Here is a 57,671-nt window from a genome sequence, read left to right as displayed (position 1 = left end):
AGCTTTTTGTAACTTCCGCCACCCATTTTTTCAATCTCTTCATTATGGATCCGCAAAATGAACCAGGCCGGCTCATCCGTCCCTTCTTTTTCCAGCATAATGATATTATTCTTCCGCTCTTCCCTGTAGGAAAGAGAAAGGAAATTCCGGATCCGCTTATCACACTCTGAAACGGTTGTTCCATCAAATCCCTGAAAATCCTTCCAGTAGGTGCTGATGTTCGCCGACAGTTTCTCGGAAAACTTCTCCCATCCATCTTTCTCACTTTCGGGATAGACAATCTGGCTCATATCTGCCAGAACGCTGCTGTACCCAAGCGCTGTCTCGATACTTTTTATCCGGAAATCTTCACTGTAGGTATGCGAAAAACCATCCGACACCACTCTCTGACCTGTTACATTTTCATTTTCATAATCCAAAAGATTGCTTTGATCATCCTGGGCTTTGATCACTGTACAGACATTTTGCAGCACCGGCTGCTCCAATGCCTTTGCAAGCTCCTTCTCACTTAACTTTCCCTGATAGAAGGATGCAAACTGAAACTCTGGCATCTCACTGCGGACAAACTTCTCGTCCTCTGCCAGCTTTTTCCGGATATCTATATCCGATACCATATCTGCTGAAAGTCCTGCCTCTGCTCTTGCTTCATTGATCTCCTTCAGATAATAGCGCAGGTCCTTTCCGACTGGCTCCTTTTTATCCGAATAATCCAACTGCGGAGACAGCATAAATGAAAGTCCCATATTATTTTTTTCATGGATTGCATTCACCGACGGCCAGATGATATCACGAAACACTCCTCTTACCGACTGACTGTACATTTTCTCCATAATCGCATCATTTTCCTCTGCAAATCCCGGATAATTGGCAATCACTAAATTCTGGGCATTGACAACCGGATAAATGGCATAGTCACTCATCTCACACAACATTCCCGTGAGAAGTCCAAGCCCGGTCGCATCCTCCATGTAATTTCCATTGACTGCAAATACAGATGCTTTTTCAAAACTGTTTCTCCAGATCACCACCGGATATGCTTCCTCTTTCAAAGTCTTATCTTTCGGGATCCCTTTCATGTATACCTTCGTTCCACTTTCAAGCTGGAACCACGGAAACGTCAGCTCCATATCCTGGTTCTTCTTCTCCTGCTTTGTTTCAGCCTGGTAGATCCTTTCTCCGCCGAGCAGAAATCCTTCATATAAGTGAAGTCCTTTCACCGTTGTGCGTTCTTTTTTGATTTTCCGGATACCAAGCAGATCACACAATTCCTTATTCTCCTTCAGGATCTTTACATCCGGAAGTTTCCCAAAGACCAGATTGATTCCTTCTTCTGCCAGATCCTGCAGCCGCCTGATCTCCTGGGTGTCTTTCCAGTTCACCGCATCCGGATCAATCACGACTATCTGTGGTTTGCCTTCCCCGTCATCTGGCAAAACCGCTTCCAACTCCGCAAGTGACACATAATATGCAAATCCTTTTTTCATATAATGAGCCCAGTCCGCTGCAACATTCCCAATCCGATCCTGCTGCTCTTTCCCGATATAAACAACCGATGTTCCTTCCACCTCATAGGCAGAATCTTTATCTGCAAGTGTATTCCGGTCTTCCGCATAACTGTTGGTCTCATAATCATTCCATCTGTCTTTCGCAATATTCACAAACTGAAACAGGAAGAAAGTGATCGCCATAATGATCGTAATTGCGAAAAAATTTCTCTTTGATACCATGCTTACTTCGCCTCCTGTTTTTCTTTTGCTGCGTTCCGATCTGTTGTTACTTTCGGATTATTATATCCATAATCAATCGCAAAATTGTACAGGCTGTTTCCATTCTGTTTTAATCGGTAACAGACAAAATCGTCTGATTCGTAATAAACTTCCATTTCATTTGGGTACAGCTCCATAAATTTCTGTCCCCAATAATACATATGCGACATTGTAACCCAGCGTTCCCGCCCCTCATATGCTTTGATTCCATTTTCTGCCGGAAGTGGTTCCCGGGCATATTTCTCAGATATGCCTCCGAGTTCCATCCCGTCTGCGGTCCTTGCATAATTCACCGGAATCTTCTCTATGAAAAAATAGACCGCATTCGTTGAAATCGTAAATGTTTTCGCTTTTTCACCCTTTTTGATATTTTTCAGGAAATCAAGGATTTCGTAATGATATCCGTCTTCCTCCACCATTCTGAGTTCATCATTTGCAGATACGATCGTCCATGTAAAATCCTGTTCCTCATTCATGATATTGGTCAGACAGGTAATTGCGCTATTTGTCTCAAGTGCTTTGACATAGACCGGTTCTTTCACAAGTCCCTTTTCTGCGATCCCACATCCGGCTGCCACAAGGATCAGAAGGGAAGAAAGATTCATCATCCACGTTCTTCTAAACCAGCCAAACAGCAGATACACAGCTGCATCTGCCGCCAACGCCCAGATGACCACGATCGTATATGCAAAAAAGATACTGTTTCTGGAAGCATCCATAAGTTTTGGAAATCCCAGTGCTCCTGCAGACTGCATGATACACATAATAAATGTATATACTGCCATCGCCAGCAGCATCGCTCCATAATCCACCCTGCGAAGTAAAAATGCAAAAAATCCGAACACAAGAAGAACTGCTCCTCCACCGAGTACACACCACGCGAAAAATGGATTTTCATTCGTGACATACGTCTGGATCTCAGAAAAAATGATCCGGAATTTCCCCTTCACTTTCTCTTTGGTCGTCAGCTTCATTACTTCTGATGTCTTAGATTTTTGCTGTACTCCTGACGCTTTCCCGGAATCTGATGAATCCTGCCCAGATGTACTATCCTGACTCGCTGCATCAGCCTGCTTCTCCACCTGCTTTTTAATCTCCTCGATTGTTTCTTCGTCCACATCTCCGACAATCGTGATTTTTTTCCCACTCTCGGTCGTGACCACTTTCTTGTCCACCTCAGCATTTGCTGATGAATCCGACGTACTCTTTCCTTTAATGACATTCAGTCCCCAGCCAAGCGAACCCTGCAACGGATTTCCCATTGCAACACCGATCCCCATCGGGATCACTGCCAGAAGAATACTGACGAATCCTGCCAGAATCACCTGCCTCAGATAACGCCATCTGAAAATCCGGAAAAAATAACCCGCTGCAATTCCAAGGCAGAGATACCCTGCTATCATCGTATCGTAAAAGTGAGTGGTCAGGCTTAAAGAAAAGCTGATCGCCAGACCTGCCAGATACCATCTGGATCTTCTTTTTTTCTTCTGCTTTTTCTCTTCATCTGTTTCTTTCAGATGCGCTGCATATTCATCCAAAAAGCGGACAGCAAAACATACCACCGGAAGTATAAAGAGCATTCCGTACTCCTGTGGAAGCGCAGATGCATATCTGCTGTAAGTATTTTTGCCAAATATGTTTGCCATCAGGTAAAGTCCGGCGGCGATATATGGTGTAAATCTTGCCTTACAGATCATCCGCAGGCATCCTACGATCGCCAGATGGATAAATAGCACCTGTACAAGCGAAAACAGCCGCAGCAGAACATAAGTCTTGATTCCAAATACTACATGCAGATAATAGATCATACAATGGAATCCATGCGGATATACACCCATTTTAAAAATCTGATTTTTATCCATCAGATTGATCCAGTAATTATGCACCGGCATATCCGATTCCTTATACCCATACTCCGTAAAATTGTTTAGTCCATAGACATACAGAATCCCGGCAACTACCGCCAGCCAGAGGATCAGCTCCGGAATATGTTTCCATATCTTTTTTATTTTTACTTCTGGAATTTTATCAGATATCCAGGCTGTAATATCTGCAAGCAGCGTTTTTACACCATAGGTTCCGCTAAGAAGTGCTTTAAATCCCAGAAGGAATTTTTGAAATCTTTCTCTTCCAAATGACACTTCGCTACACTTTTTATACCCCCGGATAAGAAATGGAAGGGCTGTTCCGAAGATCAGCGTCACACGACAGGAAATATGAAGAAACTCCAATAAAAATACCAGATTAATACAATAGAAATTACCGGCAAGGAAATATCCGGTAAGCCTCTCAGCAAAGGAAAGCTCTTTCAGCTTTTCTTTCAGCAAAAGACCGGGAATAAGCAATGTCACCACACTGTATGCAAAGAATATTTCCACAAACTGAGCCATGGAAAGCACCCTCATCGACATCACTTATCACCTCCTGCCTAACTGAATATTCTTATAAATTCTAATGTCTCGCTGTCAATTACAATCTCTGATTTTTTAATCTGGTCAAGCACTTCAAAGAATTGTTTCCGTTTTCCTTCTGTATAATATAACTTCATCCGGCACGAATATGCCGTCAGCTGATCCGGATATGCTTCTTCCAGACGCTGGCACCAAACTCCCGCCTGTTCAAAAAGCTTCAGCTCCAGACTTCTCAGTATGACTGCCTCATAATAAGCCGGTGTCATCTTTGCAGTGTTCTTTCGGTAAAGCTTCTGCGCTGCCTCATCCATCATTTCCACAAACCGGCTCTGTTCCACCCCGGTAAATACCTTCTGCTTCAGAACAGCATCCATATAACCGATCAGCATCTCTTCGCAGTCTGTCTCATCCTCTTCCTCATGCTGCATTTCAACGTACAACTTCTGCACATAAGTACGGAACTCATTCAGCTCATCTTGCAGAACCGATGCCGCATAATGAGAAGTCTCCGAATCTTCGCTGTCAAGTGCAAGGGTGATCGCCTCCAGTGATTTCTGGATATCACCACGCAGCACCTTCAGCATCAGTCCTCTCAGATACTTCTGATCGCTTACTGCAAGCGCTTCTTCCACCGGAACAATATCCCGTTCTCTTTCTTCATCTGCTTTCAGATGCTGGCGGATCCTTTCTTTACTGAAAACCACATCCTCCAGATCGACCTCTCTTCGGAAAAATAAAAGGAAAAGCAAGTGACTGCCCAGGAAAAACAGCGGACCTGTAACCGGACAGAGCAACATGACTATAAACCGGATCACATAAGCTCTCCGGTTATCGTGAAGCACCGGATTTTCTTCTCCCTGCGCTGCATTTTTCTCCGGAACAGCGACACAGATTCCCCAGACTAGATATAACACGGAAATCGCGGCATTTACCAAACATACAATCACAAAGAAACATTCTTTATCTGTCATCACGCCGTCACCTCCCTGGTCACAACATGGCTGTCAAATCCAATCTCACGGATACGCTTCACCACATAAACTGCATTTTTCTGATCCGTATTCGGAAGCAATACATACAGACTGTCTTCCATCGTTCCGATATAATCACTCTGCCGTAAAAGTACAGAAATCTTTTTTCCTTTTTTCTCCAGCTTCTTATCCGAATCAATTTTCACCAGCGTACATTCGGTAAGTCCATTTCGCTTGGCGTCCTCAAACGCATGGACAAGCTGGGTAAATGCCTTCGTATCCAGGATCTGGGTTCCTTCTACATAACGCTGCTCTTTCAGCGCATTCAGATACCGGTTCGCACGTACCACTGCGTTCTGGATCAGATAACCGACAACTGTCAGCCGGTTCACCTCCGCAAGATTCATTCTCTCCCACGGGATTCCCCAGATCATTAAGATGATCTGCATCTGATCTCCTTCGTAAATGGCACTTGCCATCATCGGATACCCTTCATGCAGTGTCCTGTTGACATACACACGGTGTTCCTTCAGCTCCTCATAGATTTCCGTAAGATTCTTATACTCGACAGAATTGCCAAGTTTTCCCGCTGCCTTCGATGTAGAAGAGAAAAGACGCGCATAATGCTTGTCCGCAATCGTATATACCGCCACATCCGCACTGTCCATCAGCTGCGACAGCGTCCTGGCTGCATAGAAAAGTACCTCCTCCGGTCCATACCGATCCAGAGCCGAGGTGATTTCATAAATCTTTCCGAGACTGTCCTTATGATTGACGATCTGTGACTCAAATATATGCTTCATCCGCACATTGCTGTCATTGATATCCGCCATATCATCTAACTGACCACTCAGATATCCGATCTCTTCTTCACCCTGATTCTTGACAAAACGGATCTGGTCTCGCATATATCCGACCACCATTCCCAGAATGAACAGCTGTGCCATCCAGACGTAGGTATTGTAGTTCAGAAGGACTTCAAATCCACTCTGGTCATACATCTGCCGGAAACAGTAGCCTGCCGTTGCAAGAAGGGAAGAAAAAATCGCCTGATGCTGCCCATATACGATTGCAAACAAAAGTACATAGAGCAGATAGAAATCCAACCTGTCAAAATACTGGCTTCCGACCGCACGGTTATTCAACATAAAAAAAGGAATAAAGCAGATCATATTTTCCACATAAGGAACCAGGAGCAGAATAATACTTTTGATCAGATGCCAGGTGCCGATGCCCTGATTCTTATGCTCCTCCGTTTTCAAGAATGTTTCCTCATGCCGCTTCATATACTGTGCGACCTTCTTTATCCCCATCTCATAACCGACAAATATTGTCTGCCCAAATTCTTCTTTGTAACGTCTGCCATCCAAAACCAGGCGGTGTCCTGTCCCGACTGTGTCATCGTGGATCTCGCACCCTTCACCCAGATTCTTTTTCACAAGCTCTGCAAGCTCTGTCTGCGTAATTCTGTTTCCCGATGAGATATGATAAATATCGTGTTCGAGATGCTCTGCTGTAACCAGCCTGGCAATAAATTCAACTGCATCACTCTGAAAAAGCATTGAAAATTCATTTCTGCTGTTCGCCGCAATTTTCTTCGTCTTAAACGCGGTCAAAATCATATCAAAACACGGATTATCCTCCATCTTCCCCTTTTTCGGTACTCCATACAGGTGATCCAGACGCAGTACAGCCGTTTCCATTCCTCTTGTATTTTCATAACTTTTGCAGATCGTCTCTCCCTGGGAGACTGCCATTGCTTTAAAACTTTTTGCAGATACCAGTTCTTCTTCTTTCACTTCCTCCGGATAAGATTTCCCAAAAACTTCCTGGGAAGATAAATAGACAAATCTTCCCTTTTTATTTCCACAAAATGCTGACAGGATATTCGTCAGCTCAGAAGTAAAACGGACAGACTCTTTCCTCGCCTGTGACCAGTCATAATTGGTATCATAAGCTCCCATATGAAGCACAACATCCGGTCTTGTACTCTCAAAAATCTCCTTGATCCCGTCACAGTCATACGGAAAATTATATTTTTCAAAAACCTTGTGATAGCCACGGGTTCTTTCCCGTTTGCCGGTAATCAGATACACTCTGTGTTTGTCTTTATGTAATTTGTCGATCAATGCATTCATCAGACTGCACTCTCCACCGATCAAAAGTATTACCATGTCATTGCCTCATTTTTTTCCAGAAAATCCAGCACTTCCTGTACATCCTCCAGCACCTCTTTGCTGCTGATATGATACTCCCGTCCCAAAAGCTCTGCCATCTCTTCTGAGGTTTTTACCGCCTCCAGATGTTCATAAATAAATGCCGCTGTCTCACTTAGCGTCATCGTTCCATTTATCCGCTCCGCTGCTTCTCCTCTTGGAACAAGTACAAATTCATCTATTACCTGACGCATTACATAATTCTGCGTTTTTTTCATTGTTCTATTCCCTCATCTGCCACTTACATCTGTTTTCTGACGACTCTGTATTCATCTCCAGATCTGTAGTAAGGGCACTGATAATGATGATCCGTCAAAAAGCGCATCATCTCATCCTCATCCAGGTCTCTGTCACACGTGTAACATTCATATTCATCGTCATAAATATAAAACGTACAGGTGTCACAGCAGCTTGCCATATTTGCCATAACCTGCCTCCTGTCAATTCTTTTCCGTTTTATTTTTTTCCTGTTCAAAAATCGGGATCAGCTGCAGCTCATCATTCTTCTTCCGGAATGCCTGCAAAGTCTCCCGCACGGTTGTATTTCTCAGCTTGTACGTATTGCGTACAAAACATACAAATGTAATCACCCACAAAATAGGCCACAAAAGCGGACATCTTCCAAGCTTTTTAAAACGTACCTTCATCTGCAGATGTCCTTCCCTAAAATAGGTTCCCAGATGAACCTTCTCATAAGTTCCGCTGCCAACCAGCGTCCGGCTGTCCCCCGAGCCTACATCTTTGTCAACAAGAATCTTTTCTATAAATTTTCTGCTTACTTCCTGATCTCCCCGGATACTGCCGTCAATCTCACAGCCAAGTCCCAGATACCTGTGACAGGATTCCATGATCGTTTCATAGAAATGCATCATATGAGATTTCCTGCACCAGACATGAAGCCGGTCAAAATCAATCTCATCACAGTGTGCCTCCACATAACAGATAAAATCACATAAAAGCCGGATCCCGAATCCACTGTAGAGATAGTGTTTCAGCATATGATGCAGCATATAAAATACATACTCGGTAGGCGGTAAGACCTGATATTCATACCCTTCGATCACCTGACACTCCCCGCGCAGATTCCCACTGGAAAATACTTCATTGATCACCTGGTTTGCCGGTTCATACTGATACATTCCCACCACGTGATAATGCAACTCCAGAAGATACGTCCTTCCCGTCTGTGCAAAAGTATAATGGTAAGTCAGATGATGATCACTGATCTCTTTTTCTTCCACAAACCCTTCTGCCACAAGCACTTCCTTCGCCCGCTCCAGTGCCTTTTCTTCATTGATATAAAGGTCCACATCTCCAAGCTTCCGGTATTCCGCCTCCGGGTAATAAGCTGCCAGACTGATCCCCTTGAGCAGATAACAGGAAATCCCGTTACGGTCCAGTAAAGATACGATCATCCTTGTAAAATGCTCGATCTGATAATAATTATAAAGCAGCATTTTCAGCTGCTTTTTCAAAACCATATTGCTTTCATGTGTGTCTGCTTTTAGATAAGGGGTAAATGCTGCCGCCGTAAAATGTTTCCCGGCATAGTGCTGCAGTTTCTCCCATTCCGCTTCCGGTATCTCCACTTTTTCTTCTGACCGGGTACAATAATTCCGGATCAGTTCAAGATATGTCTGATCAGAGCGTTCCATCTTAGTTCGTTCCTTTCTCTTTGCCTGTCCCCGGTTTCGCCCAGTTGACAATCAGGATTCCGATAGAAACCAGCACCAGTGCGATCAGGTCTTTCATTCCGAATACATTTCCCTCACGCAAAATGATTGCGGAAAGGATCACCCCAAATACCGGATTCGTAAATCCGAAGATCGATACCTTGGATACCGGATTGTATTTCAACAGGATTCCCCACAGTGTGTATGCAACTGCAGAAATCAGCGCCATATAGATCAGAAGAATCATTGCCGGCATACTTGCCGTATGGATTCTTCCACCCATCACGAATCCGATCAGGATCATCACGAGCCCGCCTGCAGTAAACTGATATCCGCTTAACATCACCGGATCAGATTTGGCTGAATACTTCTTGATCAGTACAGAAGATAATGCATAAGCGATCGCAGAGATAAAAATAAATCCATCTCCGGTCAGATTAAAGCTCATATCCACATTGCTTCCGCTCAGATTGATCAGAACCACCCCTGCAAATCCGACGATACATCCGAGCACTTTTTTCTGATCCAATTTCTCCTGATGAAAGATCAGGCTTGAAACAAGGATTGCAAGGAATACATTGGATGCCTCAACGATCGATCCTTTGACTCCGGTCGTATGTGCAAGTCCTACATAAAAGAAAAAATACTGGACCACCGTCTGTAAAAGACAGATTTTTCCGATTCTCGGAAGATCTCCCTTCCCCGCTTTCAGAAAACGTCCCTGCAGGATCGATCCAAACAAAATAACCATAATGCCTGCAATCGTAAAGCGGCACCCTGCAAACAGAATCTGCGTGGCGGTATCGGCTGAATCGATCTGAAACAGCCGGTAGCCAACCTTGATACAAGGAAAAGCACTTCCCCATAACGCACAGCAGACCATTGCAAGAAGACATACCACCCAGTTTTTCCTCATTGTAGTCTCTTTTAACTTTATCATCTCATTCTTTCCGTTTCTTACGCAAGCAGTTCATCTGCAAGTTCTTCCATTGCAGTTACATCTGCATCTTTCATCGTAGATTTGATCGTAACCGTCTTTTCGCAGAGAGTGATCTTCTTCATCTTTTCTACATAACCTTTCATCACACGTGCTGCTGTCGGAGCCCAGGAACCATTCTCGATAATTGCGATCTTACGGTTCTGGTAGTTCTTATTGGTCAGTTTGTTCAGGAAAGTCTCCATGCACGGGAACACACTTGCATCATAGGAAGCTGCTGCAAGAACCAGCTTGTCATAGCGGAATGCATCCTCGATTGCCTCTGCCATATCATCTCTGGAAAGGTCAGTGATCGCTACCTTCTTTGCACCTTTGGCTTCCAGGATCTCTTTCATCTTCTCTGCTGCCTTCTTGGTATTGCCATGGATCGATGCATAAGCAACCAGTACCCCGTCATCTTCCGGTTCATAGCTGCTCCATGTCATGTATTTTCCGATATAGTATCCCAGATTTTCTTTCAGGATCGGTCCATGAAGCGGGCAAATCGTCTGAATGTCCAGAGTCGCTGCTTTTTTCAGAAGCGCCTGTACCTGTGCACCGTATTTGCCTACGATATTGAAGTAGTATCTTCTTGCTTCACAAGTCCAGTCCTCATCTGCATCCAGCGCACCGAATTTACCAAATCCATCTGCTGAGAACAGAATCTTCTCAGACTTTTCGTATTCGACCATAACTTCCGGCCAGTGAACCATCGGAGCCATAAAGAACTGAAGGGTATGGCTTCCAAGGGAAAGTTCTTCACCTTCTTTTACCGCAACTGCACGGTCTGCCAGATCTGCGATTTCAAAGAACTGTGGAAGCATTGCAATAGCTTTTGCACTTGCCACGATCTTGGCTTCCGGATATTTGTCTGCAAATTCTTTGATGCTTCCGGCATGATCCGGTTCCAGATGAGATACAACCAGATAATCCGGTGTTCTTCCATCCAGCACCCTCTCCAGATTCTCTTTCCATTCGTCTGTCTTTCTCGTATCAATCGTATCCATAACTGCGATCTTCTCGTCCAGGATCACATAAGAGTTGTAGGATACTCCATTTGGAACGATGTACTGGCTCTCAAAGAGATCCAGATCCTTATCATCTGCTCCGATATATTTTACTGCATCTGAAATTACTATGTCTTTCATGTTAGTTCCTCCTTGTAATTGGTGATTGAAAAGATGTTGGGGGCAAAAGGTATTTTGACCCCTTTGATACCAAATTGCTACGTGCTTTGCACTCTCGCAATCCTCAAAAACATTCGTAATCCGCTCATTTTTCTTTGAAAAACGGCTACTTACTCATGTTTTTGGCAGGAAGTTCCTACAGAATTTCCTGTTAAATAAGAAAGCTGGAAATATTACATTCCAGCCCCCCTTAATTTCCACTCTTAATAATACTATGGAAATAACACACTTTCAATAAAAAAAGCGTTTAATTTTTTCATATCTGTTCTCATTTTTTACATTAACCGGCACACACCATCTGTTCCTGCTCGTAAATGTGAAACGGCGCATCAATCGGATTTTTCATATCCCAGAGATAATATCCACCCTCTTTATAATACACCGGAAGAGTCTCGCATCGTTTTACACTCCGGATCAGTTCCTGCACCGAACGGATCTCTCTTGGAAAATACGTTGCATAAAGTCCCAGCTTCTCCGGCACATGACAATCACTTGATCCAACTGTTGCAATTCCAAGCTCAGCCGCATATTCTGCCGCCTTTCGATTTGCCTCGTAAAGTGTGCTGCCGTTCAGCACTTCGATTCCATCAAGTCCCTTTACAATCTTCAGGTTCTCTTCCAGTCCCCTGTTATTATTGCGGAATGGATGGGCACTGAAACACATACCGCCTTGTGCCTGTACCAGATCTACAAACTCCTGTGCCGGGATTCTCTCTTTTGGATAATCCTCAATTCCAAATGCTACAATGTCTCCCTGCAGGGAATAAAATTCAATTCCGACAAAAATCGGAAATCCTGTTTTCTCCGAATACTCTGCCGCAAATTCCTTCAGTCCCATACTGTCATGATCCGTAATACAGATTCCATCAAGTCCTCTGCGCTTTGCGATCTCTACCATGTTCTCCAATCTTAAAAAGCTATCCCCCGAATAACGCATCTCATGCATATGCATATCAATTATCAACTGTTAATAACCTCCTGTTAAAATGCCTTTTCATTTCTCTTTTCTTCATTTTAACATGTTGTTTTACAAAAAAATAATTGATAATTTACATGCAGAAATTCAATTATAGAGTTTTCCGATAAACACTCTATTGCTCAAATATCTGCATAAGATGCGCACAAAGTCCGTCCCACGAAATCTGCTCCAGATGCTCCTTCTCCGGCTTTGATCCAGGATATTTTGCGATCCCTTCGATGGCTCCGGCAAGTTTCTTTTCAAATACCGGAAGTTCTTCTTCCACAGGTTCATCTTCATTCACTCTTTTTGGCGGCTCTACAAAAACCACACCATTATCCGGAAGATTCTGATCGATCCAATTCCTGATCCCCGGAAGATCTGTACAGATCACATAGGTACCACATGCCAGAGCCTCAATGATCACAAGCGGAAGACCTTCATAAAAAGATGGCAGTACAAACACATCACTCTGATTCATCTTCTTCGCCAACTCCTGCTGTGTGATCTTCCCGGCAAAGGCAACTGCAAACGGACACTTTTCGGCAAGCTCCCGGATTTCCTGATATTCGCCCTCATCTCCGGCACCTCCTGCCAGTTCCAGAGAAATAATAAGACCGGAATCCTTCAGATAATCCAACGAACGGATCAGACTTTTCACACCCTTTTTCTCTGAGATCTTTCCGGCAAAGATTAGTCTCAGCTCTTTTTCTTCTCCCTGTGAATCCCCCATCTCCTGCCGGAAAACATCACTGTTATAGCCGGTTCCGATCACCCGTACCTTCTCTCTGATATGTTCCCCGTAAATTCCGCAGATCATCTCTTTCTGCTCCTCATGCAATGCAAAAATCCCATCCAGCGCAGGAATTCTCTGTAAAATGTATTCCCGGTTCTGTTCTGTCTTGCGGATCTGCCGCAGGTCGGATCCATGGGATACTCCATATACCTTTTTATCAGGAAACAGCTCTCTTACAATCGCTGTAAGGAGATACAGATGGTGACACAGGATCACGTCCGGATCCAACTCCTCCACTGCTTTTTTCAGTACCTCGCCAAATGCGTTCCGGAACGTTTCCGTCATCTCCTCTGTCAGGTCTGAATACCTGGTACTCGGATACGGCATCTCGTCCGACATTCCCGTGATCGGATACGGTAACTGCTCCGATTCAAAATATACCGGATAAAAGCTTACCCCCTCCGGAAGACATACCTGATCAGCTTTTGTAACTCCCGCGATCACTGACTGTGTGATTCCCTTTTTTTTAAATCCTCTGACCAGTTCCGTCAGATAGATACCGCTTCCGGTACTGTCCGGCTTCTGGGCTGTGACACTTAATATTTTCATTCTTTCGTCCCTCTTACTTTGTTAAAATTTCCCTGTTACATGTATTTATTGCCGCAATGTAATCAATAAAAGCGGTACTCACCGTTTATCATTTATCCATGCTTTAATTATTCTCCAGTTTCTTTTTCACCTGTTTTTTTAGAAGTTCTTCCTTTCATTGGATGAAAATGTTCCGAAAGGAGAATGTTTATATGATGTAACTGTTCAGAGCCAACCTCCAAAATGCTACGCATTTCGTCGGTGTGGCGTATCCGCCAAATAAAATTTCAAAAACAGTCTTAAAAATGCAAGCATTTTACACCTGTTTTATGAAATTTTGCTTGGCTCTGAACAGTTACCATATGATTATATTAACATATAGTTGGAATCTGTAAAAGAGACGATCTCGATCCGGATATTTTCAACAGAGATATCTAAATACTGCTTCTTCTTTTCTTTTTCCGCTTTTTCCTTAAAATCCATAAAAAAAGCAAAAAAAGAAACCTTTTTGGTAAAGGTTCCTCTATTACTTCTATATATAACTGGTTTTGTTATGTTTAACTAAATGCGGATGACAGGACTTGAACCTGCACCTCGTAGAGACTAGATCCTAAGTCTAGCGCGTCTGCCAGTTCCGCCACATCCGCATTTTTTTAGTCCCACAGAAAACCATGGGACTAAATAAGTGAGCGTGCGGGGATTCGAACCCCGGACAACTTGATTAAAAGTCAAGTGCTCTACCACCTGAGCTACACGCCCATAACTGGGCCAGCTGGATTCGAACCAGCGAGTGCAGGAGTCAAAGTCCTGTGCCTTACCGCTTGGCGATGACCCATTATCTTTATGTCTTGACATAGAATGCGCCATGGCACATTCCCGCGCCTGCGACAATCGCTTTACTTACAGCATCCCGAATCTGCCAAAGCTCTCATATCCTGCCGGAGACTTTTATGATATCCATTCTTGCAATGTCTATCATAAAAAAAATGCGAGCATTTCTGCTTGCCATTTCTTTCAAATATTATAGATTAAAGGGTGGATACAGGGATTCGAACCCTGGGCCTCCAGAGCCACAATCTGGCGCGCTAACCAACTGCGCTATACCCACCATATAAACGTGCTTGGAGGGATTCGAACCCCCGACCCACGGCTTAGAAGGCCGTTGCTCTATCCAACTGAGCTACAAACACACAACACTGGATTCTCAGTGTAAGCGGGTGATGGGAATCGAACCCACGTATCCAGCTTGGAAGGCTGGTGTTCTACCATTGAACTACACCCGCAGATCACATCGGGGTGACAGGATTCGAACCTGCGACCTCCTGGTCCCAAACCAGGCGCTCTAGCCAAGCTGAGCCACACCCCGTTGTTTATCTGTTTGTCATCTCCGTGACGACAAAAGTTATTATATTACAAGATTTTCAAAAAGTCAACATGTTTTTTAAATTTTTTTAAAGAAATTTTTATTTTTCTTTTTCTTGTAAAAGACACGCATTTTTGCCCTTTTTTAGCAGAAATACGTGCCACCTACTCTAATCCAGATAATGAATCGTAAACTCCGTATTCCCGTCCCGATCCATCTCCATAATAATATAACTGCCTTTTCTGCCTTCCTGCCGTGGAAATGACAGACTGCCCGGATTCAGCACTGTAATATCACCAAACTTTTTCAGATACGGTCTGTGTGTGTGACCAAACATCACGATATCTGCATTTCTCGATCTTCCCTCATCCAGGATCCGCTCTACACCAAGAGACACCGAATACTGGTGTCCATGTGCCATAAATGCTTTTTTCTTGCCAAAATAAATCTCCATCTCCCGGAGATTGCGTGAGAAGAAATCATTATTCCCAGCCAGTATATACGCCGGACATCCGCAGAATGCCTCAATATAATCTTCTCCGCCCTCTGTATCCCCGAGATGCACCAGATAATCAATCTTTCCAGCTTCCATGATTGCCCGGTCAAATGCAGTATGTCTTCCATGTGTATCACTAATAATCAATACTCTCATAACTTTTTCTCCATGATCTGTCTCATCATCCGAAGCGCTTCTCCTCTGTGGCTGAGTTCATTCTTCTTTTCCGGTGCAAGCTCTGCCGAGGTACAACCGTATTCCGGCAGGAAAAAGATCGGATCGTAGCCAAATCCATTTGCTCCGGCGATTTCGTAACCAATACATCCTTCCATCGTTCCACGGACAACCTCTTTGTCCCCGTTCGGAAATACTGCTGCCACCGCACAGACAAACCTTGCTGTACGCTGCTTATCCGGTACGCCTTTCATTCTTGAGAGCAGGAGGCTGTTCTTGATATCATACGAAGTATCGGTTCCTGCATAGCGTGCAGAATAGATTCCCGGTTCTTTATTCAGATAATCGATTTCCAGTCCGGAATCATCTGCCAGCACAATCGCATCCATCGCCCTCACTTCCGGCAGCTCTGCGATCGCTGAGGCTTTGATCATCGCATTTTCCTCAAAGGACTTTCCATCCTCTACGATATCAATGTCAACCCCGGCTTCCTTCATAGAAAGGATCTCCATCCCCAGATCCTGCAAGATCTGACGGATCTCTATCATTTTATTCTTATTACCCGTTGCAAAAATAATTTTCATCTGTAAATTCTTCTTTCTCTTACTGTCTTGGTTCTCTTGGGCGTTTCGGTGGTTTCGGACCTAAGAACTGATAGAAATAGGTCTTCAGCATACCATTATATATCTTCCGGTTCTTATCTGCTTTTCTTCCGAAATAACGCTCTGCATCCTCGTAACTGGTGATCATATATGCAGACCAGCTGTCCAGCTTTTTAAAACTCTCACCGAATTCTCGGTATAACTGCGGCAGATCCTTTTTATCCTCCAGCCGCTCGCCATACGGCGGATTGGTAATGATAAAGCCATACTTCTTCGGGTGGCTTAAATCCTTTACCGCTCTTTCCTGAAAATGGATCAGATGGTCAACGCCTGCATCTTTGGCATTCTGTCTTGCTGCTTTTACTGCCTCCGGATTCAGGTCATATCCTTGAATATCAACCTGTATCTCCCGGTCGATCACATCATTTGCCTCATCCATCGTATCATACCATGCTTTTTTCGGGATCAGGTTCCCCCATTCTTCTGCTGTAAAGGAACGGTTCATACCCGGTGCAATATTGGCTGCCATCATAGCCGCTTCGATTGGAAATGTTCCACTTCCGCAGAAAGGGTCTACCAGGATCCGGTCCTTGTGCCACGGTGTCAGCATGATCAGTGCAGATGCCAGTGTCTCTGTGATCGGTGCCTTTACAGTCATCTGACGATAACCTCTCTTATGTAAAGATACACCGGAGGTATCAATCCCGATCGTCACGATATCTTTCATCAGAAATACACGGATCGGGTAAGCCGGTCCATCCTCCTGGAACCATTCTATCCCGTAGATCCGTCTCAGCCTTTCTACCATGGCTTTTTTCATGATCGACTGAATATCTGACGGGCTGAACAGCTTACTCTTTACAGATGCAGCCTTCGTCACCCAGAACTTTCCGTTCTTTGGAATATAATTCTCCCACGGAAGTACTCTTGTTTTCTCAAATAATTCATCAAACGTCTCTGCTTTAAACGAACCAACCTTAAGAAGGATTCTCTCTGCTGTCCGGAGGAACACGTTCGCATCACAAATCGCCTGTGCATCTCCCCAGAAGCATACTCTTCCGTCTTCTACTGTTGATATCTCATATCCCAAATCCAGCACTTCCCGCTTCAGAACAGCTTCCATTCCGAAATGGCAGGGTGCTATCAGCTCCATCTTTTCCATTCTTTTTCCTTTCTCTACTCTGCAATCTGTTATAAACTATATTACGTTTTTCGGTTGCCTTTTGTCAAGTAGTGCGCTTGTACCACAAATTTTTTTAAGGAACCAGATTGCTACACCAAAAATAGAAAAGCAGCGGAATCCAAACCGCTGCTTTTCCATTCTTAACTGCTTTGCACTTTTTAATACTTATCACTTTCGTTATGGCAGGACTTTGAGCTGTCATATGCATTACGGTCTGATTCATATGCATTCTTTGCATTCCGGTTAGTCGTATTTTTACCGGATGCATTTTTATTGCCTGAATTTTTATTTGACTGATTCTTGCCGGAAGCATTTTCAGCATACGCATTCTTATTGGATCCATATGAATTTTTGTTTGTACTGTTTTCTGAAGCATTATAATTTTTTGCCATTGATAATTCCTCCTGACATTTTTTTGTACAAACATAGTATCTATCCTTTTCGTATTTTTATACATTTTTATTTTTATCTTGATTTTTAAATCGGTTTATATTATACTTTGTCGTGTAGAGATTTATTTTCTACAACCCCTTATTAATTATTTATACTCCCCTCAAACGCTCGATAGCTCCCCTATCGAGCGTTTAACGTTATATAACAGGCAGATCCTTTTTAAGTACTTGAACCTGCCATATAGAACATATAATCAAAAAGCCGGAGGCATAAGCTTCTTTTCATTGCAGAAGAATCTTATACATCCGGCTTTTTTAATTACCATCGCCTTCTCAGCATTCTGACCAGCAGTATGATCACCAGAAGAGGAATCAGTACCGGTGCGATCAGGCTTACAATCCCACTTATCACCGCAAAGATCACAACGATCACAGCCACAACCACAAGAATCAGCAGAAGTTTCTTCCACCAACTGTCCAGGCTCCACACATGGATATTGCTACTTTCTTCTGTGCTGCTGTTGCCTCTGTAGGTCCTTCCATCCGAATCATAGATCACATCTTCTACACTTTCTTCTCTCTGCGCATCCACGATCGTCTTCGCAAGAATCCACGGATCTCCAAGTTCCGCCAGTACCTCACTCTCCGTTCTTCCTTTTCGGATCTCATCATCAATATACTGACCGTAGTAGTTCAGATTCTCCTGCAGCACCTGTGGTGTCACACCGGAAGAAAGTTCAATTCTCAGTTTTTCAAGGAACTCTGCTTTCGTCATCTTTCTTTCTCCTCTATTCTCATTATTTCATTGTTTATAATTATATTCTGATGATACCAGGGTCAAAAGGTCAGAAATCCAATGCAAACTTGCTTGCAAGAGGATTTTTGACCCCAACATCATTCTGATACAAAAATGTGCCTTGGTCCATTCCCGCGCCTGCGATCATTACCCGCAACATCTTCCCTGTATCACAGTGCACATCTCGCCGGAGGCTTTCTATATCCGGAAATAAATTTCCGGATATAGAAAAGAACCTCAGACTTAGAGTAGCATAATTTCTGCTTCTTTCCAAGTCTAAGGTCCTTAAATTTCTATAAGAATTTTATATGTATTTTCTAAACTTCAAATAAAAGATCTCCATAAGAAGGCATTGGCCATACTTCTTTATCCACGATCATTTCCAGTTCATCTACCGGTGTACGGAGGCCTTCCATAGCCGGAACCACGCTGAAGTGATAGAATTCAGACTGTACTTTTCCTTCTTCTTTTCCTGCTGCTTCTTCTGTGACTGCTTCCAGTTTCTTAAGGGCAGCCTTTGTTTCTGTCAGAAGTCCTGAGATGTCAGCAAGCATTTCAGCCTGCACAGATGCATCTGCTCCGGCTTCTTTTACTGCAAGAACCGTATCTGCAAGCTCTTTTGTATATTTTACAACTGCAGGAATGATCTGTTTTGCAGCAATATCGATCATGGCCTTTGCTTCGATATTGATTGCCTTTGCATAGTTCTCGTATTTGATCTCTGCACGGGATTCCAGCTCTGCCTTGGTAAATACACCAAATTTTCCGAACAGTTCTACCGCTTTGTCAGTTGTCAGTGCCGGGATTGCTTCTACCATGGACTTGATATTCGGAAGTCCTCTCTTTTCTGCTTCAGCTACCCATTCGTCAGAATATCCGTTGCCGTTGAAGATAATTCTCTGATGATCTGTCAGATATTCTTTGATCAGGCTGTGTACAGCTGTATCAAAATCATCTGCTTTTTCCAGGACATCGCATGCCTCTGCAAATGCCTCTGCTACGATTGTATTCAGTACTACGTTTGATCCTGCAATGGAATCGCGGGAACCTACCATACGGAATTCAAATTTATTTCCGGTAAATGCAAATGGTGAAGTTCGGTTTCTGTCGGTTGCATCCTTTGTAAGATCTGGAAGGGTTGTTACACCTGTTTGCAGCTTTCCACCATTCAGGCTGTGTGTTGCCTCACCTGTACTGAGAAGCTGTTCTACAACGTCCTGAAGCTGTTCTCCAAGGAAGATAGAGATGATTGCCGGCGGTGCTTCGTTTGCTCCAAGTCTGTGGTCATTTCCCGGATCGGCAGCCGATTCACGAAGCAGATCTGCGTGTACATCAACTGCTTTCAGGATACATGCCAGTACCAGAAGGAACTGTACATTTTCATGAGGTGTCTTTCCCGGATCCAGCATATTGATTCCGTCATCTGTTGTGATAGACCAGTTGTTATGCTTACCAGATCCGTTGACTCCTGCAAACGGTTTCTCGTGAAGCAGACATTTCAGTCCATGCTCGCATGCTACCTTTTTCAGTGTCTTCATGATGATCTGGTTGTGATCCACTGCAATATTGGCCTCTGCATAGATCGGTGCAAGTTCGTGCTGTGCAGGTGCCACTTCGTTGTGCTGTGTCTTTGCTGCAACGCCGAGTTTCCATAATTCTTCGTTGACATCTTTCATATAGGAAGCAACCCTCTGACGGATCGTTCCAAAGTAGTGATCGTCAAGCTCCTGTCCTTTCGGCGGCATTGCTCCGAAAAGTGTACGTCCTGTGTAAATAAGGTCTTTTCTCTGTAAGAATTTCTTTGCATCAACAAGGAAGTATTCCTGCTCCGGTCCTACAGAAGGTGTTACTTTCTTTGATGTTGTATTTCCGAACAGACGAAGCAGTCTGATGGATTCTTTGTTGATTGCTTCCATAGATCTGAGAAGCGGTGTTTTTTCATCCAGTGCCTCACCTGTGTAAGAGCAGAATGCTGTCGGGATGCAAAGGATCGCTCCGGCTGCATCTTTTCTTACAAATGCCGGTGATGTACAATCCCATGCTGTATATCCTCTTGCTTCAAATGTAGCACGAAGTCCGCCTGACGGGAAAGAAGAAGCATCCGGCTCCCCTTTGATCAGTTCTTTTCCGGAAAAGCTCATCAGAACCTTTCCGCTTGGAAGCGGAGCTGAGATGAAGGAATCATGCTTTTCAGCAGTAACTCCTGTCAGTGGCTGGAACCAGTGTGTATAATGGGTTGCACCTTTTTCGATTGCCCATTCTTTCATTTCATGTGCAATTACATCTGCTGTCTCAAGATCCAGCTCTTTTCCTTCTTCAATTGTCTGTTTTAATTTTTTGTATACTTTTTTCGGAAGTCTCTCCTGCATTACTGCATCGTTAAAAACATCTTCGCCAAAAATTTCTGCCACGCTTAACCATTCACTACTCATAATTACCTTCCTTTCTCTAACGATCGAGTAGGCTGACTCCTACTCGATTCTTATACTTTGTACATCATCTCGCTTAACAGCTCGATGATGTACATTCACCAAATGTAGATCCTTGTGCAAGCACAAATCTGCACTTGGCTCATCGTATACACAAAAAAACGAGGAAACTCCACTTTGTGGAACTTCCTCGTTCATTGTGATCTCTGTTATTTAAGATATATTTACGATACTCTTTTTTCTTTCAAATTTCAAGACCAATTTTTTAATTTGTGTATATTTTCACAAAACTTCATAAGTTTTCAACTTCTTTTTCAACATTTATACCAGTCACTTCTTAGACCTCGAACAGCAGATCTCCGTAAGAAGGCATCGGCCACATATTCTTGTTGACGATCATTTCCAGTTCATCCACTGGTTTTCTTAAAGCTTCCATTGCCGGTACAACTTTCTGCATGAAGAAGAATGCCTGTTCTTTTCCTTCTGTCTCCGGTACTTCTGCCACAACAGTTTCCAGTGCTCTGAGTGCTTCTTTTGTGTCTTTCAAAAGATCAGCCGACTGTACAAGAAGCTCTTCCTGTACACCTGTATATGCTGCAGCGCTTGCCTGTTTTACCTGGTTGATCGAATTAGCCAGCGAAGTTACATATTGGATCACAGCCGGGATAATATGCTTGCTTGCGATATCGATCATGGAACGTGCTTCAATGTTGATTGCCTTTGAGTATGCCTCATATTTGATCTCTGCACGGGATTCCAGTTCTGCACGGCTGAATACATCGAATTTTTCAAACATTTCAACCGCATTGTCATATGTCAGACATTCAATAGACTCTACCATGGTCTTAATATTCGGAAGTCCTCTTCTTTCGGCTTCCTTCACCCACTCATCAGAATATCCGTTGCCATTGAATACGATCCTCTGATGTTTGGATGCATATTCCTTGATCAGATCATGGACTGCAAGATCAAAATCTTCTGCTTTTTCGAGTACATCGCAGGCATCAGAGAAGGACTCAGCCACGATTGTATTTAATACTACGTTCGGTGCTGCCACCGAGTCTCTGGATCCTACCATACGGAACTCAAATTTATTTCCTGTAAATGCGAATGGTGAAGTACGGTTTCTGTCAGTTGCATCCTTTGCAAAATCCGGAAGCGTACTTACACCGGTATGTAATTTGCCGCCTTTTAAGCTGTGTGCAGCTTCTCCGGTATCAATAAGCTGTGCAAGCACGTCTTCAAGCTGTTCTCCGAGGTATGCGGAAATAATTGCCGGCGGTGCTTCATTTGCTCCAAGTCTGTGATCGTTTCCTACGTCAGAAGCAGATTCACGGAGCAGGTCTGCATGCAGGTCTACTGCACGGAGAATACAGGTCAGAACCAGAAGGAACTGAATATTATCATGAGGTGTCTTTCCCGGATCCAGAATGTTGATCCCATCATCTGTAACCAGTGACCAGTTATTATGCTTTCCGGAACCATTTACACCTTCAAACGGCTTTTCGTGTAACAGGCATTGAAGATTATGGCGATATGCCACTTTCTTCAGCGTCTCCATGATCAGCTGATTATGGTCAACTGCTACGTTGCACTGTGCATAGATCGGCGCAAGCTCATGCTGTCCAGGTGCCACTTCGTTGTGCTGTGTCTTTGCAGCTACACCCATCTTCCAGAGTTCTTCATTGACATCAGTCATAAATGCTGCGATTCTCTCACGGATCGCACCAAAATAATGGTCATCCAGTTCCTGTCCCTTCGGAGGATTTGCTCCGAATAATGTACGTCCTGTAAATACAAGATCCTTTCTCTTAAGATATTTTTCTCTGTCTACCAGGAAATATTCCTGCTCAACTCCAACAGATGGTGTAACCTTTTGGGACGTTGTGTTTCCAAAAAGACGCAGAAGACGGATGGATTGTTTGTTGATTGCTTCCATAGAACGAAGAAGAGGTGTCTTCTGATCCAGTGCTTCTCCGGTATAGGAACAAAATGCCGTCGGTATATATAAAATCGATCTTTTCCCATCCGGACTCTTTTTAACAAATGCAGGCGATGTACAATCCCACGCTGTATAACCTCTTGCTTCAAATGTAGAACGCAGTCCTCCTGACGGGAAGGAAGATGCATCCGGTTCTCCTTTGATCAGCTCTTTTCCCGAAAACTCCATCAGGATCTTTCCATCTGACTTCGGTGCTGAAATAAACGAATCATGCTTTTCAGCTGTTGCTCCTGTAAGAGGCTGGAACCAGTGCGAATAGTGAGTGGCACCCTTTTCAATCGCCCACTCTTTCATCTCATGTGCAATAACATCTGCTGTTGCAGCCTGAAGCTCTTTACCTTCTTCGATCGTCTTTTTCAGCTCTTTGTAAGTCTTCTTCGGAAGTCTTTCCTGCATAACAGCATCATTGAAGACGTTTTCTCCAAATATTTCTGCTACACTAATCCATTCGCTCATCCCATGTACCTCTCTTTTCTACTACTCATTTTCTACTACTTATACAAAACGGTCGTTTTTTGATTCAAATAAAGGAGTCTTGCACTTACGCAAAACTCCTTTTATACCGTTTTCTTCGGACGCCTTTGTCCATGATATTATCAAAAATCAGACTATTCAGCTTTTCCGTCAGAACCGAACAGAATCATTTTCTCTTTTACTTTTTCAACGATTGCATCTGCACCTGGTTTCAGAAGTTTACGTGGATCGTATCCTTTTCCTTCAAGATCCTTTCCTGCTTCAATGTATTTGCGGGTAGCTTCTGCGAATACCAGCTGACATTCTGTATTAACATTGATCTTAGATACTCCAAGGTCAATCGCTTTCTTAATCATATCATCCGGAATTCCTGTACCTCCATGAAGTACAAGCGGAAGTTCTCCTGTGAGCTCCTGAACTGCTGCAAGAGTCTCAAAGCTGAGTCCTTTCCAGTTTGCCGGATATTTTCCATGGATGTTGCCAATACCTGCCGCAAGAAAATCAACGCCAAGGTCTGCGATCATCTTGCATTCCTTAGGGTCTGCGCATTCGCCCATTCCTACAACACCATCTTCTTCTCCACCGATAGAACCAACTTCTGCCTCGATAGAAAGTCCTTTTCCATGGCAAAGTTTAACAAGTTCTGTAGTCTTCTCAATGTTTTCTTCGATCGGATAATGAGATCCGTCAAACATAACTGATGAGAATCCTGCATCTATACATTTCAGGCAGCCTTCATAGCTACCATGATCAAGATGAAGTGCAACCGGAACTGAAATGTCCATCTCTTTGATCATTCCATTTACCATTCCTACAACTGTTCTGTATCCAGCCATGTATTTTCCTGCACCTTCAGACACACCAAGGATAACCGGTGATCTTAATTCCTCAGCTGCAGTCAGAACTGCTTTGGTCCATTCAAGATCGTTGATATTAAACTGTCCTACTGCGTAATGACCTGCTTTTGCTTTTTTTAACATTTCTGTTGCTGAAACTAACATTTTGTATTCCTCCACTTCTCTGTTAAAGGCTTTTATAGGCTGACCCCCAGGGGAATCGAACCCCTGATTCGACCGTGAGAGGGTCGCGTCTTGACCGCTTGACCAGGGGGCCAGATGTACGTTCATTAGCTGTCTTGCTAACTCACTTGCTTAGTATAGCGTACTTCTTTTCATTTGACAAGCCTTTTTTTTATTTTTTACTGCTTTTTTACTGCTCCTCTTCCGGAACTACGATTTTAAGTGCCTGTTTCGCATTTTTGATGCAGACACTGTCGTGCTCGCCGCCGAACTCTCCATCCAGCGTCCACGGGATTTCTTCCACTGATTCAAAATGGATCTCACCTGTCTTAAATGAATAAATGTGCTTCGTATTGATCTGGCTGCTCAGAAGCGCCCCGACGATCTCCTGAAGCGCGATTGGATTCTTCGGTGTCCGGATCAGGGTAACCTCAAATTCTCCGTCATCAAAGACCACATTCTTCCCGATCATATTACGGAAACCGCCAACAGATTTGGAATTCGTCACCATACCATAAATAAATTCGTCCTCGATCGTTTCTCCGTCATGTGTCACTTTTAATTTATATGACGGGATATCAAAAATTCTGGTTGCTCCTTCCAGCACATATGCCAGATGTCCCAGAACATTCTTCATTTCCTGCTTTGTCTCATAAGATACATCCGTGAAGAGTCCGAATGCTGCAATGTATACGAACACATCTCCGTTAAATCGTCCGATATCGCAAGGGAATTCTCTTCCCTCGGCTGCTGTACTTGCCGCCTGGAGAAGATTTTTCGGGATATGTAGACTGCTCGCAAAGTCGTTGGTCGTTCCTGTCGGGATGTAACCGACCGGAATCTTTTTTTCTCTCTTCATCATTCCGGTTACGACCTCATCAAGTGTTCCGTCGCCACCACTGCAGATCACACGGTCATACTCCTCTGTAAATGTCTTTACCTTATAATAAGCGTCTTTATATTTCTGCGTCGGATATACAACCACTTCATATCCTGCTTTTACAATAATGTCAATAATATCAGAAAGCTTCGGTTTTAAAAGTCCCTTTCCTGCATTCGGATTATAAATAAACAATGCTTTTTTCATACGTCCGTCCTCCTGTTATCTGTTCTTTCTTCTATAAGACCTGTCCACACAGCTCCTTACGGATACATGCATTATAGCATAAAGAGCCTGCTTTCGGCAGACTCTTCAATGTTTTATGCAATTATCTGTTCTTAACGTTCACAAGAAACCTTTCGATACCAGCTGCCGCTTCCTTTTCATCTGTTCCGTTCGCAACAACGGTGATTTCCTCTCCCGGCAGCAGTGTCAGACTCATCATCCCCATAATGCTCTTTGCATTGACTTGCTTCTGGTCAACTTCGATATATACCGAACTTGAATACTGACTAGCTTCCTGAACAAGAAGTGCAATCGGTCTGGCGTCTAATCCCTCGGACAATTGAATCTTAACAGGTTTTTTGATCATAATGTTCCTCCTTGCTTAGCCCTTATCTCTTCCGCCATTTCACTTAACTTGCGCAATCTGTGATTCACTCCGGACTTGCCTACCGGATTTTGCAGAAGTGCGCCTAACTCTTTTAAAGATGCCTCCGGATATGTAAGTCTTGTAAGGGCCATGTCCTTCAATCCTTCCGGCAGCTTATCGAGTCCTTTTGTTTCCTCAATATACCTTATATCTTCAATCTGCTTTACAGCAGCGGAAACCGTTTTATTGATATTCGCAGTCTCGCAGTTCACTTTTCGATTCACCGTATTTCTCATATCTTTCAATATACGGATATTCTCCAACTCCATCAGTGATTGATGTGCCTCCATCACATTCAGCACATCCACGATCTGAGCTCCTTCTTTCAGATAAACCACAAGTGTTTTTTTCCTTGATACAATCTTTGCATCCAGAGCAAAGCATCTCATTATCTTCTGAATCTGCTGTGCTTTTCCCATCGACGCACAGACAATTTCAAAATGATAGGACTTCTCCGGGTCGCTCATAGATCCCGATGCAAGAAAAACGCCACGCAAGAAAGCCCGCTTACAGCAAGTTTCCTGAATCACGACATTCTTAACTACAGAAAGCTCTTCTTCCACCTCTCCATAAGGATTGATCAGCTTTGCCGCCTGAAGAACCCTGACAGCATCTTCGTGTTTTTTTACAACTATATAATAGTAGCTGCTACCTTTTTCCCGGTTCACCCGAATAGCGATATCAACCACTATATTAAACGTTCTTCTCAATAAAGTAAAGCTTTTTCTTGCAACTGCCAGATTTTCCGTATGAATCTTAAGTGCTGCTTGACCTCTGCTGTCGATCATGACAGCCCCGCACATGCTGATGATTGCTGCAAGTTCTGCAATCTGGCAATGCCTTGCCGGACTTAGCTGGCGCGATATTTCTTCTTTAATATTTCCAGAAAAAGACATACTATCACCTATTTTGCTTTCGTAATTGCATCTTTCTCGATATCACGATGCTCTTTTCTTACACCGTACTCTTTTTCTGCCACAGACAGCCGTTCATACAACTCATTGGCAAGTGTCACGGAGCGGTGTTTTCCGCCGGTACATCCGATTGCGATCACAAGCTGGTTCTTTCCTTCTGCGACATAATTCGGAATCAGGAACTCAACCATGTCCACCAGCTTCTTCAGGAATTCTTTTGAAATATCGTTATTCATCACGTAATCCCTGACCGGCTTATCATTGCCACTCTGCGGGCGAAGTTCATCAATATAATACGGATTCGGAAGGAATCTGACATCAAATACCAGATCTGCATCACTCGGAATTCCATATTTAAATCCGAAAGATAACACGGTAATGTAGAGATTCTTGTATTCTTTATTCTCGGCAAAAATACGGTTCAGTTCACTGCGCAGCTCCCTGGTCAGCATCCGGCTTGTATCCAGGATGTAATCTGCCCTTTCTTTTAAAAAGGCAATCTTCTTACGTTCTTTGGCGATCCCGTTCTCAATTCTGCCGCCCTTTGAGAGTGGGTGGTTCCTTCTTGTCTCTTTATATCTTTTCACCAGTGTATCATCATTCGATTCAAGGAAAAGAATCTCCAGTGGTATCTTGGCTTTTTCAAGTTCGTCCAGAACCTGGTCCAGTGCACGCAGATTCTGACCACTGCGGATATCAAGTCCCAGAGCGATCTTCGTGATCTCACCATTTGGAACGATCAAAAGTTCTGTCAGTTTTGTCATTAAAGGAATCGGCATGTTATCCACACAAAAATATCCCATGTCTTCCATCATTTTCAAAGTTGTACTTTTCCCTGCTCCGGACATTCCCGTTACAATTACGAATCTCATCCCTAAAATTCTCCTATTTGTTTCACTTCCGGTTCCATCGTAACACCGGTATCTTCTTTCACTTTCGCTGTTACCTGACGGATCAGCTCCATCACATCAGCCGCTGTCGCATTTCCTTTATTGATCACAAATCCACTGTGCTTTTCAGAAACCTGCGCTCCACCTACTGTAAATCCTTTCAGTCCGCTGTCCTGGATCAGTTTTCCTGCAAAATATCCTTCCGGACGCTTAAAGGTACTGCCTGCACTCGGATACTCCAGCGGCTGCTTCGATACCCGCTTCTGACGTAGGTCATCCATCTGCGCTTTTATTTCTTCTTTTTTGCCTTCTGTAAGCGAAATCACAGCACCCAAAACGATATATCTTTTCTCCGGAATAATGCTTGTACGGTATCCCAGTCCCAGTTCTTCTGCCGGAAGCTCCATGATCTCGCCCTCTTCTGTCATAACCCTGACACTCGTCAGTACATCCTTCATCTCTCCGCCATACGCACCGGCGTTCATCACAACCGCTCCGCCAAGCGTTCCCGGAATACCCGCTGCGAACTCAAATCCGGTCAGTGCTGCATCAAGTGCTGCATTTGCAATCTGCGCAAGCGAACATCCTGCCTGCGCCGTAATCTGATTTCCTTCTACCTGAAATGTTCCCATACTCTTATAAAGCTGGATGATCGCGCCTCTGAAACCTTTGTCTCCAACCAGAAGATTACTTCCATTTCCTACTATATATATAGGTATCAAAAATTTCCGGCACACCCGGACTGCCTCTGCCAGTTCCTTTTCATTCGATGGCATGATAAAATAATCTGCCGGACCACCGATTCGGAAGGTTGTATGCTTCTTCATCGGTTCATCCTTCTGTATTTTGGCTGCATCGACCACATTATACAAACATGTCTCAAAATTCTGTTCCATTCTCTTCTCCTAGTATCTATAAATATTCTATGCCATTCTTCTTTTTTTATTTAACAGGAAATTGCCATTGGACCTCCCGCCAAATAGAAGTTACTACGTGCCAAAGCACGTTTTAATATCATCCTCATATGATGTAAGTGTCAAAAATAAATTTTGGAACTTACATCATATGATACACCAAAAAATATGCAAGTTCAACGCGCTCTTGCAAAATTAAGTGAAATGCGATATAGTAAGGCATAACATAGAAATTTTATCAATATTTTCAAAAAGGAGTGATTTTTAACTGTGGACTCGAGTGTCTCGCAAATACTTATTTTGCTAGTCCTGCTGCTCTTATCCGGCATATTTTCGTCAGCCGAGACAGCACTTACAACCTACAACAAAATCCGGATGCGTGCCCTTGCAGACGAGGGTAACAAGCGTGCCAGCGCCGTACTTGCCGTAACTGAGAATTCAGGTAAAATGCTTAGCGCGATCCTCATCGGCAACAACATTGTTAATACTGCGGTAGCTTCCCTTGCCACCACAATCGCATACCGCCTTGGTGGAACCGCCGTCGCGATCGCAAGTGGGCTTATGACGCTTCTCATCATCCTTTTCGGAGAGATTACTCCGAAGACGATGGCAACCATTCATGCTGAGAAGATGTCTCTTTTCTACGCACCGGTTATCAATATTTTTATGAAGATCATGACTCCGATTATCTTCATTGTAAATGGTCTCTCCACCGGTCTTCTGATGCTTCTTCGCATCGATCCGAATGCCAAAGACAATACCATGACCGAAGCTGAACTCCGAAGCGTGGTAAATGTCAGCCATCAGGACGGCGTGATCGAATCGGATGAAAAAGAGATGATCTACAATGTGTTTGATCTCGGTGATGCCATTGCCAAAGACGTCATGGTTCCCCGTGTCAACGTAACTTTTGCTGATATTGACAGCAGTTACGATGAACTGATCGACCTGTTCCGGGAAGACAAATTCACCCGTCTTCCGGTTTACCAGGAGACAAAGGATAATGTTGTCGGAACGATCAATATGAAAGATCTTCTTCTTTATGACAATAAGAAAAGTGAGTTCCAGATTAAAGACATTCTCCGTGAAGCCTACTTCACTTATGAATACAAGAGCATTTCCGAGCTTCTTGTTGAAATGCGCCAGGCCTCATTCAATATCGCAATTGTCCTGGATGAATACGGTGAAACATCCGGTCTGATCACCCTGGAAGATATCCTTGAAGAGATTGTTGGCGAAATCCACGATGAATATGATGAGAATGAAGAAGAAAATATCAAAGCGGTAGGCAAACACGAATATATTATTGAAGGTTCTACCAATCTTGACGATCTCAATGATTCCCTGGATCTGAATCTGGAATCAGAAGATTATGATTCTCTCGGAGGCTTTATCATCGAAAAGCTGGACCGTCTTCCAAAAGCCGGTGACTCTGTTTCCACCGAAGACGGAATCCGTATGGTCGTAGAAAAGCTCGATAAAAACCGGATTGAGACAGTTCATCTGTATCTTCCGGAGAATTACCGCGAACATACGTCTGACTCGTTGGAAACTGACGACTAAGCAGACCTCCCGGGAAGAAATCCTGACAGATTTTTTCTTTATATTTTGCAGGATATACAATAATTTCAGGGCAGCCCAAAGTGGACTGCCTTTTTCTTTTTCGGATTTCGTTATTTTTTAAACAATTTTTTTAAGAAATATTGGTTTTTTATTGATTTTATTGCGTAATTATGTATAATTATGGTAAATGGGTGAAGGATTTTACTTCATCAGATGATAAAATCTGCGCTCACAGCTTTTATCATTTAACCATTTAACTAGAATTAGGAGAAAGAGGTTAATTGCAATGGCAGAAATCAATTTAAGCAAGTATGGTATTACTGGAACAACAGAAATCGTGCACAACCCTTCTTACGAATTACTGTTTGAAGAAGAAACAAAAGCAGGTCTTGAGGGATTTGAAAAAGGTCAGGTCAGCGAACTTGGTGCTGTGAACGTAATGACAGGTGTATACACCGGACGTTCCCCTAAAGACAAATTCATCGTAGTTGATGAAAACTCTAAAGACACTGTATGGTGGACTTCAGACGAATATAAGAATGACAACCATCCGGCTTCACAGGAAGCATGGGAAGCTGTAAAGGAGATCGCCAAGAAAGAACTTTCTAACAAGAAACTTTATGTTGTAGATGCATTCTGCGGTGCTAACAAAGATACACGTATGGCAATCCGTTTCATCGTTGAAGTTGCCTGGCAGGCTCATTTTGTAACAAACATGTTCATCAAACCAACAGCTGAAGAACTTGAGAACTTCGAGCCTGACTTCGTAGTATACAACGCTTCTAAAGCAAAAGTTGAAAACTACAAAGAACTTGGACTTAACTCTGAAACAGCTGTTTTATTCAATATCACAAGCAAAGAACAGGTTATCGTTAATACATGGTACGGCGGAGAGATGAAGAAAGGTATGTTCTCTATGATGAACTACTACCTCCCACTTAAGGGAATCGCTGCTATGCACTGCTCAGCAAACACTGATCTGAACGGCGAAAACACAGCTATCTTCTTCGGTCTTTCAGGAACAGGTAAAACTACACTTTCTACAGACCCGAAGCGTCTCCTCATCGGTGATGACGAACACGGCTGGGATGACAACGGAGTATTCAACTTTGAAGGTGGATGCTACGCTAAGGTTATCAACCTTGACAAAGAATCTGAACCAGATATCTACAACGCAATCAGACGTGACGCTCTTCTTGAGAACGTAACTCTTGATGCTGAAGGAAAAATTGATTTTGCTGATAAGAGTGTAACAGAAAATACACGTGTATCTTATCCGATTAACCACATTGAAAATATTGTACGTCCGATTTCTTCTGCACCGGCAGCTAAGAATGTAATCTTCCTGTCTGCAGACGCTTTCGGAGTACTTCCACCGGTATCTGTACTGACACCGGAACAGACACAGTACTACTTCCTGTCTGGATTCACAGCTAAGCTTGCCGGTACAGAACGTGGAATCACAGAACCGACACCAACATTCTCTGCTTGCTTCGGACAGGCATTCCTTGAACTGCATCCGACAAAATATGCAGAAGAACTTGTTAAGAAGATGGAAAAGAGCGGAGCAAAAGCTTACCTCGTTAACACAGGATGGAACGGAACAGGAAAACGTATCTCTATCAAAGATACTCGTGGTATCATCGATGCAATCCTGAACGGAGACATCTTGAATGCACCGACCAAGAAAATTCCTTACTTCAACTTCGAAGTACCTACAGAACTTCCGGGCGTTGATTCAGGAATCCTTGATCCTCGTGACACATATGCTGATGCTTCTGAATGGGAAGAAAAAGCTAAGGATCTTGCTGCAAGATTCGTTAAGAACTTCGCTAAATACGAAGGAAATGCTGCTGGTAAAGCACTTGTATCTGCCGGACCGCAGGCTTAAATGCAAAATTAGAAGATGGATGTGGGAGAGTTTCTCCTGCATCCATTTTTTTGTGTATACGATGAGCCAAGTGCAGATTTGTTCTTGCACAAGGATCTGCATTTGGCGAATGTACATCATCGAGCTGTCAATCGAGATGGTGTACAAAGTATACCAATCGAGTAGGCGTCAGCTTACTCGATTGTGCGAAGGGACGAGGAAGAGGCTGCAATAACCTCTCCCTCTGGTTTTTCAAGACAAAACAGAATGGAATGATTTATGAGAAACAGAACCCACAGCCATCTTCGGGCTGTGGGTTCTATTGACTGTTGAAGTTTGTTGGTTGCAGATATTCTTTTCGTACTTTTATAGTATGACGATAGTGTAATATCAACTACATGTATTTATGTAAAATAATTTTTTTCTGCAGTATATTTCTACTTCTCTTCTGGGGGAAGTTCTTCACCGGCTAGTTTTAGGATGTTGCTGATCTCATCTTCGGTGATGCCGGCGAATTCTTCCAGCTCGTCTACGCTGACTTTTCGGCCGAGTTCATCGGAAAGTTTTTTGATCTGTTCATCAAGGTCGTTGACTTTTTCTACCATGCGGTTATCTTGTTTTTTAGTCTCTTCCTGAGATTCAAGAAGTGCCTGCATGCTTTCTTTTGCCATGCTTAAAAGGGCTTCGGTATCATCTGCATGGTCTTCCATGGCGAGCATGAGTCCCATGTTGCCTTCCTGGACGAGATCTCCGATGTAGATATCTGCCCTGTGCATCTCTTTTGCCATGGTGAGGATTGCCGGTAGAAGTTCTTTTAATGGATCCCCATCTCTTAATCCTTTCAGATCCTGCTCGTAAAGGTTTAAATAATCCTGTTCTTCCTGGGTATATCGGATCGGTCTTTCGGTGTTTTCTGCATTTTTGATCGAACCACCAGCTTTGACGTAGCCTTTTACGATTACTTTCTTGGAAAGAAGATAATCAAATACAAGCTCCATCTGTTCTGCTGATAAATTGTCTTCTGCGAAGTAAACTTCGACTGTGGCTTTGTCTGTGATGTTATTCTGGCTTTCACACAGGGTAAGGATCCCTGAAAGTTTTTCACGAAATTCTAATCTTTCTGCCATATTTTGATTCTCCCGATTCTATAATATATGAATATATTTTTCTTGTTCTTCCGGTCAAGAAAGACAAGAAACGTAATCAACAAACTAATGATTGCTTTCCTGCAGCATATCGCTACAGACTTATCATAACATTATATTTCCTACCTGACAATTTATTTTTCTGCAATATAATGAGGATACCAGGGTCAAAAGGTCAGAAAGCCGATGCATGCTTGCTTGCAAGAGGATTTTTGACCTCTTGACCCACCAAAAACATGAGTAAGTAGCCATTTTTCAAAGAAAAATGAGCGGATTACGAATGTTTTTGAGGATTGCTAGAGTGCAAAGCACGTAGCATATTTTTCTTAATCGATTTCTCATTTTCACTTTTCAGGATATCCGACATATATTATATAAAGTTCATTTTTTGAGGTATATCTATGCCTGTATCTATCATGCTCGATGCCGGTCACGGAGGACGTGATCCGGGAGCTGTGTATAATGGTCGCCAGGAAAAGGATGATGTACTGAAGCTGGTGCTTGCGATCGGAGAAATTTTACAAAACAGCGGAATTGATGTGGAATACACACGGACAACGGATATTTATGAGACACCTTTCCAGAAAGCAACAGAGGCAAATGAAGCCGGTGTTGATTTCTTCATATCGATCCACCGGAATTCCAGTCCTCTTGCCAATCAGTACATGGGCGTGGAAAGCCTGATCTATAACCTTTCCGGCATCAAATATGAGATGGCGGAAAATATCAATGCACAGTTGGAGACAGTTGGGTTCAAGGATCTCGGAGTAAAGGCGCGCCCAAATCTGGTTGTCCTTCGCCGTACAAAAATGCCGGCGATTCTGGTCGAAGTCGGTTTTATCAATTCCGATTCTGATAACACAATTTTCGATAAGAACTTCAATGATATTGCGCAGGCAATTGCAGATGGAATCCTGGATACGCTGGAAGAAAAAGGGCTCTGGAAACCAGAAGGCGCAAGAAACCATTCGACCGCATCGGAATCCGGAAGGACTTCTTCTGACGCAGATACTTCTGCTTCCGTTTCTCCTGCTGACGGTTCTACAAAATCAGATGTTGGTACCCTGACAAATTCAGGCTCAGTCCCTGATTCTCCTTGTACGTCAGACTCTGCCCACATGAATCCGTCTGATGAAAATACAGATTCCGAATTTCCTAATTCTTCTCCATCTGTAACCTACAGTGTGCAGGTCGGTGCATTCCGAAATCCGGCGTATGCCAGACGGCTTCTTAACGAACTGACCGAAATGGATTTCCCTGCCCGGATTGATGACAACAGCCAGTATGACCGGGTTCTGGTTGGTCAGTTCGATGTATTGAATGATGCCGCCATGATGGAACGAAGACTAAAACAGAGCGGATATCCAACTGTGATCGTGAGTTTTTCTGAAGAAACCTGATTGATTCTGCAAAAAATTCACAAATTATTCTAAGTGCAAAAATAATATTGTTACTGTTCACAGTCAATGTCATTTACTTAGAAAAATTTCTTATCAGAAAAGGAATTTTCCTTTTTTTACCAGTAACTCAAAAATCTCTTCTTCTTTTGCTGATATTTTCCGTGATGAAAAAGATACAGAAACTTATTTTGAACCAAACAATAAATCTCCCAGAGGTTTTAATCAGATCCACATCAATGCACTTTAAGCCAAGTAAAAAGAACAGAAAAGATTCTCAGATACCAAAATCTTTTCTGTTCTTTTTTGTATATTATAAAGGATAGATTAGTACCTCCTCAGAGGTCATGTGTTCCCCTTGATAAAAGGGCTCAGTTCATTAAGGGCGAATGCTCTTTGCCAGTTCTTTCGCTTCTTTTGTCAGATTACAGATTTTCTCGAATTCGCCGTTTTGGATCAGATCTGCTTTTACCATCCAGCTTCCGCCGCAGCAGATGATCTTGTCAAATCCCAGATAATCTTTCAGATTCTGTGTTCCGATTCCACCTGTCGGCATAAAACGAAGCTGATTGTATGGTGCTGCCATTGCTTTGATCATAGCCACTCCACCTGCAGGTTCTGCCGGGAAGAATTTAACTACTTTCATTCCTCTTTTTACTGCCTGTTCCACTTCAGACGGTGTCACACATCCCGGGAAAATCGGAATTTCTTTTTCCAGACAGTAATTTACGATTTCAGGATCGAATCCAGGACTTACGATGAATTTTGCTCCTGCCTTAACAGCAGCATTTCTCATAGAATCCGTTTTCCTTGAGTTCCTCTAAGTTTTCTCCAAGCCTGTAAACGAACCTGTCTATCAGTTCCTTGATAAAAAGCGCGCTGAAAGAAAACCATATCTTGTTTACATGACCGCTGGTACCTTTCTAAGCCTTTCAAAAAAGCACATAAGTTATTTGTACTAACCTGTGGTTATGTATTGAATTATGGGTTTGGGGTAACAAAAAACACCGTATTTCTACGGTGCGTTCTGTCAGATATATTCTGTTTTATGATAGCAGAAAACTGGAATTCACAGTTCTTCCATCCTTCCCATCTTCAGCGCCATAACAAGAGTTCCGGCTGCCATCACAAAGACACCAATTTCAATCACATAGATGGGAAGAAGCGCCGGACCTGCCACGGCAAAGAAGTCCACGATAAAATGAATCCCATATGCAAGAACCGCTGTAAAAGCCGCTGTCCTGCATTTGCCTGCCTTTACCGCCCGGTAGATCAGCAGTGACAACCCGATATGCAGAATGATGGCACTGATTCTTTCGATTCCGCTTACAAAAAAGAGTGGTGCCGGTGTTGTCCATAGGGCCGACAGCTGTGACACGGTCTGGTTTGCAGACTCAGCAGGAAGTGCCGCCAGCGTATTCTGCATGGCTCCGCTGTTGATCATCAGCATGGACACAAGATTACTGATTCCGGAGAGTCCTCCGATCAGAATGGCCTCCACACCGCCATGCCCGATTCCATACATCAGTGCATTTGGAAAATCCAGCCATTTCTTCATCCAGAACTTCATGGCAATCAGTCTTCCGGTCTCTTCAAAAACCGCTGCAGCCAAAGCCGCGTACACATAGTAAAGCCATGGCCTGCTCTGTGCGTTCAGTCCGCAGAACTGAATGACAAGAACATGCAGCTGCTGCTCCAACAGCATGGCAAACAGCAGATAGGTTCCTGCTCCGATAAAGAACGAGGAAATCCTTGCCTTAAGCTTCACCCTTCCTGCAATGAACAAAGCAATCGGTACCCCCATCGAGAGGACAACGGAGCAGATAACTCCCGCTATCGCCAGACCTGATATTGTGTTCAATTCCATCTTTATACCTCCCTGATTCTCAAAAAATTCCTTTATTGTATTTGAACTGTCCATACAATATAAAGCCTAATCCGACAATAACTGCTGGAAGAATGATATAATCTATAATTATTTCACTCCAAAACGAAACAATAAAACCTAATACAAGAGATATTCCTATAATCAGCGTTCCTGTGCCGACTGTTTTTCCATACTTTGGTATATCTTCTTCCTTTACTTTTCGCCTGTTATAAGAGTGAATTGTGCTGATATTGCCTTTGATATTTACAATTCCCACAACAGATATGAACACTCCCAAAATCAACATTATAATATTTTCCATAATGACCTCCTAAAAATAGAATAGTTCCTCAAATTTTTTGTCCAATGCAATACAAAGAATTAGAGCCAATTTTGCAGTTGGATTAAACTGTCCTGTTTCAATAGAACTAATGGTATTTCTTGATACCCCTACCATTTCTGCAAGCTGAGCTTGAGAAAGATTTGCTTCTGTGCGAACTTCCTTTAAGTGATTTTTCAGTTGTAATTGTTCTTTCATATTCTCACCTCTAAAAGATGGCTAACAAATCCAACAAATGCCAAAATGGAAAGCACAAAAAACAGAACAGTCAAGACCAAATCGCTCTTTCGCTTCATTTTGATAAAACGAACTAACCATTGTGTTGCAATAATGCTGAAGTATATAACCCACGGGCTGTAAATCATAGTATGAGCAAGCACAGAAGATAACAGCGAAAGCAAACAACACACTAAAGCACCAACTCTGCTTGCGTGACTTCCGGCTTGATATACCACTTCCATTTCAGCCAAGTCCTTATTGCGATGTTCTTTTCTGCTTGCATTTAAGATTTCGTCCTTTTTCATAAAAACACCTCCATGCCAAGTTTTCTTTGCATATTTTAATTATATACATACCAAGTTTTCTTGTCAATAGAGTTCATAAAAAAGTTACAACCGATATAAGAGATAACTTTTCTACCACTTCGATTATACTCACGACTTAATGACTTCTTGAATACTTGCCGAAAAAGAAAAACTGCCATCGGTTTGACAGCAGTTCTTCTTCGGTTGGTATCCGTTAGGAATACACAATATCATTCAATACAATCTCATCGGCACAGGCTCGAATGTTATTCATTAATCCTATCCATCTCATCATATCCGTTGCTTTCAGTTCTTCCGTTACACCCTGCTTCTTTGCCATTTTCTTTATCAGATATACCGCCTGTTTTTTATATATTTTACATATTTTTTGCCAGATGACATCTGTTTTTATTTGCAAACATCTGATGTATTTTTATTTTTTCCACGTTCTGCCAGCATCTCAATAATCACTTGTCTGTTATCAGTCAGATGCATGCTCATCGCATAACTGCTTTAGCTTTTGAATCTGCTCTTCCGTTGCTTTTCTGCACGCCCAGGTTACAATCTCCGGTTCGATCATCAGACGTACATCAAACAGATCCAGTGCCAACCGATAACGGTCCTCCACATTTCCAAACCCGAGAACATCATTTTCCATATAAATGGTACTGATGACATAAGTTCCGTCTCCTCTGCGCACTTCCAGAACGCCTCTTGTGACCAGCCCTTTAACCGCCTCTCTTACCGTACTTCGTCCAACTTCAAATAATTCTGTCAGTTCACCTTCAGTAGGTATCCTCTCTCCTATTTTTACCGGTTTATCCAGAATATATTTCATCAGTCGATCCTCTGTCTTCTGTCCCAGTGTCCGTTTTACATCTTTTCCGCTTTGCTGCATTTCGTCACCTTCTGCTTATCCGCTTTCTCAAATTTTCGCATTTGTTTTTTCTTTTTTCAGCCCTGCATTGCCTGCCCTTCTCATTTTTGCTATACTGTCAATGTAGTTTCGCGCCATAGTTTCCGGCGTATCGTTATTTTGACTCAGGAGGAAATTTATGATCAAATTAGTTGCAAGTGATCTGGACGGCACTCTGCTTCACAACTATCAGCAGACTGTGCCGAAAGAAATATATGATACGATTAAGGCACTTCATGAAAAAGGGATCATCTTCACTGCCGCGAGCGGACGCCAGTATGCCAATATCCGCAGGCTTTTCGCTCCTCTCGGCTTCGACATTCCATATATCGCTGAAAATGGTTCCATGTGCGTCTATAAAGAAGAGGTACTCGCCACCGGTCTGACCCCATCCAAAACCATCCGGCATATTCTGGATGCCCTGATGGAATACCGGAAGATCTATCACACCGGACACTGTATCCTTTCTGTAAAAGATACTTATTACAGCGACTCAACCGATGAACGTTTCATTGATTATATGGAAAATGATATGCATAACATCGTTACCTACGTGCCGGATCTGTATGCGATCAAAGAACCGATCATCAAAGCAGCCATCTGTGATTTTGGTGGCACAAAAAATCTGGAACCCTTCTTCCACAAAAGGATCGGGGATGAAATCCGCGTTGTAACTTCTGCGGATCACTGGATTGATTTTATTGCGCCAAATGCAAATAAAGGAACGGCACTGAAAGTTCTAATGGAAAAATTCGGGATCAAAAAAGAGGAATGCATCTGCTTCGGAGACCAGCAGAATGATATCGAGATGCTGAAAGCTGCGGGAACAGCGTATGTCATGGCAACCGGCCACCCTCTCGCCAAAAAGGCGGCAGATTACGTTGTGGAATCACCTTTGCCGGTGATGCAGGGGTTGTTGTAGAGTGAAAATGGGGACGCTGCAGCTAAATAATTTTCTGAAACGAACAGCGCAGCTGAATGTTTCCGTCTTAACGGCATTTGAGACTTTTAGGGAATCTTAGGTTTTGAGAAGATGCGTTAGGGGAAGAAATCCACACTGTCTGAGCGACAGCGAGTTTGTGGATTTCTTCCCCTGTTTTTAGCATCTTTTCAAAATTTTAGAGTCCCTTAATGCCTCAATCCTGTCCGGCAAGATGGAAACATTCAGCTGCGCGTCCCTTTTGAACCAGCAAGCCTATATAACTCCCCCTATGCGTTCTCCCATCTTCACAATGGTTTCTGCTCCCTGCAACGTGTCCCGGATCAGATCACTGTCTGGCAAGACTTTATCTGGTTCCAGGAGCAGCACAACCGTTGAACCTCCGAATTCAAATCTTCCTTTTTCTTCGCCGCGTTTTACCTGACAGCGTTCTTTTTTATAATTTCGGATCTTTCCGACCATCAGTGCACCGACTTCCATCATCAGGACGGTGCCGAGTTTTTCATTTTTTACAAGACAGTATTCTCTGCTGTTCATTTTGTAGATTGGGCAGATATCATTTGCAATCGGATTTACAGTGTGAAAAATTCCCGGAATCCTTCTCTGATAGGTCTTTTCTCCATCCGCCACGTAGCAGTATCTGTGGTAATCGTCTACTGTAAGACGGATCACTACCGCCCAGCCTCCCATATAATGTCTGGCAAGCTTTGCATCGCGAATGAGGCTGTGGATTGTATATGGTGTATGTTTAATGAAGAATCGTCCGTTTTCGTGAATTGGATAGACACTCACTTTCCCGTCACATGGACTGATCAGTACCGTATCTTCCCTGTTAACCGGGCGTTCCTCAGCTTTTATTTTTCTGGTAAAGAAATCATTATAGGAATCAAATTTCTGTTTTTCATATTTGTTCAGATCGATCCCGTGGGTTCTGGCAAATAGTCCGGCAAAAACAGCAGACACTTTTGTATTCAACAGCTTCCCTCCCAGTCTGGATACTGCCGGCAAAAGAAGCGGGCGCATCAGTACTCTGGTTGCTGTATGGGTATACACAAATTTTAAAAACTTATCCTGACTGGTTGTCTTTTTTATCCGATGACCTTCTCTGTCCATGTAATCCATTTTTCTACCTCCTGTCCGCCTTATCCATGCCTGATAATGTAGCTGTCAGGCAGATCTCAGCCCTTCATTTTGCTGCCTGCTCATAACCTGGTTTCATTACATCATACTCATATAACGCATATAGTGCCGGACCAGAATAGCGATCACTGCCATTGCCACAACAGCTACAATCGCACCCATGGTCACATTTTTCGGCTTTTTCAGTTTGAAATTGGTGATAAACAAAATGCCGACCACCAGCATGACCACATGAAGCGCAAGCATAAATTCACAACCTAAAAATGGTTTTAATACAACCACGATCGGAAGTGCGATCGCCATCGAAGTGATCGGAAGTCCCTGGTAGCATTCTCTCTTCTCTGAGGTTTCTTCCTGCCGCTGTTCTTCCATTACATTGAACCATGCAAGGCGGATCAGACCTGCAAGCACATAGAACATCAGGATTGCCACACCGATCACTCCACGCATTCCAAAGCAGTAACAAAGAACAGCCGGTGAAGCTCCGAAGCAGACGATATCACTTAAAGAATCAATCTGGATCCCAAAACGCTTTTCCACCTCTGTCCGGTTCTTTTTCGTCCGTGCGATCTTTCCATCGAACATATCACAAAGCCCGGAGATTGCAAGACACATGACACCCAGGTGCAGATGCCCGTTCACTGCAAACATCATTCCTCCGACCGATACCATCAAGCTGACATATGTAAGTACTACCGTATAATCATAACCCCCTAACATTCTATCTCCCTCTTTCTTCCAATTGTAAAGTTTGCTACGATCGTAAGCAGGGCGCTCAGCCCCAGTTCTGTATAATACCCAAGCCCACGGCTCAGGATCATTCCCGGCAAAAGAAGCCGTTTTCCGAATACCGGAATAAAAATCATGGTAAATAATTTTTCACTGATTCCCATACCTCCCGGCAGAGGAAGCATATCTACCGATACCGCAATGACCGCCTGCAGTGTAATGACTGCGACTGCTTTTGCACCACCAAGTCCAAATGCCTTATATACAAACCATGTAGCCGTAAACAGCGCAAACCGCTGGAACATGGTGATTGCAAATACATTCACGATTACCTGCTTGTGCTCCTTCAGAAAAACTGCTGTATCCCGGTACTGGTCCATTGATGCATTCAGCTTTTCAATACGCGCTTCCTTATGGCGTAGAAAGTGCAGCTTTTCAAGCAGTGCCATTCCTCTTACCAGGATTTCTCTTGCAAGCCGCGGATGAAACACCAGCACCAGCATCGCCGTCACGCAGAAAACGTTCAGAGCTGTCCCCAGATAAAAGATATGCCGGATACTCCAGAGATACTTATGGATAAATCCCTGTCCGAACAGTACCAGCCACAATCCGACAACCACCAGTACCAGTTTATAAGTGATCGTAACGATCATCAGCACCAGCGTTGAAACCGGTATTGGTATCTTTTCTTTTTTCATATAATAAATCTGTGCCGGCTGTCCTCCAGATGCCGAAGGTGTGATACAGCTGAAGAAGAATCCAACCGATGAAAACAAAAAACATGTCCATTTTTTCAGCCGGATTTTCAGTGTCCGCATCATATAATAGATAATGATCGATTCTCCCCAGATAAAAACCACAACACAGATCACTCCCGGAATCAGCCATAATACATTGACCTGCCCCAGGATCTTCACAATCTCACCAATATCTTCCCCATGAAATACGCCATACATTGTACCGGCAAATACCACCAGCAAAAATATGACATTGAAGATCGTCTTCTTTTTATTTTCCATCTCTCTTCATTCCTGTCCAGTTTCCAAGTTTATTTGCTATTTTTTCTGTCAGACGCCGATAGATCTGCCATCCATTTGTCCGTCTGCTGATCTGCCAGGTTACTTCTGCAAGAAGAATTCCTGCTACTGCATCCTGCCATACATGCTGCCTAAGCGCCAGTGTCGAAATCACAACCAGTACCGTCATCAGGACTGAAAAAGCTTTATACCAGTTGGGAATCTTCCGATTCTTCCTGACCGCAATATAGCTGAACCAGCTTGCCATGCAGTGAATGGACGGAAACAGGTTGATCGGCTTATCAACCGTATACAGAAACCGTACTGCCTGCGTCCAGATATCCGTCCCTGTCAGAACCGGTCTCGTATTCGTGGTCGAATAAAAAATAAAGCACAGCATACATACCAGCCGCGCATAAAAATCCGCAGTAAAAAACCGGTATTTCACTTTCTCCTCCCGCATCGATGCCATGAAATAGTTCACTACCCAGAAAAGATAACAGCCAAAATAAATAATAATAAACTGTGGCATAAAAGGAATCACTTCATCCGCCGGACCAGAAAGATTATGAGTCTTGATTCCCGTCCGTAATAGCGGCACTCCCCAGTATACCACAGCATTCATACAAAATGTAATAATAAGTGGAATTATAGTTTTTATTTTCTTCATACAATCTATACTATACATAAATAAAAAAATAGCAATAGTCTTTCACAATTCTTAAAGAAAAAAGTTCTGTCTCTTAAGAAAACAGAACTTTTTTCTTTTATATTTCTTTATTTTTACAGAACCTTTGACAGGAATTCCTTTAAACGCTCATCCTTAGGATTTGCAAAGAACTCTTCCGGAGTTCCCTGCTCTTTTACTCTTCCTTCATCCACAAACATGACACGGTCAGCAACCTCTCTTGCAAATCCCATTTCATGTGTAACAACAACCATGGTCATACCTTCCTGGGCAAGCTGTTTCATCAGCTCCAGTACTTCTCCAACCATCTCCGGATCCAGTGCGGATGTCGGTTCATCAAAGAGTATAACATCCGGACTCATTGCAAGAGAACGAATGATCGCGATCCGCTGCTTCTGTCCACCGGAAAGCTGTGACGGATAAGAATCTGCCTTCTCTTCCAGTCCAACCCTCTTAAGAAGTACTCTTGCTTCTTTTTCTGCCTCTGCTTTATCCTTTTTCAGGAGCTTAATCGGAGCCAGTGTGATATTTTCAAGAATCGTCTTATGTGGGAAAAGATTAAAGTGCTGGAACACCATTCCCATCTTCTGACGATGTTTGTCGATATCTACCTTTGCATCTGTAATATCCACACCTTCAAAATAAATATGGCCTCCGGTCGGCACCTCCAGAAGGTTCAGGGAACGGAGGAATGTAGATTTTCCGGATCCTGACGGCCCGATGATTACCACAACTTCTCCTTTGTGGATCTCTTCTGTAATTCCATTCAGTGCATGAAAATCGCCAAATGCTTTCTGCAGATTTTCTACACGGATCAATACATCTCCATTAGTGGTCACTGTTCCTTAACCTCCTTTCCAGCATACTTACCAGTTTACTGAAGATCATAACCATAACCAGGTAAATGATCGCAACTGCCATCAGTGGCATAAGCGCATCGTAGGTTCTGCTTCGGATGATATCTCCGCCCTTTGTCAGATCCTGAAGGGCAATATATCCGGCAACAGAAGTCTCTTTTAAGAGAACGATAAATTCGTTTCCAAGTGCCGGAAGGACATTTTTAAACGCCTGCGGCATGATAATATAGATCATTGTCTGACGATAATTAAATCCAAGGCTTCGTCCTGCCTCAAACTGTCCGTTATCAACTGCCATAATACCGGAACGGAAAATCTCAGCAACATAAGCACTGGAGTTCATACCAAATGCCAGAATCGCTACGATCGTCTTACTGACATCCACACTTGCAAAAATTACAAAGTAAATGATAAGCAGCTGTACAACAACCGGTGTACCACGGATGACCGTGATGTAAATCTGGCAGATCAGATTCAGGAGCTTCAGCTTGCCGGTCTTATCGTATGTGGAACGGACAATTGCCAGAAGGAATCCGAGAACTACACCGATCAGGACAGCACAAAAGGTTACAATTAATGTAACCTTAAGTCCGTCTGCAATGTAGTGCCATCTGTCATCTTTTATAAAATTCATTATAAATCTTGCTTTAAAATCACTCATAAGACACCACCAGTCTGTACCCGATTAGTCTGTAATATATTTTGCAACGATTTTATCAAATGTTCCATCTTCTTTTAACTCTTTGATCGCATCATTGACTTTCTTAACCAGATCATCATTACCTTTTTTGATTGCCAGTGCATAGTCTTCTTCTACATAAGAAGTCTCCAGGATCTTCAGACCTTCATTTTCTTCTACGAATGTCTTAGCCGGCTGGTTATCAATGATCACTGCATCAATCTTGCCCTGCTGCAGAGCCTGTACAGCTTCCATACCTTTGTTGAAACGCTCTACATTATCATCACCGAAATCATCTGTAGAATAAATATCCCCTGTTGTTCCCTGCTGAACACCAATCTTCTTTCCTTTCAGATCATCCGGTTCTGTAATATCACTATCATCTGTTACAATGATAACCTGAACTCCTGTGTAATAGCTGTCAGAGAAATCAACCTGTGTAGCACGGTCTTCTGTTACAGTCATACCTGCTGCTCCGATATCTGCTTTCCCGCTCTGAACGGCCGGGATAATAGAATCAAATGCCATATCTTCGATCTTCAGATCCATTCCAAGTTTGTCAGCGATCGCTGCTGCGAATTCTGCATCGATTCCGACAACTTCATCTCCGTCATAGTATTCAAATGGTGGGAATTCTGCGTTTGTAGCCATAACAAGCTTTTCTTTCTTGTCTGATTTTGCAGAGTCACTCTTTGATGAATCACTCTTTGATCCACAAGCTGCAAAACTGAATACACATGCACATGCAAGTACAACACTGATTGCTTTTTTCATTTTCATAATACCAACCTCCAAATTTTATCCATTTCCCCTATTCTATCATGTTATAAAGAAAAAACAAAGTGGGTTTTTATACATTTTTTTGCATAAATTCCCACTTTTTTTCGTGATTATTCTCTTTTAGCCGAAGATCAGGAAATAAAGAAGTACCAGAACTCCAAGTACGATACGGTAATAACCGAATGCCTTAAAGTCATGCTTCTTGATATATCCCATCAAAAACTTGATCGCAAATACGGATACGAAGAACGCTACCAGGCATCCTACAAGCAGAATGACTACTTCGATCGCGGTATAATGGAATCCGAATTTGATAACCTTTAAGATACTTGCTCCGAACATAACCGGGATTGCAAGGTAGAAGGTAAATTCTGTTGCCACATAGCGGGAAGTTCCGATGAGCAGTGCTCCAAGGATGGTTGCTCCTGAACGTGAAGTACCCGGGATCAGTGCCAGGACCTGGAAGCCTCCGATGATCAGTGCCATCTGATAGGTAAGCTCTGTCAGCTTTGTAACCTGCGGTCTGGTGTGTTCATTCTTTTTCTCGATCAGAATGAAGAAGATACCATAAATGATCAGCATCAGTGCAACAACTACATAATTGTAAAGATACTTGTCAAGGATATCATCAAATAACAGCCCGATCACAGCTGCCGGCAGACAAGCCACAACGATTTTGCACCACAGGTTGATTGTATTTCTCTTCTGCTTCGCTGATTTTCTCTTTGAAAACGGATTCAGCTTATTGAAATACAGAACAACGACCGCCATAATTGCACCGAGCTGGATCACAACACGGAACATACTGTTGAATTCATGACTTGTACTCATATGTAAGAACTGCTCTACCAGGATCATATGCCCTGTACTACTGATTGGAAGCCATTCTGTGATACCTTCCACGATACCCAGAATGACAGCAATTAAAATATCTAACATTTTTCCCTCTTTCTATCCCCTCTCGGGATTCAATACAAATTTTTCAATGGCAGCCGCCACGCCATCCTCCTCATTGGACAAAGTGATATAATCTGCCACCTCTTTTACTTCATCTGCTCCGTTTGCCATCGCAACACCAAATCCGACTTCTTTTAACATCATCAGGTCATTGTTGCCATCCCCGCATGCCATGATCTCTTCCCGTTCAATTCCAAGAAGCCTGCCGAGCTGGATCAGTCCCATGCCTTTGTTGACTCCCGGTGCATTGATCTCCAGGTTCGTTCCCATCGAATCACTGATGCTTAAATCCCCAAGCTCCATGATCCGCTGCTTTGCTTCCAGCCGTTCGTCCTGATTCTTAAAAAGTGCATGGATCTTATCCATCTCATGCCCATTCATCTCTTCCATCTTCTCCCAGAGACTCGTAATGCCTTTGCGGGTGGTTCGGATATAATCTGCCATCGCAGGATTCCGCAGATACTCTCCGACTTTCAGAAGTTCATCTGCCTGCACGAAACCTCTTCCATCAAAATAAATCTCCTTGAACGTATCATAATCTCCAAAAATCTTAAGGATCGCCGCGCCCATCTCATAAGAGAGCATATTGGCATAAAGTACTTTGTCTTCCTGTAAATCCAGGATCCTTCCGCCGTTCGATGTCAGTGCGTACCGCATCCCCGGGAAATTCCGGAGCACTTCCGGGATTCCTGTCACCGGACGTCCTGTTGCAACCAGTACTGTTACTCCCTGATCGATCGCACGTGTAAGTATTTCTCTTGTATGACTGGTCAGTTCTTTCTTATCATTCAGTAAAGTACCATCCAGATCAAGCCCTATCATTTTTATCTTTTTCATGAATAATTCCCTCATTTATGGCAAAGCTAAAAATACATTTCAAATCCTAGTATAACACGATTCCCCGTGCATGTATAACAAAATTTGCGGATTCAGGCATTTTGTAGTATACTGATAAAGGCTCAATTTTGAAGAAAGGAAGAATTATGAAGAAAAGGTTAAAAGCATTTTCAAGGACAACCATCGCACTCCTTACCGCTGCCCTGGTCTGTTCCCCGTTTACAAAAGCTTACGCCGATGACACTGTAGACTCTCTCGAAAAGCAGACAAACGGTCTTCAGAACCAGCTTGACTCTCTGAATCAGGACCTCACAAGTCTCAGCGCTGAGATCACAGATCTTGCATCAAAAATTGAGGATACGGATGCTTCCGTACAGAAAGCAGAACTGGATCTTGCCGCCGCAAAACTGGACGAGCAGTTACAGTATGATGCTATGAAGAAAAGAATCAAATATATGTACGAAACAGGAAATACGTCACTCTTGCAGATCATCTTTTCTTCTGAAAGCATGGGAGATTTCTTAAACAAAGCAGAATTTGTCAAGAACATTACAGAATACGACAGAAATATGCTGGATGAATTACAGAAGGTTCACGAGCTTGTCGCTAAAAAGGACTCTGATCTGAAAGCAGAGCAGGCTTCTCTGGCAGAGATGAAAACAAATCTCGACCAACAGGAACAGGAACTGAATGATAAGATTTCCTCTACTTCCGGTGAACTTCAGGCTTCATCCGAAGCACTGACAAAAGCAAAAGAAGCACAGGCAGCCGCTGCTGCCGCACTTAAGAAAAAACAGGAAGAAGAAGCTGCAGAACAACAACGACAGGCAGAAGCTGCACAGACTGCTGCCAATAATACTTCAAGCAGCTCCGGGAACACGGATTCTGGTAGTTCCGGCGGCAATACGACGATTACAGTTCCGGATACTCCTGCCGAGACCACAGATTTGGTTCTCTTTGCTGCAATTCTGCAGTGTGAAGCTGGCGGTTACAATTATGACGGTATTCTTGCCGTTGCTACAGTCATCATGAACCGTGTAGAAAGTCCGCTGTATCCGAATACGATCAGCGGTGTCGTCTACCAGAGCGGCCAGTTTGCTCCAACCTGGAACGGAAGCTTAAGCCGCGTCTTGCAACGCGGACCTGTATCCTTATGCTATCAGGTCGCTCAGGAAGCACTCGGCGGAGCACGGCTTGCATCCGTAAGCGGATGTTACCAGTTCCGAAGCGCAAGTACCGGAATGTCCGGGATCAACGTTGGGGGAAATGTATTTTTCTAAGCATTGCGATAAGACCAAATAAAAAGATACGATATTCGCTTCTATTTGTTGAAGTAATATCGTATCTTTTCTTTTATCTTTTATCCGTTATATTTTGCAAGGAACTGTGCAATCAGTTCAATGCAGCCTTCTACATCTTTTTCATCTGCAACCTCTGCAGGCATATGCATATAACGTAGCGGGATAGATACCAGTACCATCGGTACTCCCTGATTAGAAAAATGAATCTTATCCCCATCGGTATAACTAAGCCTGCTTGCAGCTTCTCTCTGAACCGGAATTCCTGATTCTTTTGCACATTTTTCCATTTCATCATTAAATGCTTTCACAACGATCGGACTGTTGCATAAAACCGGTCCGCCACCTAAAACAACGGTTCCTGATTCCGCCGGATTCATTCCACTGCAGTCACTTGTATAAGTTACATCTACCACAATGGCCATGGTAGGTTTGATCCGTGAACTTGTCCAGTAAGCTCCTGTTTTTGTCGTTTCTTCACCTGTTGTTGAAGCTCCGTAAACTCCCGCTTTGCAGCCCAGCTCTTTTGCTCTTTTCATTGCTTCCATAATGATGAAAACACCGATTCTGTCATCAAGGGCTCGCGCTGTAAATTTGTCGTTTGCCATTTTACGGATCTGTGTATCCGGTACAATAGGATCTCCGAGGCTGACATATTTCAATGCATCTTCTCTGTCTTTTGCCCCAATGTCGATCAAAAAATGCTTTGTTCCAAGGTTCTCTTCTTTGAATAATCCGCGATAGGCTTCTACAACACCGTAGACTTCGCCATGTTTCGTCTTGATCCGCACCTGACGTCCCGGATAGGTTGCCGGAACAATGCCGCCCCTGTCAATTACCTGCAATCTTCCGTCTTCCCGGATATTTGAGATCATAAGGCCGATCTCGTCTGCATGAGCGGAAAGCATGATACGTGCATCACTTTCCGGATTCAGTACACAGGTCAGATTCTGCATTTCATCCCTGTAGATCTTATCTGCACATTCCTTCATTTCTTCTTCTACAATATCCTGCACCGGTTCTTCAAATCCGGATACCGAAATACTGGTAAGAAGATTGTTTAAAAACTTTTCATTCATACTTTTCATCTTCTTTCTGCTATTTTCTTAGCGAAATTTCTCCTTTTATTTCGCAAGGCTAATATACTATTTTCCTTGCCTTTTATAACCTAAAATATATTCCGCACACTATCCCGCACATATAATTTTGTCGGTACTACTACGTTTACACAGATATCCCGCCCCTGTGTGATCCTCTCTTCCAACAACTGAACCGCATATTCCCCCATAAATTCCATATACAGTCTGACTGTTGTAAGTGGCGGTATCATATATTTTGCATTCGGTATATCATTAAATCCGATGATACTGATATCATCCGGAATGGATAAGCCAAGTTCATATGCTGCTTTATAAGCACCTGCAGCCATAGAATCATTTGCAACAAACAAAGCTGTCGGCAAATGCTTCTCATCATATAATTGTTTCAATAACGTATAACCGTCTTTCGCATGATAGCTTCCGATTTTAACATATTCGCTATGATATAGATTTCTCTTTTCCAACGCCTTCTGGAAATAATCTTTTCTGAGATCCTGCAATTCTTCTCCATCCTGATCACAATCCAGCGCACCAATAAGTCCTATTTTTGTATGGCCGTTTTCTACAAAATAATCCACAATGCTGTTTACCGCATTTTTAAAATCCACAACAATGGAATCGAATTGTAGCGGATTCGGATTGGCATCGATGAATACAGTCGGTTTATCCCAGCCGGAAACAATCTCGATATGTGACTTGCTGAAGGTTCCAAGGCACACGATTCCGTCTACACTGCCCACGGAATCAGCTGTATCATTCAATGTAACAGATTGCTTACGATACCCTTCTTCTTCCAGTTTTTTTTCGATTGCAAGTCTGATACAAAGATAGTAAGGGTCTTCCAGCTCCTCTTTAGGAGAATAAGAACAGAACACTCCTATTTTCAGTTTTTTCTTTCTCTTTTTCTGCACACGCACTTCATACTCAAGTTCTTCCGCAATTTCCATGATTCTCTGCTTTGTTTCTTCCTGCGCATTCAGTGTCTCATCATGGTTCAGCACACGAGAAACCGTTGCAATTGATACCCCAGCTCTTGCGGCAATATCTTTGATTGTTGCCATACTCTATTCCACCTTATATTATTTATTTGTTTTTTTTGAAAAAGATACTTCAGATACCAGAACTGCTGCCAATATCAGAACCGAACCGGTTATCATCCGGACAGTTACTGTTTCGTGCAGCAAAATAACAGAAAAGATCGTTCCAAATACTGCTTCCATGGATAATATGATCGCTGATTTTGTTTCGTCTACATATTTCTGAGAAACAGTCTGCAGTAAATAGGTGATGGTTGTACTTACTATACCCAGGTACAGAACTGCCAACAGACTTTCCATGCTTGGTTTAAAGCGAAAACTACCGGTCACAATCAGTCCGACTCCCGAAAGTACAAATGCGGTAGTCATTTGCAGAAAATTAAGTACAGTCGGTCTGATCTTTCCGACAAACTCTCCTGTCAGAAAAATCTGCAACGCAAAACACACGGCACATGCAAGTGTCATAAGATCTCCTATCCCCATAGAGAAATCACTTTGCAAAGACAAAACTGCCGCACCAACAATTGCCATTCCTGCACCTACAAGACTTTTTACCGGGATTTTCTTTTTATATATCACCAATGCAATAAATGGAACAATTACAACATTTGTTGCCGTCAAAAATGCATTCTTTGATGGTGTTGTGTACTGGAGTGCGATGATCTGAAGCGCAAATCCCCCAAACAACGCCGAACCCAACATGGCTCCGCATTTAATCTCCTCTCTGGTAACCGATTTTATACTGTCTTTCCCCAATACTGTCATGATCACTGCTGCAATAAAAAACCGAATGAACATAATCTGAAATGGTGTCAGTGTTGCAAGTGCAATATCACTGGCTACAAATCCGCCTCCCCAGATGATCGTAACAGTCAAAAGACCTAAAATCCCCAGATACTTTTTCGTTGAATCTTTCATTTATTTTACCTACTTTCATGAGTATACCATATATCACTTAAGAAAGGGGCATTTTTGCCCCTTTCTTTTTCAAATCTCTTATTTAAATTTTGTTGTCAATTCATCTTCAAGATCTTTCATTGTTGATTTTACATCTGCACCGTTTAAGAAAATCTTGGATACTGCTGCTCCGATAGAATCGCCAGCTTCCTGTGCGTTTGGAGAAATCGGAATCTCTGCTACATTTTTACCGTTTTCAATGAAGATTTCATAAATATTTGTATCTCCGAAGAAGGTATCTCCTTTCTGGAAAATTTCTTCTTCATAACTTGGAATGTATGATGGGTACAAGCCATATTTTTCAAATCCGCTTGCCTGCAATTTAGTATCAGTCATTGCGAATTTCACAAAATCTTTTGCTTCATCCGGATAGTCTGTTTTTGCATTGATTGTAAGATCAGATCCACCGTTGCTTACGCTGTATTCTCCGCCTTCAACCTTAGGAAGATCCATAACACTCCATTTTCCTGCTGTATCCGGTCCTTTATCCTTGATTGTACCGATCATCCATACTGCTTCCGGAATAGCTGCAACAGATTCATTTACAACTGTCTGCTCATATTCATCCCAGCCATTGTAATTAAGAACTACACCTGAATCATAGATCTTCTTTGCCTCTTCCATTGCTTTAATAGAACGTTCGTCATCTACAATCGGATTTCCGTCTTCATCAAATACACCGATTCCGAATTCTCCGCGGATCATAGAATATAAAGAGCTCTTCTTCGGGTCAACCGGTATCATTTTAACCGGATCACCACTCGGTGTTTTACAGCTTGCTTCAATCTTCTTTCCTGCTTCGATCAGGTCATCCCATGTCTGGATATCTTCTGGATTTACACCTGCCTGCTCAAAGTAATCTGTTCTATAGAACATTGCTGCCGGGCCTGCATCCCACGGAAATGCATGGATTTTATCTTTGTAGCTTACTTCCCCGATTTTTGATGCAAGGAAATCGTCTGTATTGATTGCGTCAGAAACATCCAAAAATCCTTCCGGGAATTTATCTGCATATCCTACCAGAACATCACCTTCGATTGCGATGATATCTGCGATACCATTTCCTGTAGCAAGGGAAGTAGAGAGTTTTTTATAAATCTGGTCTGTTCCCATTTCTTCAAATTTGAAAGTTACATCCGGATGATCCTTCTGATATTCTTCAGCTGCTTCTTCCAGCTGCTTCAGAGCCACATCCCATGCCCATACTGTCAGCTCTTTTTTTCCATCTTTGGATGCGGATTTCTTTCCGCCACATCCGGTCAGTGCAAGCGATGCTGTCATTGCACCGATCAGCATTGCTGCCATCACCTTGTTCATTCTTCTTCTCATAATCTTTTCCTCCTTTATTCTTTTACTGCTCCACCCATAACTCCCGCTACGAACTGTTTCTGGAAAATCAGGAAGATAATCAGAATCGGTAACGTAGCTACGGCTGTTGCCAGCAAAATTACTGCATAGTTCTTGTTTGTCGGATTTCCATCCAGCATAGCAAGAGCGATTGGAAGTGTGTATTTGTCTTCACTTCCTAAAATGATGAGTGGCCACATAAAGTTGTTCCACATACTTGTAAACATATAGATTACAAGTGCTCCGAGAGCTGGTTTGATGTTCGGCAAAACGATTTTGAAGAAGATTCCGATTTCTCCTACTCCATCGATTCTTCCTGCTTCCATCAGTGCAGTCGGGAATGCAAGCATATTCTGACGCATCAGGAAGATACCGAAAGCATTGGCAAGCAATGGTAAGATCACAGCCCAGTAGCTGTCTGTCAGATTCAGCTTGATCATCATTTCAAATAATGGAACATACATAACCAGTGACGGAATCATCATAGATCCCATTACGAATCCATAAATAATCTTTTTCCCTTTGAATTCAAATTTTGCAAGTGCATAACCTGCTGCTGAGAAGAGAAGCAGTGCAAGCACTGTATAAACCACTGAAATAAACAGTGTATTCCAGGTACTCTGAAGCAGATCGATCTTTCCGCTTAAGATAGCGAAGTTCTTTACAAGCTCTGTTCCGATCGTAAGCTTCGGAGGAACCGAAAGGATCTGTGCATTCGTATTCGTTCCTGATACAAACATAAAATAGAAAGGAAATAATGATAAGAATGCACCGATTGCCAATACAATATAGCCAAAAATTCTACCTACTTTTTTCATTATTCTTTCTCCTTTGTTGCTTTAAACTGGAAGACTGACAATAAAGCGATAATAACCGTCATAACGTATCCGATTGCTGATGCATATCCAAATTTCAGATATCGGAAACCATTGTTATAGAGGTACTGTCCCATTGTGATCGTTGCATAGTTCGGACCACCTTCTGTTAAGATAAACGGTTCATCAAACAGCTGCAGTGTACCGATTGTTGATGTGATCGTACAGAACAGGATGATCTGTTTAACCATCGGGATCGTAATATAAAACAGCTTATCCCAGAAGGTTGCTCCATCAATATCAGCTGCTTCCATCAGTTCATTCGGAATAGACTGAATACCTGCAAGTAAAATGATCATATTATAGCCAAGCCATCTCCATGTGATTGAGATGATGATCGCAAATCTTGCCGGCCATTCTTCATAGAACCAGTTGATTCCTTTTCCGCCAAAGAACTCGATCACATAATTGATCAATCCATGATCGCCATTCAGCAATACCTTGAATACCAGAGCATATGCTACAAGGGCTGTTACCGACGGAAGGAAGATTGTTGTTCTGAAGAATGCTTTTCCCTTGATAAACTTCTGTTCAATCGCAACTGCAATCAAAAGTGCTCCACCGATCATGACCGGAACCTGAACGATCAGATAAATACAGGTGTTGAACAAACTCTTGTAAAATATTTCATCTTTAAACAACGCTGCATAGTTTTTCAATCCGACAAATTCATAAGATCCTGAAACCAGCTCAAAAAAGCTCAGATACAATGATCTTAAAATCGGATATACCATAAAAATCAGAAAGATTACAACGATCGGCGCGATCAGAATATATGCTATATTTTTCTGATTTATGAAAGACTTTTTATTCATTTTCCATTCCCCTGACTTTCTTACTTTCCTCTGTTAATCTGCCATTTTCTGTGCAGCTTATCCACAATTTCATCTCGTAGTCATTAATACGGGTTTTATTTGCGTATAACTGTTCTTCTCCACAGGAATTTGATCCTACACCTGAATGTTTTGCATCAATATGCACTACGGTTTCATCACATTTTTCAATCTCACCGATATGCTTTGCTTTGTCCAGAGCCTCGATCGTATAGTCATGCACATCAATTCCAACCGGAGTTTCTGCTTTCACAAGCATACTCTCTTTTTCGTTTCCGACGGCAAGCCATCTCACTTCTCCTCTGTGACCATTCTCCTGCGGCATTGCATATTCTACATGCATTTCTTCCAGCTTCTTATGATATATACCGATAAATGCGGCCGACTTCATATCCGGATAGTTTTCTTCCGGTCCAAGTCCATACCATGCAACATTTCGCATTTCCCCTGGCATCTTAAATTCAATTCCGATTCTTGGAATAAATTCCGGAACAAATTTACTATATTTGAACCCATTCATCTTAATATTAAGACCAACTTCTCCATCCGGACAGATCACATAAGTGTAAATTCCTTTAAAACCAAACGCCTGGCTCAGCAGTGAAAAATGTGTGTGTATTTCTACCTTTACATTGTCATTCTGCTGCTGTACCCGGAAGCCTTCACACTGCTCCTGCTGTCTGTATAAGAAATATTTTTCTCTCCAGTCAACAATCTTGTACATATCATTGTCAATCGTTGCTCTCTGAAGATTCATCGACGGTCCCTCTGTAATCCAGAGTTTACCTTCTTTCTTCATGGTCAGCAGTTTTCCGCGCACCTGATCAAATACCAGTTCAATCTTATCATTTTGTACGGTTACTCTGGTCGCATCTTTGATTACTTCCAGTGCTGTACCTGTCACTCTTTCCTGCTCTGCTTTTCCGCTCTTATGATACGGAAGCTTAAACTGTGCATGTGCGATTTCCATTCCGGCCTCAGCGTACTGGTTTGCTTCTTTATATACCAGTGACAGGTTCAGATAATAATCTGTCTCAGGAAGGATTTCTTCTACTTTATATGGAAGTATGATCTTTCCCGCCTTTTCCGGTTCAATCTCAAGCTCCTCTACCTTTCCTTCACATATAATTTCTTCGTCATGTACAACTTTCCAGATAAGTGCTGTATGCTCCATTGTACGGAACTGGTAACGGCTCTCTATCTTCAGTTCTCCACTTTCGGCATCTTCCAGTGTAAATTTAACCGGAGCAATGATCTGTTTATAAGTCTCCAGCCCGGTCGACGGTACTCTGTCCGGTCTTAACAGACCATCCATACAGAAATTAGAGTTGTTCGGTGCATCCCCGTAATCTCCACCGTAATAATAAACGGTATTTTCATTTGCATCCTTTTCTTCAATTCCGTGATCGTACCATTCCCAGATAAATCCGCCCTGAAGTCTTGGATATTTGCGGAACAGTTCCTGATACTCTTCCAGGTTTCCTGGTCCATTTCCCATGGAGTGTCCGTATTCACAAAGGATATGTGGTTTTCCATGTGCATCATTTCCTTCTGCAATACGCTTCATACCATCCAGACGTGTGTACATTGTTGAATATACATCTGTAATATCTGCTTCAAAATCTCCTTCATAGTGGATCAGTCTTGTATTATCCAGTGACCGGATTCCTGCTGCCGATGCATCAAAGTTTGCTCCCGTCGATGATTCGTTTCCAAGTGACCACATAATGATGGATGGATGGTTTCGGTGTTCCTTTACCATACGGCTGCTTCTGTCACAATAAGCATTTTTCCAGCTTTCTTCTTCATTCAGCCATTCATATTTTTCAATCCATTCAAATCCATGTGTCTCCAGATCCGCTTCATCGATCACATAAAAACCATATCGGTCGCACAGATCATAGAAGTACGATGCCTTTGGATAGTGTGAACAACGGATTGCATTGATGTTATGCTGCTTCATCAGGATCAGATCCTGTTCTACTACAGCCGGATCCACCGTTGCTCCGCCCTTTGGGCTGAAATCATGCAGATTCACACCGTTTAACAGAATCACTTTTCCGTTAACCCTGAAATTCTTTCCATCATTTTCAATCTTTCGGAAACCAGTCTGAGTTTCAATCACATCAACTGGCTGCTCACCTTCATAAAGTGTAACCTCAACACGGTACAGATTCGGTTCTTCTGCATTCCAGCTCTCTACTTTTCCAACAAGGTCTGTGGCTTCCCCACAGCCATTTTCCAGGCTGATCTCACCGCCTGCAATCTCTTTGGATTCCTTCCAGAGCTTCCAGACAGCTCTGTCCGCAGCTGCATCTGCACAAATCGTCTGCTTCAGGATACCATTTTCGTAAGCCTTATCAAGATCCGCATCTACAATATAATCACTGACAGCATTCTTTGGCTCTGTGTAAACAGTCACATCTCTGAAAATACCTGAATACCACCACATATCCTGGCATTCCAGGTAGGTTCCATCCGACCAGCGGTAAACTCTTACGGTAATCTGATTTTCCCCTGCCTCACAGTAATCCGTGATATCAAATTCACTTCCAAGTCTGCTTACTTTACTGTATCCAACGTGTGTTCCATTGATCCATACATCATAAGCACTGCTCACCCCATCAAAACGAAGAATGATCTTTTCGTTTTTCCATCCTTCTTTCACCTCAAAAGTTCTTCTGTAAATACCTGTCGGATTCTCTGATGGTACAAACGGTGGATTGATCGGGAACAGATACCACACATCTGTATAGTGAAGCTTTCCATATCCGTTCAGTTCCCAGCATCCCGGTACTTTTATTCCATCCCAGCTCTCATCAGCATAATTCTTTTCTTCAAAATGTTCCGGCGAATACTCCGGTGCCTTTAAGAAAAGAAATTTCCACTCCCCATTCAGTGAGATCTTTTCAGAAAAATTATCGTGCCGCTTAAAATCTGTATGCGCTTCTCTTCTTCCTATCTGGAGAACCTCCTCATTCTCCCACTGTTTCCTTTCTCTTTTCAATTTCATTTCCTCCAAATCTTGTATCTATATACAAGTTAACATTTTACTAGTAATACGTCAATATTTTACCGCTGTTTTCTTTTTCACAATGTCATTTTTGTCAATATGTGCAATTTTATTGTATTTTTTTTGTGCATTTTTAACCTTATTCTTTGTGACTTTTGCCAATTCAGCTTTTACTTATTTAGTAAAATATTATTTTTTTACTTATGATATTGATTTTTTGCTAATCGTCAATTATACTTATATAAAAATAGAGATGAGCAAAACACATTGATCCAAAAGTAGAACTTGGCAGTTAGCTCCCATA

At 42.8% G+C, this 57,671-nt stretch carries 52 protein-coding genes, 8 tRNA genes and 1 pseudogene (1 of these 61 running past the window's edge); 5 read left to right on the top strand and 56 right to left on the bottom strand.

What is annotated here, in order from left to right; translation table 11 throughout:
* The 32 genes from PGW42_RS04350 to murB all read right to left on the bottom strand — a co-directional run.
* A protein-coding gene (locus PGW42_RS04350; RefSeq protein ID WP_270202914.1) for a DUF2194 domain-containing protein crosses the window boundary here: on the bottom strand, positions 1-1,727 show its 5' portion. Its footprint begins 85 nt before the window's first position; only the first 1,727 of its 1,812 coding nucleotides appear in the window; its start codon is at positions 1,725-1,727; the stop codon falls past the left edge of the window.
* A gap of 2 nt (positions 1,728-1,729) precedes the next feature.
* On the bottom strand, positions 1,730-4,177 hold the full coding sequence (locus PGW42_RS04345) for an amino acid ABC transporter permease (RefSeq protein WP_270202915.1): 2,448 nt from the start codon (positions 4,175-4,177) through the stop codon (positions 1,730-1,732).
* Positions 4,178-4,194: 17 nt separating this feature from the next.
* Positions 4,195-5,148, bottom strand: a complete 954-nt coding sequence (locus PGW42_RS04340; RefSeq protein ID WP_117823420.1) for a hypothetical protein — start codon at positions 5,146-5,148, stop codon at positions 4,195-4,197.
* Positions 5,148-7,322: an NAD-dependent epimerase/dehydratase family protein gene (locus PGW42_RS04335; RefSeq protein WP_270202916.1), complete on the bottom strand. Its 2,175-nt coding sequence runs from the start codon at positions 7,320-7,322 to the stop codon at positions 5,148-5,150. Before PGW42_RS04335 ends, PGW42_RS04340 begins: the two co-directional genes overlap by 1 nt.
* Positions 7,316-7,582: a PqqD family protein gene (locus PGW42_RS04330; RefSeq protein WP_173825340.1), complete on the bottom strand. Its 267-nt coding sequence runs from the start codon at positions 7,580-7,582 to the stop codon at positions 7,316-7,318. The genes PGW42_RS04335 and PGW42_RS04330 overlap by 7 nt, the downstream gene beginning before the upstream one ends.
* A gap of 23 nt (positions 7,583-7,605) precedes the next feature.
* On the bottom strand, positions 7,606-7,791 hold the full coding sequence (locus tag PGW42_RS04325; protein WP_117823414.1) for a DUF6472 family protein: 186 nt from the start codon (positions 7,789-7,791) through the stop codon (positions 7,606-7,608).
* A 13-nt stretch (positions 7,792-7,804) separates the two neighbouring features.
* Positions 7,805-9,019: a nucleotidyltransferase domain-containing protein gene (locus PGW42_RS04320; protein WP_270202917.1), complete on the bottom strand. Its 1,215-nt coding sequence runs from the start codon at positions 9,017-9,019 to the stop codon at positions 7,805-7,807.
* A 1-nt stretch (position 9,020) separates the two neighbouring features.
* Positions 9,021-9,953, bottom strand: a complete 933-nt coding sequence (locus PGW42_RS04315; RefSeq protein WP_330676991.1) for a DMT family transporter — start codon at positions 9,951-9,953, stop codon at positions 9,021-9,023.
* Positions 9,954-9,994: 41 nt separating this feature from the next.
* Positions 9,995-11,161 carry an FprA family A-type flavoprotein gene (locus tag PGW42_RS04310; protein WP_117558583.1) on the bottom strand — a complete coding sequence of 389 codons (1,167 nt, stop codon included), beginning with the start codon at positions 11,159-11,161 and terminating at the stop codon, positions 9,995-9,997.
* Between the two features lie 319 nt (positions 11,162-11,480).
* Complete coding sequence (locus tag PGW42_RS04305; protein WP_117558582.1) at positions 11,481-12,164, bottom strand: PHP domain-containing protein; 684 nt, start codon at positions 12,162-12,164, stop codon at positions 11,481-11,483.
* Between the two features lie 127 nt (positions 12,165-12,291).
* The gene (locus tag PGW42_RS04300; protein ID WP_270202919.1) at positions 12,292-13,503 is read right to left on the bottom strand and encodes a glycosyltransferase family 4 protein; all 1,212 of its coding nucleotides are present in this window, start codon (positions 13,501-13,503) and stop codon (positions 12,292-12,294) included.
* A gap of 545 nt (positions 13,504-14,048) precedes the next feature.
* A tRNA-Leu gene (locus tag PGW42_RS04295) sits at positions 14,049-14,129 on the bottom strand.
* 39 nt (positions 14,130-14,168) lie between these two features.
* Positions 14,169-14,241 (bottom strand) — tRNA-Lys (locus PGW42_RS04290).
* 4 nt (positions 14,242-14,245) lie between these two features.
* Positions 14,246-14,317, bottom strand: a tRNA-Gln gene (locus PGW42_RS04285).
* 199 nt (positions 14,318-14,516) lie between these two features.
* Positions 14,517-14,590: transfer RNA gene (locus PGW42_RS04280), tRNA-His, on the bottom strand.
* 8 nt (positions 14,591-14,598) lie between these two features.
* Positions 14,599-14,672: transfer RNA gene (locus PGW42_RS04275), tRNA-Arg, on the bottom strand.
* A 22-nt stretch (positions 14,673-14,694) separates the two neighbouring features.
* Positions 14,695-14,765, bottom strand: a tRNA-Gly gene (locus PGW42_RS04270).
* Positions 14,766-14,773: 8 nt separating this feature from the next.
* Positions 14,774-14,848, bottom strand: a tRNA-Pro gene (locus tag PGW42_RS04265).
* Between the two features lie 166 nt (positions 14,849-15,014).
* A complete protein-coding gene (locus PGW42_RS04260; RefSeq protein WP_117823404.1) occupies positions 15,015-15,497 on the bottom strand; it encodes a metallophosphoesterase family protein in 483 nt (160 codons plus the stop codon).
* Entirely contained in the window at positions 15,494-16,099 is a 606-nt protein-coding gene (gene rdgB, locus PGW42_RS04255) for an RdgB/HAM1 family non-canonical purine NTP pyrophosphatase (RefSeq protein WP_117834898.1), read from the bottom strand. Before rdgB ends, PGW42_RS04260 begins: the two co-directional genes overlap by 4 nt.
* Before the next feature lie 19 nt (positions 16,100-16,118).
* Positions 16,119-17,279 carry a THUMP domain-containing class I SAM-dependent RNA methyltransferase gene (locus PGW42_RS04250; protein ID WP_117834896.1) on the bottom strand — a complete coding sequence of 387 codons (1,161 nt, stop codon included), beginning with the start codon at positions 17,277-17,279 and terminating at the stop codon, positions 16,119-16,121.
* Positions 17,280-17,458: 179 nt separating this feature from the next.
* Positions 17,459-17,692: a hypothetical protein gene (locus PGW42_RS04245; protein ID WP_022219969.1), complete on the bottom strand. Its 234-nt coding sequence runs from the start codon at positions 17,690-17,692 to the stop codon at positions 17,459-17,461.
* A 319-nt stretch (positions 17,693-18,011) separates the two neighbouring features.
* Positions 18,012-18,467 carry a DUF1700 domain-containing protein gene (locus tag PGW42_RS04240; protein WP_117834894.1) on the bottom strand — a complete coding sequence of 152 codons (456 nt, stop codon included), beginning with the start codon at positions 18,465-18,467 and terminating at the stop codon, positions 18,012-18,014.
* 338 nt (positions 18,468-18,805) lie between these two features.
* Positions 18,806-20,920, bottom strand: a complete 2,115-nt coding sequence (locus tag PGW42_RS04235; RefSeq protein WP_044999028.1) for a glutamine synthetase III family protein — start codon at positions 20,918-20,920, stop codon at positions 18,806-18,808.
* A 334-nt stretch (positions 20,921-21,254) separates the two neighbouring features.
* Positions 21,255-23,375, bottom strand: a complete 2,121-nt coding sequence (locus tag PGW42_RS04230) for a glutamine synthetase III family protein (protein WP_022219973.1) — start codon at positions 23,373-23,375, stop codon at positions 21,255-21,257.
* A 152-nt stretch (positions 23,376-23,527) separates the two neighbouring features.
* Positions 23,528-24,394: a class II fructose-1,6-bisphosphate aldolase gene (gene fba / locus PGW42_RS04225; RefSeq protein ID WP_022219974.1), complete on the bottom strand. Its 867-nt coding sequence runs from the start codon at positions 24,392-24,394 to the stop codon at positions 23,528-23,530.
* A gap of 40 nt (positions 24,395-24,434) precedes the next feature.
* Positions 24,435-24,506 (bottom strand) — tRNA-Glu (locus PGW42_RS04220).
* Positions 24,507-24,602: 96 nt separating this feature from the next.
* A complete protein-coding gene (locus PGW42_RS04215) occupies positions 24,603-25,499 on the bottom strand; it encodes a diacylglycerol/lipid kinase family protein (protein ID WP_117823391.1) in 897 nt (298 codons plus the stop codon).
* Between the two features lie 121 nt (positions 25,500-25,620).
* On the bottom strand, positions 25,621-25,884 hold the full coding sequence (locus PGW42_RS04210; RefSeq protein ID WP_117558570.1) for an HPr family phosphocarrier protein: 264 nt from the start codon (positions 25,882-25,884) through the stop codon (positions 25,621-25,623).
* The gene (gene whiA, locus PGW42_RS04205; protein ID WP_117823389.1) at positions 25,881-26,840 is read right to left on the bottom strand and encodes a DNA-binding protein WhiA; all 960 of its coding nucleotides are present in this window, start codon (positions 26,838-26,840) and stop codon (positions 25,881-25,883) included. The genes PGW42_RS04210 and whiA overlap by 4 nt, the downstream gene beginning before the upstream one ends.
* 8 nt (positions 26,841-26,848) lie before the next feature.
* On the bottom strand, positions 26,849-27,730 hold the full coding sequence (rapZ, locus tag PGW42_RS04200; protein ID WP_022219977.1) for an RNase adapter RapZ: 882 nt from the start codon (positions 27,728-27,730) through the stop codon (positions 26,849-26,851).
* A gap of 2 nt (positions 27,731-27,732) precedes the next feature.
* Entirely contained in the window at positions 27,733-28,644 is a 912-nt protein-coding gene (gene murB / locus PGW42_RS04195) for a UDP-N-acetylmuramate dehydrogenase (protein WP_117823387.1), read from the bottom strand.
* 288 nt (positions 28,645-28,932) lie between these two features.
* Between murB and PGW42_RS04190 the strand changes: the two genes are divergently transcribed.
* Both PGW42_RS04190 and pckA read left to right on the top strand, forming a co-directional pair.
* Positions 28,933-30,225 (top strand): HlyC/CorC family transporter, encoded by a 1,293-nt coding sequence (locus PGW42_RS04190; protein WP_117834890.1) that lies wholly within the window; start codon positions 28,933-28,935, stop codon positions 30,223-30,225.
* 286 nt (positions 30,226-30,511) lie between these two features.
* Complete coding sequence (pckA, locus tag PGW42_RS04185; RefSeq protein WP_055157751.1) at positions 30,512-32,116, top strand: phosphoenolpyruvate carboxykinase (ATP); 1,605 nt, start codon at positions 30,512-30,514, stop codon at positions 32,114-32,116.
* Between the two features lie 416 nt (positions 32,117-32,532).
* Here the strand turns inward: pckA and PGW42_RS04180 are convergent, their stop codons facing one another.
* Positions 32,533-33,222: a hypothetical protein gene (locus PGW42_RS04180; protein WP_270202920.1), complete on the bottom strand. Its 690-nt coding sequence runs from the start codon at positions 33,220-33,222 to the stop codon at positions 32,533-32,535.
* Positions 33,223-33,641: 419 nt separating this feature from the next.
* Here PGW42_RS04180 and PGW42_RS16230 point away from each other — a divergent pair, with 419 nt between their 5' ends.
* The gene (locus PGW42_RS16230; protein ID WP_330676990.1) at positions 33,642-34,640 is read left to right on the top strand and encodes an N-acetylmuramoyl-L-alanine amidase; all 999 of its coding nucleotides are present in this window, start codon (positions 33,642-33,644) and stop codon (positions 34,638-34,640) included.
* A gap of 376 nt (positions 34,641-35,016) precedes the next feature.
* Here the strand turns inward: PGW42_RS16230 and eda are convergent.
* From eda to PGW42_RS04135, 7 genes and pseudogenes are all read right to left on the bottom strand, one after another.
* Positions 35,017-35,427 (bottom strand): annotated as a pseudogene (gene eda, locus PGW42_RS04165) (bifunctional 4-hydroxy-2-oxoglutarate aldolase/2-dehydro-3-deoxy-phosphogluconate aldolase); the annotation flags it as partial.
* Positions 35,428-35,706: 279 nt separating this feature from the next.
* Positions 35,707-36,504, bottom strand: coding sequence for a YhfC family intramembrane metalloprotease (locus PGW42_RS04160; protein WP_226854287.1), 798 nt, complete (start codon positions 36,502-36,504; stop codon positions 35,707-35,709).
* Between the two features lie 19 nt (positions 36,505-36,523).
* On the bottom strand, positions 36,524-36,826 hold the full coding sequence (locus PGW42_RS04155; protein WP_008121271.1) for a hypothetical protein: 303 nt from the start codon (positions 36,824-36,826) through the stop codon (positions 36,524-36,526).
* Positions 36,827-36,835: 9 nt separating this feature from the next.
* Positions 36,836-37,042: a helix-turn-helix transcriptional regulator gene (locus PGW42_RS04150; protein WP_003865061.1), complete on the bottom strand. Its 207-nt coding sequence runs from the start codon at positions 37,040-37,042 to the stop codon at positions 36,836-36,838.
* A complete protein-coding gene (locus PGW42_RS04145; RefSeq protein ID WP_005608366.1) occupies positions 37,039-37,368 on the bottom strand; it encodes a DUF6442 family protein in 330 nt (109 codons plus the stop codon). Before PGW42_RS04145 ends, PGW42_RS04150 begins: the two co-directional genes overlap by 4 nt.
* A gap of 214 nt (positions 37,369-37,582) precedes the next feature.
* Positions 37,583-37,708 (bottom strand): TnpV protein, encoded by a 126-nt coding sequence (locus PGW42_RS16065; protein WP_242853390.1) that lies wholly within the window; start codon positions 37,706-37,708, stop codon positions 37,583-37,585.
* A 141-nt stretch (positions 37,709-37,849) separates the two neighbouring features.
* Positions 37,850-38,266, bottom strand: coding sequence for a FadR/GntR family transcriptional regulator (locus PGW42_RS04135; protein WP_330676987.1), 417 nt, complete (start codon positions 38,264-38,266; stop codon positions 37,850-37,852).
* 157 nt (positions 38,267-38,423) lie between these two features.
* Here PGW42_RS04135 and PGW42_RS04130 point away from each other — a divergent pair, with 157 nt between their 5' ends.
* On the top strand, positions 38,424-39,206 hold the full coding sequence (locus PGW42_RS04130) for an HAD family hydrolase (RefSeq protein WP_055261699.1): 783 nt from the start codon (positions 38,424-38,426) through the stop codon (positions 39,204-39,206).
* A gap of 273 nt (positions 39,207-39,479) precedes the next feature.
* On the opposite strand, the gene PGW42_RS04125 is transcribed toward PGW42_RS04130, so the two are convergent.
* From PGW42_RS04125 to PGW42_RS04085, 9 genes are all read right to left on the bottom strand, one after another.
* Positions 39,480-40,346 (bottom strand): phosphatidylserine decarboxylase, encoded by an 867-nt coding sequence (locus tag PGW42_RS04125; protein WP_270202921.1) that lies wholly within the window; start codon positions 40,344-40,346, stop codon positions 39,480-39,482.
* Between the two features lie 96 nt (positions 40,347-40,442).
* Positions 40,443-41,084 (bottom strand): CDP-alcohol phosphatidyltransferase family protein, encoded by a 642-nt coding sequence (locus tag PGW42_RS04120; protein WP_270202922.1) that lies wholly within the window; start codon positions 41,082-41,084, stop codon positions 40,443-40,445.
* Positions 41,078-42,112 carry a lysylphosphatidylglycerol synthase transmembrane domain-containing protein gene (locus PGW42_RS04115; RefSeq protein ID WP_055261693.1) on the bottom strand — a complete coding sequence of 345 codons (1,035 nt, stop codon included), beginning with the start codon at positions 42,110-42,112 and terminating at the stop codon, positions 41,078-41,080. Before PGW42_RS04115 ends, PGW42_RS04120 begins: the two co-directional genes overlap by 7 nt.
* Positions 42,102-42,779, bottom strand: coding sequence for a phosphatase PAP2 family protein (locus PGW42_RS04110; protein ID WP_270202923.1), 678 nt, complete (start codon positions 42,777-42,779; stop codon positions 42,102-42,104). Before PGW42_RS04110 ends, PGW42_RS04115 begins: the two co-directional genes overlap by 11 nt.
* 113 nt (positions 42,780-42,892) lie before the next feature.
* The gene (locus PGW42_RS04105) at positions 42,893-43,636 is read right to left on the bottom strand and encodes an amino acid ABC transporter ATP-binding protein (RefSeq protein WP_055249442.1); all 744 of its coding nucleotides are present in this window, start codon (positions 43,634-43,636) and stop codon (positions 42,893-42,895) included.
* The gene (locus tag PGW42_RS04100) at positions 43,626-44,315 is read right to left on the bottom strand and encodes an amino acid ABC transporter permease (RefSeq protein ID WP_008372629.1); all 690 of its coding nucleotides are present in this window, start codon (positions 44,313-44,315) and stop codon (positions 43,626-43,628) included. Before PGW42_RS04100 ends, PGW42_RS04105 begins: the two co-directional genes overlap by 11 nt.
* 24 nt (positions 44,316-44,339) lie before the next feature.
* Positions 44,340-45,113, bottom strand: coding sequence for a basic amino acid ABC transporter substrate-binding protein (locus PGW42_RS04095; RefSeq protein WP_270202924.1), 774 nt, complete (start codon positions 45,111-45,113; stop codon positions 44,340-44,342).
* Between the two features lie 120 nt (positions 45,114-45,233).
* Positions 45,234-46,052: an undecaprenyl-diphosphate phosphatase gene (locus tag PGW42_RS04090; protein ID WP_117823736.1), complete on the bottom strand. Its 819-nt coding sequence runs from the start codon at positions 46,050-46,052 to the stop codon at positions 45,234-45,236.
* A 12-nt stretch (positions 46,053-46,064) separates the two neighbouring features.
* On the bottom strand, positions 46,065-46,907 hold the full coding sequence (locus PGW42_RS04085) for a Cof-type HAD-IIB family hydrolase (RefSeq protein ID WP_055249440.1): 843 nt from the start codon (positions 46,905-46,907) through the stop codon (positions 46,065-46,067).
* A gap of 146 nt (positions 46,908-47,053) precedes the next feature.
* Between PGW42_RS04085 and PGW42_RS04080 the strand changes: the two genes are divergently transcribed.
* Entirely contained in the window at positions 47,054-48,187 is a 1,134-nt protein-coding gene (locus tag PGW42_RS04080; protein ID WP_270202925.1) for a cell wall hydrolase, read from the top strand.
* 80 nt (positions 48,188-48,267) lie between these two features.
* On the opposite strand, the gene PGW42_RS04075 is transcribed toward PGW42_RS04080, so the two are convergent.
* The 7 genes from PGW42_RS04075 to PGW42_RS04045 form a co-directional block, all read right to left on the bottom strand.
* Positions 48,268-49,284, bottom strand: a complete 1,017-nt coding sequence (locus PGW42_RS04075; RefSeq protein ID WP_195250502.1) for a M20/M25/M40 family metallo-hydrolase — start codon at positions 49,282-49,284, stop codon at positions 48,268-48,270.
* Positions 49,285-49,373: 89 nt separating this feature from the next.
* Positions 49,374-50,366 (bottom strand): LacI family DNA-binding transcriptional regulator, encoded by a 993-nt coding sequence (locus tag PGW42_RS04070; RefSeq protein ID WP_173692417.1) that lies wholly within the window; start codon positions 50,364-50,366, stop codon positions 49,374-49,376.
* 18 nt (positions 50,367-50,384) lie between these two features.
* The gene (locus tag PGW42_RS04065) at positions 50,385-51,260 is read right to left on the bottom strand and encodes a DMT family transporter (RefSeq protein ID WP_270202926.1); all 876 of its coding nucleotides are present in this window, start codon (positions 51,258-51,260) and stop codon (positions 50,385-50,387) included.
* Positions 51,261-51,338: 78 nt separating this feature from the next.
* Positions 51,339-52,628 carry an ABC transporter substrate-binding protein gene (locus PGW42_RS04060; protein ID WP_270202927.1) on the bottom strand — a complete coding sequence of 430 codons (1,290 nt, stop codon included), beginning with the start codon at positions 52,626-52,628 and terminating at the stop codon, positions 51,339-51,341.
* Positions 52,629-52,642: 14 nt separating this feature from the next.
* Positions 52,643-53,464, bottom strand: a complete 822-nt coding sequence (locus tag PGW42_RS04055) for a carbohydrate ABC transporter permease (RefSeq protein ID WP_270202928.1) — start codon at positions 53,462-53,464, stop codon at positions 52,643-52,645.
* A complete protein-coding gene (locus PGW42_RS04050) occupies positions 53,464-54,336 on the bottom strand; it encodes a carbohydrate ABC transporter permease (protein WP_270202929.1) in 873 nt (290 codons plus the stop codon). Before PGW42_RS04050 ends, PGW42_RS04055 begins: the two co-directional genes overlap by 1 nt.
* Positions 54,329-57,367: a glycoside hydrolase family 2 TIM barrel-domain containing protein gene (locus PGW42_RS04045; RefSeq protein WP_442872475.1), complete on the bottom strand. Its 3,039-nt coding sequence runs from the start codon at positions 57,365-57,367 to the stop codon at positions 54,329-54,331. The genes PGW42_RS04050 and PGW42_RS04045 overlap by 8 nt, the downstream gene beginning before the upstream one ends.
* Positions 57,368-57,671: the final 304 nt, after the last annotated feature.

It is taken from the genome of Coprococcus sp. TM115-187 (assembly GCF_027679115.1).
Lineage (GTDB): Bacteria > Bacillota > Clostridia > Lachnospirales > Lachnospiraceae > Allocoprococcus > Allocoprococcus comes.
The sequence above is the reverse complement of the archived record's forward strand: the minus strand, read 5'-3'. Positions and strand labels throughout refer to the sequence as shown.

Bases quoted from the DNA above. Each gene is read 5' to 3' on its own strand.
- PGW42_RS04345 (WP_270202915.1), bottom strand. From the start codon at position 4,177: ATGTCGATGAGGGTGCTTTCCATGGCTCAGTTTGTGGAAATATTCTTT.
- PGW42_RS04340 (WP_117823420.1), bottom strand. From the start codon at position 5,148: ATGACAGATAAAGAATGTTTCTTTGTGATTGTATGTTTGGTAAATGCC.
- PGW42_RS04335 (WP_270202916.1), bottom strand. From the start codon at position 7,322: ATGGTAATACTTTTGATCGGTGGAGAGTGCAGTCTGATGAATGCATTG.
- PGW42_RS04330 (WP_173825340.1), bottom strand. From the start codon at position 7,582: ATGAAAAAAACGCAGAATTATGTAATGCGTCAGGTAATAGATGAATTT.
- PGW42_RS04325 (WP_117823414.1), bottom strand. From the start codon at position 7,791: ATGGCAAATATGGCAAGCTGCTGTGACACCTGTACGTTTTATATTTAT.
- PGW42_RS04320 (WP_270202917.1), bottom strand. From the start codon at position 9,019: ATGGAACGCTCTGATCAGACATATCTTGAACTGATCCGGAATTATTGT.
- PGW42_RS04315 (WP_330676991.1), bottom strand. From the start codon at position 9,953: ATGAGGAAAAACTGGGTGGTATGTCTTCTTGCAATGGTCTGCTGTGCG.
- PGW42_RS04310 (WP_117558583.1), bottom strand. From the start codon at position 11,161: ATGAAAGACATAGTAATTTCAGATGCAGTAAAATATATCGGAGCAGAT.
- PGW42_RS04300 (WP_270202919.1), bottom strand. From the start codon at position 13,503: ATGAAAATATTAAGTGTCACAGCCCAGAAGCCGGACAGTACCGGAAGC.
- PGW42_RS04260 (WP_117823404.1), bottom strand. From the start codon at position 15,497: ATGAGAGTATTGATTATTAGTGATACACATGGAAGACATACTGCATTT.
- rdgB (WP_117834898.1), bottom strand. From the start codon at position 16,099: ATGAAAATTATTTTTGCAACGGGTAATAAGAATAAAATGATAGAGATC.
- PGW42_RS04250 (WP_117834896.1), bottom strand. From the start codon at position 17,279: ATGGAAAAGATGGAGCTGATAGCACCCTGCCATTTCGGAATGGAAGCT.
- PGW42_RS04245 (WP_022219969.1), bottom strand. From the start codon at position 17,692: ATGGCAAAAAATTATAATGCTTCAGAAAACAGTACAAACAAAAATTCA.
- PGW42_RS04240 (WP_117834894.1), bottom strand. From the start codon at position 18,467: ATGACGAAAGCAGAGTTCCTTGAAAAACTGAGAATTGAACTTTCTTCC.
- PGW42_RS04235 (WP_044999028.1), bottom strand. From the start codon at position 20,920: ATGAGTAGTGAATGGTTAAGCGTGGCAGAAATTTTTGGCGAAGATGTT.
- PGW42_RS04230 (WP_022219973.1), bottom strand. From the start codon at position 23,375: ATGAGCGAATGGATTAGTGTAGCAGAAATATTTGGAGAAAACGTCTTC.
- fba (WP_022219974.1), bottom strand. From the start codon at position 24,394: ATGTTAGTTTCAGCAACAGAAATGTTAAAAAAAGCAAAAGCAGGTCAT.
- PGW42_RS04215 (WP_117823391.1), bottom strand. From the start codon at position 25,499: ATGAAAAAAGCATTGTTTATTTATAATCCGAATGCAGGAAAGGGACTT.
- PGW42_RS04210 (WP_117558570.1), bottom strand. From the start codon at position 25,884: ATGATCAAAAAACCTGTTAAGATTCAATTGTCCGAGGGATTAGACGCC.
- whiA (WP_117823389.1), bottom strand. From the start codon at position 26,840: ATGTCTTTTTCTGGAAATATTAAAGAAGAAATATCGCGCCAGCTAAGT.
- rapZ (WP_022219977.1), bottom strand. From the start codon at position 27,730: ATGAGATTCGTAATTGTAACGGGAATGTCCGGAGCAGGGAAAAGTACA.
- murB (WP_117823387.1), bottom strand. From the start codon at position 28,644: ATGGAACAGAATTTTGAGACATGTTTGTATAATGTGGTCGATGCAGCC.
- pckA (WP_055157751.1), top strand. From the start codon at position 30,512: ATGGCAGAAATCAATTTAAGCAAGTATGGTATTACTGGAACAACAGAA.
- PGW42_RS04180 (WP_270202920.1), bottom strand. From the start codon at position 33,222: ATGGCAGAAAGATTAGAATTTCGTGAAAAACTTTCAGGGATCCTTACC.
- PGW42_RS16230 (WP_330676990.1), top strand. From the start codon at position 33,642: ATGCCTGTATCTATCATGCTCGATGCCGGTCACGGAGGACGTGATCCG.
- PGW42_RS04160 (WP_226854287.1), bottom strand. From the start codon at position 36,504: ATGGAATTGAACACAATATCAGGTCTGGCGATAGCGGGAGTTATCTGC.
- PGW42_RS04155 (WP_008121271.1), bottom strand. From the start codon at position 36,826: ATGGAAAATATTATAATGTTGATTTTGGGAGTGTTCATATCTGTTGTG.
- PGW42_RS04150 (WP_003865061.1), bottom strand. From the start codon at position 37,042: ATGAAAGAACAATTACAACTGAAAAATCACTTAAAGGAAGTTCGCACA.
- PGW42_RS04145 (WP_005608366.1), bottom strand. From the start codon at position 37,368: ATGAAAAAGGACGAAATCTTAAATGCAAGCAGAAAAGAACATCGCAAT.
- PGW42_RS16065 (WP_242853390.1), bottom strand. From the start codon at position 37,708: ATGGCAAAGAAGCAGGGTGTAACGGAAGAACTGAAAGCAACGGATATG.
- PGW42_RS04135 (WP_330676987.1), bottom strand. From the start codon at position 38,266: ATGCAGCAAAGCGGAAAAGATGTAAAACGGACACTGGGACAGAAGACA.
- PGW42_RS04130 (WP_055261699.1), top strand. From the start codon at position 38,424: ATGATCAAATTAGTTGCAAGTGATCTGGACGGCACTCTGCTTCACAAC.
- PGW42_RS04125 (WP_270202921.1), bottom strand. From the start codon at position 40,346: ATGGATTACATGGACAGAGAAGGTCATCGGATAAAAAAGACAACCAGT.
- PGW42_RS04120 (WP_270202922.1), bottom strand. From the start codon at position 41,084: ATGTTAGGGGGTTATGATTATACGGTAGTACTTACATATGTCAGCTTG.
- PGW42_RS04115 (WP_055261693.1), bottom strand. From the start codon at position 42,112: ATGGAAAATAAAAAGAAGACGATCTTCAATGTCATATTTTTGCTGGTG.
- PGW42_RS04110 (WP_270202923.1), bottom strand. From the start codon at position 42,779: ATGAAGAAAATAAAAACTATAATTCCACTTATTATTACATTTTGTATG.
- PGW42_RS04100 (WP_008372629.1), bottom strand. From the start codon at position 44,315: ATGAGTGATTTTAAAGCAAGATTTATAATGAATTTTATAAAAGATGAC.
- PGW42_RS04095 (WP_270202924.1), bottom strand. From the start codon at position 45,113: ATGAAAATGAAAAAAGCAATCAGTGTTGTACTTGCATGTGCATGTGTA.
- PGW42_RS04090 (WP_117823736.1), bottom strand. From the start codon at position 46,052: ATGTTAGATATTTTAATTGCTGTCATTCTGGGTATCGTGGAAGGTATC.
- PGW42_RS04085 (WP_055249440.1), bottom strand. From the start codon at position 46,907: ATGAAAAAGATAAAAATGATAGGGCTTGATCTGGATGGTACTTTACTG.
- PGW42_RS04080 (WP_270202925.1), top strand. From the start codon at position 47,054: ATGAAGAAAAGGTTAAAAGCATTTTCAAGGACAACCATCGCACTCCTT.
- PGW42_RS04075 (WP_195250502.1), bottom strand. From the start codon at position 49,284: ATGAATGAAAAGTTTTTAAACAATCTTCTTACCAGTATTTCGGTATCC.
- PGW42_RS04070 (WP_173692417.1), bottom strand. From the start codon at position 50,366: ATGGCAACAATCAAAGATATTGCCGCAAGAGCTGGGGTATCAATTGCA.
- PGW42_RS04065 (WP_270202926.1), bottom strand. From the start codon at position 51,260: ATGAAAGATTCAACGAAAAAGTATCTGGGGATTTTAGGTCTTTTGACT.
- PGW42_RS04060 (WP_270202927.1), bottom strand. From the start codon at position 52,628: ATGAGAAGAAGAATGAACAAGGTGATGGCAGCAATGCTGATCGGTGCA.
- PGW42_RS04055 (WP_270202928.1), bottom strand. From the start codon at position 53,464: ATGAAAAAAGTAGGTAGAATTTTTGGCTATATTGTATTGGCAATCGGT.
- PGW42_RS04050 (WP_270202929.1), bottom strand. From the start codon at position 54,336: ATGAATAAAAAGTCTTTCATAAATCAGAAAAATATAGCATATATTCTG.
- PGW42_RS04045 (WP_442872475.1), bottom strand. From the start codon at position 57,367: ATGAAATTGAAAAGAGAAAGGAAACAGTGGGAGAATGAGGAGGTTCTC.